This is a genomic window from Hyphomonas oceanitis (genome assembly GCF_036964545.1).
Classification (GTDB): domain Bacteria; phylum Pseudomonadota; class Alphaproteobacteria; order Caulobacterales; family Hyphomonadaceae; genus Hyphomonas; species Hyphomonas oceanitis.
This window is the reverse complement of sequence record NZ_JBALTL010000001.1, coordinates 784,348-840,444: the sequence shown is the minus strand read 5'-3', so window position 1 is coordinate 840,444 and position 56,097 is coordinate 784,348. Positions and strand designations below refer to the sequence as shown.

General features: G+C 62.4%; 53 protein-coding genes and 1 pseudogene (2 of these 54 cut by a window edge). 28 read left to right on the top strand and 26 right to left on the bottom strand.

Going from position 1 to position 56,097, the window contains the following annotated elements; all coding sequences use genetic code 11:
- The 3 genes from V7651_RS04180 to msrA all read left to right on the top strand — a co-directional run.
- Positions 1–818, top strand: partial view of an alpha-2-macroglobulin family protein gene (locus tag V7651_RS04180; RefSeq protein WP_335612311.1) — the 3' portion only. The gene continues 4,156 nt to the left of window position 1, outside the view; only the last 818 of its 4,974 coding nucleotides appear in the window; its start codon lies off the left edge, out of view; it ends in the stop codon at positions 816–818.
- Positions 819–822: 4 nt separating this feature from the next.
- Positions 823–2,880: a penicillin-binding protein 1C gene (pbpC, locus tag V7651_RS04175; protein WP_335612310.1), complete on the top strand. Its 2,058-nt coding sequence runs from the start codon at positions 823–825 to the stop codon at positions 2,878–2,880.
- A gap of 158 nt (positions 2,881–3,038) precedes the next feature.
- A complete protein-coding gene (gene msrA, locus V7651_RS04170; protein WP_335612309.1) occupies positions 3,039–3,683 on the top strand; it encodes a peptide-methionine (S)-S-oxide reductase MsrA in 645 nt (214 codons plus the stop codon).
- Here the strand turns inward: msrA and V7651_RS04165 are convergent.
- Positions 3,677–5,257 (bottom strand): ArnT family glycosyltransferase, encoded by a 1,581-nt coding sequence (locus V7651_RS04165; protein WP_335612308.1) that lies wholly within the window; start codon positions 5,255–5,257, stop codon positions 3,677–3,679. The two genes, msrA and V7651_RS04165, sit on opposite strands and share 7 nt — an antisense overlap.
- 265 nt (positions 5,258–5,522) lie before the next feature.
- On the opposite strand from V7651_RS04165, the gene V7651_RS04160 reads away from it, so the two are divergent.
- The 3 genes from V7651_RS04160 (at position 5,523) to aguB (ending at position 10,772) form a co-directional block, all read left to right on the top strand.
- Positions 5,523–8,744: a TonB-dependent receptor gene (locus V7651_RS04160; protein WP_335612307.1), complete on the top strand. Its 3,222-nt coding sequence runs from the start codon at positions 5,523–5,525 to the stop codon at positions 8,742–8,744.
- 82 nt (positions 8,745–8,826) lie between these two features.
- Complete coding sequence (locus V7651_RS04155; RefSeq protein ID WP_335612306.1) at positions 8,827–9,825, top strand: agmatine deiminase family protein; 999 nt, start codon at positions 8,827–8,829, stop codon at positions 9,823–9,825.
- Between the two features lie 104 nt (positions 9,826–9,929).
- Positions 9,930–10,772 carry an N-carbamoylputrescine amidase gene (aguB, locus tag V7651_RS04150; protein ID WP_335612305.1) on the top strand — a complete coding sequence of 281 codons (843 nt, stop codon included), beginning with the start codon at positions 9,930–9,932 and terminating at the stop codon, positions 10,770–10,772.
- Here the strand turns inward: aguB and V7651_RS04145 are convergent.
- Positions 10,769–11,071, bottom strand: a complete 303-nt coding sequence (locus tag V7651_RS04145) for a hypothetical protein (protein WP_035534808.1) — start codon at positions 11,069–11,071, stop codon at positions 10,769–10,771. The two genes, aguB and V7651_RS04145, sit on opposite strands and share 4 nt — an antisense overlap.
- A gap of 125 nt (positions 11,072–11,196) precedes the next feature.
- On the opposite strand from V7651_RS04145, the gene murI reads away from it, so the two are divergent.
- Positions 11,197–12,066: a glutamate racemase gene (murI, locus tag V7651_RS04140; RefSeq protein ID WP_335612304.1), complete on the top strand. Its 870-nt coding sequence runs from the start codon at positions 11,197–11,199 to the stop codon at positions 12,064–12,066.
- Here the strand turns inward: murI and V7651_RS04135 are convergent.
- Entirely contained in the window at positions 12,012–13,205 is a 1,194-nt protein-coding gene (locus tag V7651_RS04135) for a type III PLP-dependent enzyme (RefSeq protein WP_335612303.1), read from the bottom strand. The two genes, murI and V7651_RS04135, sit on opposite strands and share 55 nt — an antisense overlap.
- A gap of 262 nt (positions 13,206–13,467) precedes the next feature.
- Here V7651_RS04135 and V7651_RS04130 point away from each other — a divergent pair, with 262 nt between their 5' ends.
- On the top strand, positions 13,468–14,562 hold the full coding sequence (locus tag V7651_RS04130; RefSeq protein WP_335612302.1) for a substrate-binding domain-containing protein: 1,095 nt from the start codon (positions 13,468–13,470) through the stop codon (positions 14,560–14,562).
- On the opposite strand, the gene V7651_RS04125 is transcribed toward V7651_RS04130, so the two are convergent.
- Entirely contained in the window at positions 14,559–14,747 is a 189-nt protein-coding gene (locus V7651_RS04125) for a DUF3008 family protein (RefSeq protein ID WP_335612301.1), read from the bottom strand. The two genes, V7651_RS04130 and V7651_RS04125, sit on opposite strands and share 4 nt — an antisense overlap.
- A 65-nt stretch (positions 14,748–14,812) precedes the next feature.
- Positions 14,813–15,919, bottom strand: coding sequence for a glycosyltransferase family 4 protein (locus V7651_RS04120; protein WP_335612300.1), 1,107 nt, complete (start codon positions 15,917–15,919; stop codon positions 14,813–14,815).
- A gap of 199 nt (positions 15,920–16,118) precedes the next feature.
- Here V7651_RS04120 and putA point away from each other — a divergent pair, with 199 nt between their 5' ends.
- Both putA and V7651_RS04110 read left to right on the top strand, forming a co-directional pair.
- On the top strand, positions 16,119–19,253 hold the full coding sequence (gene putA, locus V7651_RS04115) for a bifunctional proline dehydrogenase/L-glutamate gamma-semialdehyde dehydrogenase PutA (protein ID WP_335612299.1): 3,135 nt from the start codon (positions 16,119–16,121) through the stop codon (positions 19,251–19,253).
- A gap of 15 nt (positions 19,254–19,268) precedes the next feature.
- Entirely contained in the window at positions 19,269–20,120 is an 852-nt protein-coding gene (locus V7651_RS04110) for a DUF3298 and DUF4163 domain-containing protein (protein ID WP_335612298.1), read from the top strand.
- Here the strand turns inward: V7651_RS04110 and V7651_RS04105 are convergent.
- From V7651_RS04105 to V7651_RS04095, 3 genes are read right to left on the bottom strand one after another with little or no spacing between them, the layout of a single operon-like run.
- Positions 20,107–20,550 carry a DUF6265 family protein gene (locus V7651_RS04105; RefSeq protein WP_335612297.1) on the bottom strand — a complete coding sequence of 148 codons (444 nt, stop codon included), beginning with the start codon at positions 20,548–20,550 and terminating at the stop codon, positions 20,107–20,109. The genes V7651_RS04110 and V7651_RS04105 overlap by 14 nt on opposite strands.
- Complete coding sequence (locus tag V7651_RS04100; RefSeq protein WP_335612296.1) at positions 20,547–20,861, bottom strand: hypothetical protein; 315 nt, start codon at positions 20,859–20,861, stop codon at positions 20,547–20,549. Before V7651_RS04100 ends, V7651_RS04105 begins: the two co-directional genes overlap by 4 nt.
- 60 nt (positions 20,862–20,921) lie before the next feature.
- On the bottom strand, positions 20,922–22,694 hold the full coding sequence (locus V7651_RS04095) for a hypothetical protein (protein WP_335612295.1): 1,773 nt from the start codon (positions 22,692–22,694) through the stop codon (positions 20,922–20,924).
- 144 nt (positions 22,695–22,838) lie between these two features.
- Here V7651_RS04095 and V7651_RS04090 point away from each other — a divergent pair, with 144 nt between their 5' ends.
- Complete coding sequence (locus V7651_RS04090) at positions 22,839–24,023, top strand: serine hydrolase domain-containing protein (RefSeq protein ID WP_335612294.1); 1,185 nt, start codon at positions 22,839–22,841, stop codon at positions 24,021–24,023.
- Between the two features lie 66 nt (positions 24,024–24,089).
- Here the strand turns inward: V7651_RS04090 and V7651_RS04085 are convergent, their stop codons facing one another.
- Positions 24,090–24,467 carry a hypothetical protein gene (locus V7651_RS04085; protein ID WP_335612293.1) on the bottom strand — a complete coding sequence of 126 codons (378 nt, stop codon included), beginning with the start codon at positions 24,465–24,467 and terminating at the stop codon, positions 24,090–24,092.
- Between the two features lie 194 nt (positions 24,468–24,661).
- Here V7651_RS04085 and V7651_RS04080 point away from each other — a divergent pair, with 194 nt between their 5' ends.
- On the top strand, positions 24,662–25,024 hold the full coding sequence (locus V7651_RS04080) for a hypothetical protein (protein WP_335612292.1): 363 nt from the start codon (positions 24,662–24,664) through the stop codon (positions 25,022–25,024).
- 2 nt (positions 25,025–25,026) lie between these two features.
- Positions 25,027–25,857 carry a hypothetical protein gene (locus V7651_RS04075; RefSeq protein ID WP_335612291.1) on the top strand — a complete coding sequence of 277 codons (831 nt, stop codon included), beginning with the start codon at positions 25,027–25,029 and terminating at the stop codon, positions 25,855–25,857.
- A 36-nt stretch (positions 25,858–25,893) separates the two neighbouring features.
- On the opposite strand, the gene V7651_RS04070 is transcribed toward V7651_RS04075, so the two are convergent.
- Together V7651_RS04070 and V7651_RS04065 are read right to left on the bottom strand one after the other, a co-directional pair.
- On the bottom strand, positions 25,894–26,322 hold the full coding sequence (locus V7651_RS04070; protein ID WP_035534785.1) for a PaaI family thioesterase: 429 nt from the start codon (positions 26,320–26,322) through the stop codon (positions 25,894–25,896).
- The gene (locus V7651_RS04065) at positions 26,319–26,801 is read right to left on the bottom strand and encodes a PaaI family thioesterase (RefSeq protein WP_335612290.1); all 483 of its coding nucleotides are present in this window, start codon (positions 26,799–26,801) and stop codon (positions 26,319–26,321) included. The genes V7651_RS04070 and V7651_RS04065 overlap by 4 nt, the downstream gene beginning before the upstream one ends.
- A 177-nt stretch (positions 26,802–26,978) precedes the next feature.
- Here V7651_RS04065 and V7651_RS04060 point away from each other — a divergent pair, with 177 nt between their 5' ends.
- From V7651_RS04060 to V7651_RS04035, 6 genes are all read left to right on the top strand, one after another.
- The gene (locus V7651_RS04060; protein WP_335612289.1) at positions 26,979–28,310 is read left to right on the top strand and encodes a flavin-containing monooxygenase; all 1,332 of its coding nucleotides are present in this window, start codon (positions 26,979–26,981) and stop codon (positions 28,308–28,310) included.
- A gap of 31 nt (positions 28,311–28,341) precedes the next feature.
- Positions 28,342–29,028 (top strand): M23 family metallopeptidase, encoded by a 687-nt coding sequence (locus tag V7651_RS04055; RefSeq protein ID WP_335612288.1) that lies wholly within the window; start codon positions 28,342–28,344, stop codon positions 29,026–29,028.
- 19 nt (positions 29,029–29,047) lie between these two features.
- Complete coding sequence (locus V7651_RS04050; protein WP_335612287.1) at positions 29,048–29,764, top strand: DUF6498-containing protein; 717 nt, start codon at positions 29,048–29,050, stop codon at positions 29,762–29,764.
- Between the two features lie 75 nt (positions 29,765–29,839).
- On the top strand, positions 29,840–30,469 hold the full coding sequence (locus V7651_RS04045) for a TetR/AcrR family transcriptional regulator (protein ID WP_335612286.1): 630 nt from the start codon (positions 29,840–29,842) through the stop codon (positions 30,467–30,469).
- Between the two features lie 69 nt (positions 30,470–30,538).
- The gene (locus tag V7651_RS04040) at positions 30,539–31,573 is read left to right on the top strand and encodes an alpha/beta hydrolase (RefSeq protein ID WP_335612285.1); all 1,035 of its coding nucleotides are present in this window, start codon (positions 30,539–30,541) and stop codon (positions 31,571–31,573) included.
- The gene (locus tag V7651_RS04035) at positions 31,570–32,547 is read left to right on the top strand and encodes an NADPH:quinone oxidoreductase family protein (RefSeq protein WP_418887209.1); all 978 of its coding nucleotides are present in this window, start codon (positions 31,570–31,572) and stop codon (positions 32,545–32,547) included. Before V7651_RS04040 ends, V7651_RS04035 begins: the two co-directional genes overlap by 4 nt.
- Here V7651_RS04035 and V7651_RS04030 read toward each other — a convergent pair.
- From V7651_RS04030 to V7651_RS04015, 4 genes are all read right to left on the bottom strand, one after another.
- Positions 32,544–33,440, bottom strand: a complete 897-nt coding sequence (locus V7651_RS04030; RefSeq protein ID WP_335612283.1) for a DMT family transporter — start codon at positions 33,438–33,440, stop codon at positions 32,544–32,546. The genes V7651_RS04035 and V7651_RS04030 overlap by 4 nt on opposite strands.
- A 52-nt stretch (positions 33,441–33,492) precedes the next feature.
- The gene (locus tag V7651_RS04025) at positions 33,493–33,870 is read right to left on the bottom strand and encodes an MliC family protein (RefSeq protein ID WP_335612282.1); all 378 of its coding nucleotides are present in this window, start codon (positions 33,868–33,870) and stop codon (positions 33,493–33,495) included.
- Between the two features lie 79 nt (positions 33,871–33,949).
- Positions 33,950–34,777 carry a YbaY family lipoprotein gene (locus V7651_RS04020; protein ID WP_335612281.1) on the bottom strand — a complete coding sequence of 276 codons (828 nt, stop codon included), beginning with the start codon at positions 34,775–34,777 and terminating at the stop codon, positions 33,950–33,952.
- A gap of 109 nt (positions 34,778–34,886) precedes the next feature.
- Positions 34,887–35,789, bottom strand: coding sequence for an SDR family oxidoreductase (locus V7651_RS04015; RefSeq protein ID WP_335612280.1), 903 nt, complete (start codon positions 35,787–35,789; stop codon positions 34,887–34,889).
- Between the two features lie 63 nt (positions 35,790–35,852).
- On the opposite strand from V7651_RS04015, the gene V7651_RS04010 reads away from it, so the two are divergent.
- Positions 35,853–36,269: a DUF2147 domain-containing protein gene (locus tag V7651_RS04010; protein ID WP_335612279.1), complete on the top strand. Its 417-nt coding sequence runs from the start codon at positions 35,853–35,855 to the stop codon at positions 36,267–36,269.
- Positions 36,270–36,275: 6 nt separating this feature from the next.
- Here the strand turns inward: V7651_RS04010 and V7651_RS04005 are convergent, their stop codons facing one another.
- Positions 36,276–36,641: a hypothetical protein gene (locus V7651_RS04005; RefSeq protein ID WP_335612278.1), complete on the bottom strand. Its 366-nt coding sequence runs from the start codon at positions 36,639–36,641 to the stop codon at positions 36,276–36,278.
- Positions 36,634–37,743 carry a mechanosensitive ion channel family protein gene (locus V7651_RS04000; protein ID WP_335612277.1) on the bottom strand — a complete coding sequence of 370 codons (1,110 nt, stop codon included), beginning with the start codon at positions 37,741–37,743 and terminating at the stop codon, positions 36,634–36,636. Before V7651_RS04000 ends, V7651_RS04005 begins: the two co-directional genes overlap by 8 nt.
- Positions 37,744–37,847: 104 nt before the next feature.
- Between V7651_RS04000 and V7651_RS03995 the strand changes: the two genes are divergently transcribed.
- Positions 37,848–38,903, top strand: coding sequence for a methyltransferase domain-containing protein (locus V7651_RS03995; RefSeq protein ID WP_335612276.1), 1,056 nt, complete (start codon positions 37,848–37,850; stop codon positions 38,901–38,903).
- Between the two features lie 3 nt (positions 38,904–38,906).
- Here the strand turns inward: V7651_RS03995 and V7651_RS03990 are convergent, their stop codons facing one another.
- The gene (locus tag V7651_RS03990) at positions 38,907–39,737 is read right to left on the bottom strand and encodes a mechanosensitive ion channel family protein (RefSeq protein ID WP_335612275.1); all 831 of its coding nucleotides are present in this window, start codon (positions 39,735–39,737) and stop codon (positions 38,907–38,909) included.
- Between the two features lie 14 nt (positions 39,738–39,751).
- Positions 39,752–40,510 (bottom strand): hypothetical protein, encoded by a 759-nt coding sequence (locus V7651_RS03985; protein ID WP_335612274.1) that lies wholly within the window; start codon positions 40,508–40,510, stop codon positions 39,752–39,754.
- Positions 40,511–40,824: 314 nt separating this feature from the next.
- Between V7651_RS03985 and V7651_RS18670 the strand changes: the two are divergent.
- Positions 40,825–41,133, top strand: a pseudogene (locus V7651_RS18670) (HU family DNA-binding protein); the annotation flags it as partial.
- Between the two features lie 134 nt (positions 41,134–41,267).
- Here the strand turns inward: V7651_RS18670 and V7651_RS03975 are convergent.
- A complete protein-coding gene (locus tag V7651_RS03975; RefSeq protein ID WP_335612272.1) occupies positions 41,268–42,899 on the bottom strand; it encodes a cisplatin damage response ATP-dependent DNA ligase in 1,632 nt (543 codons plus the stop codon).
- Positions 42,900–42,993: 94 nt separating this feature from the next.
- Between V7651_RS03975 and V7651_RS03970 the strand changes: the two genes are divergently transcribed.
- Positions 42,994–43,608 carry a glutathione S-transferase family protein gene (locus V7651_RS03970; RefSeq protein ID WP_335612271.1) on the top strand — a complete coding sequence of 205 codons (615 nt, stop codon included), beginning with the start codon at positions 42,994–42,996 and terminating at the stop codon, positions 43,606–43,608.
- A 129-nt stretch (positions 43,609–43,737) separates the two neighbouring features.
- Here V7651_RS03970 and V7651_RS03965 read toward each other — a convergent pair whose 3' ends face one another.
- Both V7651_RS03965 and V7651_RS03960 read right to left on the bottom strand, forming a co-directional pair.
- On the bottom strand, positions 43,738–44,946 hold the full coding sequence (locus V7651_RS03965) for a S1 family peptidase (protein WP_335612270.1): 1,209 nt from the start codon (positions 44,944–44,946) through the stop codon (positions 43,738–43,740).
- A 57-nt stretch (positions 44,947–45,003) separates the two neighbouring features.
- Positions 45,004–46,032 carry a ligase-associated DNA damage response exonuclease gene (locus V7651_RS03960; protein WP_335612269.1) on the bottom strand — a complete coding sequence of 343 codons (1,029 nt, stop codon included), beginning with the start codon at positions 46,030–46,032 and terminating at the stop codon, positions 45,004–45,006.
- Positions 46,033–46,148: 116 nt separating this feature from the next.
- Between V7651_RS03960 and V7651_RS03955 the strand changes: the two genes are divergently transcribed.
- A complete protein-coding gene (locus V7651_RS03955) occupies positions 46,149–47,384 on the top strand; it encodes an Hsp70 family protein (protein ID WP_335612268.1) in 1,236 nt (411 codons plus the stop codon).
- 401 nt (positions 47,385–47,785) lie between these two features.
- Positions 47,786–48,175 carry a hypothetical protein gene (locus V7651_RS03950; protein ID WP_335612267.1) on the top strand — a complete coding sequence of 130 codons (390 nt, stop codon included), beginning with the start codon at positions 47,786–47,788 and terminating at the stop codon, positions 48,173–48,175.
- Between the two features lie 59 nt (positions 48,176–48,234).
- Here the strand turns inward: V7651_RS03950 and V7651_RS03945 are convergent, their stop codons facing one another.
- Together V7651_RS03945 and V7651_RS03940 are read right to left on the bottom strand one after the other, a co-directional pair.
- Positions 48,235–48,633, bottom strand: coding sequence for a hypothetical protein (locus V7651_RS03945; protein WP_335612266.1), 399 nt, complete (start codon positions 48,631–48,633; stop codon positions 48,235–48,237).
- Positions 48,634–48,724: 91 nt separating this feature from the next.
- Positions 48,725–49,522 (bottom strand): hypothetical protein, encoded by a 798-nt coding sequence (locus V7651_RS03940; RefSeq protein WP_335612265.1) that lies wholly within the window; start codon positions 49,520–49,522, stop codon positions 48,725–48,727.
- A 163-nt stretch (positions 49,523–49,685) separates the two neighbouring features.
- Between V7651_RS03940 and V7651_RS03935 the strand changes: the two genes are divergently transcribed.
- Positions 49,686–51,224 (top strand): serine hydrolase domain-containing protein, encoded by a 1,539-nt coding sequence (locus V7651_RS03935; protein WP_335612264.1) that lies wholly within the window; start codon positions 49,686–49,688, stop codon positions 51,222–51,224.
- Between the two features lie 12 nt (positions 51,225–51,236).
- Here the strand turns inward: V7651_RS03935 and V7651_RS03930 are convergent, their stop codons facing one another.
- Positions 51,237–51,920, bottom strand: coding sequence for a hypothetical protein (locus V7651_RS03930; RefSeq protein ID WP_335612263.1), 684 nt, complete (start codon positions 51,918–51,920; stop codon positions 51,237–51,239).
- A gap of 107 nt (positions 51,921–52,027) precedes the next feature.
- Between V7651_RS03930 and V7651_RS03925 the strand changes: the two genes are divergently transcribed.
- Both V7651_RS03925 and pdeM read left to right on the top strand, forming a co-directional pair.
- A complete protein-coding gene (locus tag V7651_RS03925) occupies positions 52,028–54,673 on the top strand; it encodes a ligase-associated DNA damage response DEXH box helicase (protein ID WP_335612262.1) in 2,646 nt (881 codons plus the stop codon).
- A gap of 210 nt (positions 54,674–54,883) precedes the next feature.
- The gene (gene pdeM / locus V7651_RS03920) at positions 54,884–55,603 is read left to right on the top strand and encodes a ligase-associated DNA damage response endonuclease PdeM (protein ID WP_418887216.1); all 720 of its coding nucleotides are present in this window, start codon (positions 54,884–54,886) and stop codon (positions 55,601–55,603) included.
- Between the two features lies 1 nt (position 55,604).
- On the opposite strand, the gene V7651_RS03915 is transcribed toward pdeM, so the two are convergent.
- Positions 55,605–56,097, bottom strand: partial view of an AsmA family protein gene (locus tag V7651_RS03915; RefSeq protein WP_335612260.1) — the final stretch only. It continues 1,307 nt past the right edge of the window; only the last 493 of its 1,800 coding nucleotides appear in the window; its start codon lies off the right edge, out of view; the stop codon is at positions 55,605–55,607.

Here is a 56,097-nt window from a genome sequence, read left to right as displayed (position 1 = left end):
CGCTGCGCGATCTTGCCGGTGTCATGGCTCTCGCCAGCGAAGCCGACATGACAGAGCTTGTGGCCCGTCTCGCCGAACGTCTCGGCAAGGATGTGCCGGAAGCCGATGCCATGACCACGCAGGAAAAGGCGTTCACGCTGCTGGCCGTCAACGACTTCAACAAGGGCGAGAACGCGTTCCGCCTGATGGTCGAAGGTCTCGGCCGCGGCAAGGATGACGGACGTCAGTATCTTGTCTCGGAAGCCCAGGTCGCCTCCGGCGTGAAGTTCAAGCTGGAAGGCAAGGCACCCATGTTCCGTACCGTGCTGGTCACCGGCGCCCCTGAAAAGGCCCCGCCAGCAGCTTCCTCGAAACTGAAGACGGACAAGACCTTCTACACGATGACGGGGGGCAAGGTTGATCTTTCAAGCGTCAAGCAGGGCGACCAGCTGGTCGTGCGCGTCTCGGTCACGCCGCAGGAAAACCGGCTCAACCCGGTGATCGTGGCGGACTTGCTGCCAGCCGGCTTCGAGATCGAAACGGTCCTGCGTCCGGCTGATGGCCGCCGTGAGGGCGAGACGTCCGGTGCGTTCGCCTTCCTCGGCGATCTTGCCTATGCCCAGACGCAACAGGCGCAGGATGACCGTTATGTTGCGGCGCTCGATGTCTATGGCGAGCCTCTGACGGTGGCTTATGTCGTGCGGGCGGTGACGCCGGGCGACTTTGCGATGCCGGGCGTTGTGGTCGAAGACATGTACCGCCCCACGGTCTATGCACGCTCGGCCCCTGGCCGTGTGACCATCACGGGTGGCACGGGAACGACGGCAGGAGGCAAGTAGGCTCATGGGGCCAGGCAGGCGCCTTCTTGCCGGTTTTGCCCTGCTCGTCGGCGCGGCTTTCGCGCTCGATGCCCTGCTGCCGCCACCCCTGGAGCGGGCAGGGGAGATCTCGGCTCTGGTCACTGACCGGGCCGGGAAACCCCTGCGCGCCTTCCCGACCAATGACGGTCGCTGGCGTTTCCATGGCGATCTCGACAAGATCGACCCGGAATTCATCGAGGCGCTGATCCGCGTCGAAGACAAGCGCTTCCGCCAGCACCATGGAACGGACTGGACAGGCATGGTCCGGGCGGCGGTCGATTCGGCGCTTTCGGGCCGGGTTGTGTCCGGTGGTTCGACCATAACCATGCAGACCGCGCGGATGCTTGAGCCGCGCAAACGCAATATCGGCTCCAAGCTGATCGAGATTGTCCGCGCACACCAGATCGAGCGGCGCTTGTCCAAAGACGAAATCCTGGCGCTCTACCTGACGCTGACACCCTATGGCGGCAATCTTGAAGGCGTGCGGGCAGCGAGTTGGAGTTATTTCGGCCACGAGGCCGACCGGCTGACCGATGACGAGATTGCCTTGCTTATCGCGCTGCCGCAGTCGCCCGAGGCACGCCGGCCGGATCGCCGGCCCGAGCAAGCCGCCAAGGCGCGCAACTGGGTGGCGAAGAAGCTCGGCATGTATGGCGTTTTCTCGGCTGATGATGTGGCGGATGTTGCCGCATCCGGCGTGCCGGGCCGTCGGCGTGATTTCCCGGACCGCGCCTGGCATGGCACTGCCAAGGCGCTCGCCAGCGGTCCGCGCGGCGATGTGCGCTCAACGCTCGACGCCAGCTTGCAGGCGGAAGTCGAGCGGATTGCGCTGACACAGGCCGAGGCTGCTGGCGCCGATGTTCAGGTCGCGGCGCTGGTCGTGCACATTCCCACGCGCGCCGTTCGGGCGATTGCGGGTTCTGCATCGCGGGAACGCCCGGGCGGCTGGCTCGATCTGACCGCGCAGGCGCGCTCGCCGGGCTCGACCCTGAAGCCCTTTATATATGCGATGGCCTTTGATGATGGCTCCGCCGCGCCCGATACGCTGATCTCGGACCTGCCGCGCCGCTTTGCGGCCTATCAGCCGGAAAACTTCGACCGCATGTTTCGCGGCGATGTGCGTGTGTCGGATGCCCTGCAGCACTCGCTGAACGTGCCCGCCGTCATGATGCTCGACAAGGTCGGGCCGGACCGCTTTGTCTCCCAGCTGAGTTTGGCGGGCGCGAGCCCGCGCATTGCGGGATCTGCCAGCCATCAGGCGGGTCTCGCGATTGCCCTTGGCGGGGCAGGCCTGACAGCGCGCGAACTGGCCGTTCTCTATTCTGCGCTCGGCGACAAGGGCATTGCCAAGCCGCTGGTCTGGCGGGCCGATGAGGAAGCCGCCGTTCACGACCAGCCGGGCCAGCGCCTGATCGGCGAGGCGAGCGCGGACGAGATCATCCGCATCCTGCAAAACGGGCCGACACCGGCGGGCCGGGTGCCGGGCCGCCTCACAGAGAATGCGCCGCAGATCGCGTTCAAGACGGGTACATCCTACGGCTACCGCGATGCCTGGGCGGCTGGTGTGGCAGGTGACCTGGCCATCATTGTCTGGATGGGCCGGGCCGATGGTGCCCCCCGGCCGGGCGTGACAGGCGGGGATGCGGCGCTGCCAATTCTTTTCGAAATTGCCGACCGCGCCGCGCATCATTTGCGCGATACGGGCGAGGCACGCGGGCGCCTGACCAGCGAAAAACGCCTCAAATCCAAGGGCGCCATCCGCGATTTTGCCGCCGCAGCGCCACCGCAGATCCTGTTCCCGCCGAGCGAAGCCGAGCTGTGGGCCGGAACCGTCGATGGTAAGCAGGCCCGCGGTTTTGTGCTGGCCGGCCGGGGCGAAGGGCAGCTCTCCTGGTACGTTGATGGTGCTCCCTGCGACATTGACGACGCGGGTGCCCCGGTATGGTCACCGACTCGCGAGGGCTTTTATACGGTTACTGCAGTGGATGCTGCGGGTCGCGCCAGCCGCGTGCGGGTCAGGGTGCTGACGGGGCCTGCCTAAAAACACGGCATTGCCCCATTTTTGACACCCCGCGACAACACGGCGGCAACACAAATATGTTAGGTCTGCGATTACTGTCTTTCCGACAGCGGCGCGCATCCCATATGTCGCTTCAGACGGAGCATTTGTCCGCCGTCCGTAGAATTTAAGAGTTTGCCATGCGTATCCGTTCAGCCCTCTTCATTGCCATCGTCGCCGGTATTGCCGCGACAAGCCTTGCGTTCATTTCGAGCGCAGGCGCGGAAGACAAGCCCGCCAGTGAAGCCCCCAAGCATATGTCCTCGGCCGTTTTTGCCGGCGGCTGTTTCTGGTGTGTCGAATCCGATTTCGACAAGGTGGATGGCGTCATCGAAACGGTTTCGGGCTATACGGGTGGGCATGTTGCGAACCCGACCTATAAGCAGGTCAGCCACGAAGACACGGGCCACTATGAATCGGTGAAGGTCACCTATGACCCGGACGTGGTGAGCTATAACCAGCTCGTGACCTATTTCCTGCACCATATCGATCCGACGGATGCGAGTGGCCAGTTCTGCGACAAGGGCGAGAGCTATCGCAGCGCCATTTTCGTCTCGACGCCAGACGAGCGCGCAACCGCTGAAGCCGATATTGCGGATGTCTCAGCCACCCTGCCGTCCCCGGTCGTGACGCAAGTCATCAATGCCGACACGTTCTGGCCAGCCGAAGACTATCATCAGGATTACTACCACAAGAACCCGCTGAAGTACCGCTACTACCGCGCCGCCTGTGGCCGTGATGCGCGGGTGAAGGAACTCTGGGGCGAAGAAGCCACCGGTCACTGATCCTTTGGCGCGGGGCAGGGCGGGGTCTTGAACTCCGTCAGCCCGTCATGCCGCGCTTCCCATGCATCGTCATGGCGCTCCGGCGCAAAGCCTGATGCAATATATAGATGAAACCGACGCTCCAGCGTGCATCCATTCCGGCGCTTGCCGAGTGGGATAATGATGTTTCCGGCATTCTCGAACGTCCTGAAGTCACTACGCATCATGGGCCGCATGTCGGCATGCAGTGAAACAACCAGCACTTTCTCATCCAGCGGTGGCGCCATGGCCACCGTCTCGGAAAAGCTTTTCGGCACGCCGTAGCGGCGCCACGAGATCAGCGGCGGCGTGCGGTCCCGGGCATAATAGTCGAGCCCATGCCAGACCTCGCGCTCGTCGACCAGAACGGATGTCGCGCCAATCTCGGCCGCCTTCTGAAACACGGCGCGCGCCGCTGTGTCCCATCCCCGCGTGCGCTTCAGCTCATTGTCGAAACCGGCCTGTGACGCTGCCGAGGCAGGCAGCAGGGGCACTGTCACGAACGTCACGCCGATGGCTGCATGCAGCGCAAGGCTCGCCCACAGCCACCGCACGCCCGTCGGCGCCATCCGGAGCAGCCAGGCCGCCACCAGCACGCTCGCTGCCGGCCAGGCCGTCGCCGCCCAATTGGCGTTCGCCCGCGACAGCACGGCCTGCACGAGAATGATGACCAGCACGGGAAGAACAAAGCAGAGCAGCCAGCGGTCGCGCTGCTTCACGCCGTCGCCCGCCTTGCGCATGGCCCACAGGCCAATGGCAAAGGCGATCAGGCTGATCGGGCCAAACACACCCATCTGGTCGGCCAGAAAGGTCAGCGCGTGGTCGGGGTGGAACAGCTCGCCACCGAGATTCGCATTGTCGACGGTGTGGCTGACCGTCTTGAAGTCATTCGCGGCATTCCATGCGATATGCGGTGCGAAGATCGCGCAGGCGACCAGCAGCGCAACGAGGCCTCGCCATGACAGCAGCGCCCGGCGCGTCTCCCGGTCCAGCACCAGCGTCAGCGCTATCCCTATAATGAAGTAGAGCATCGCGTATTTTGACAGGAAGCCCGCGCCTACGGCCAAGCCGAGGCCCACGGCGCTGGCCCATCGGCCTTCGCCGCTGCGCAGTCGCCACAGAGCATAAAGCGCAGCGCACCAGAACGGCATCAGCACGCCGTCGGTCGAGATAACGGCCGATGAGAGGATCACCGCCGGCATCAGCGCATAGAGGAAGGCCGCATACATGCCTGTGCGGGCATCATAAACCGCGCGGCCCAGCAGGAAGAGGAATGCGGCCCCTGCCGTATGCAGGAAGGGCGCCGCCAGCCGCACGGCCCATTCAGAATTGCCCATCAGCGCCGTCACGCCATGGATGACCCAGGCAATCATTGGCGGCTTGGAATAATAGCCCCAGTCCAGCGTTTCGCCCCAGCGCCAATACTGTGCTTCATCGGCGTAAAGGTTCAGCGGCGAGACGAGCAGGAAGCCGACACGCAGCACAAGGAGCAATCCGAGTCCAAGGGCCACAGCGCGCCGGTAAGTGGAATCCGATTCGCGACTCAGCCCTGCCATGTGGTCTCACCTTGATACATTCTCTGCTTATGCAGTGCGTGGCCCGTCTAATACAGCCCCAAAATCAGGCAAGCCATGCCCTGCGCGAGCCCAAAGCGTGGCTTTTTTGCATCGCACAAAAACCAATGGCCGGATTCACTGCACACTACGTTGAACCTTCAAAAACTTGTCACTAATCCGTCATGCAGGGAGCGTAAGCGACCGCCAACCGACCTGATTGTGAGAGAGCAGGCCGGACCATCATACGGATCAGGGGAAAATGATCATGAATTGGAACACATTCGGTCGCGGCATGGCGGTATCCGCTATTGCGCTCAGCGTCGCAGGCATCGCCTCGGCGCAGGTTACAACCTCCAGCATGCGCGGTCAGGTGACCAATGCGGAAGGTTCTGCGGTGCCAAACGCCACCGTCGTCATCACGCACACACCTTCGGGCACGATGACCGCCGCTGTTACCAGCGCGAATGGTGATTTCTCGGCTCGTGGCCTTCGCGTCGGCGGCCCTTACACAGTCGAAGTCACGGGCGGCGATTTCACGCCGGTCACCGTCACCGACATCTATATCGATCTCGACCAGACATACCCGCTGAACCTCACGGTTTCCGGCGAGCGCAAGCTTGAGACCGTCGTCGTTACGGCGAACCAGCTGCAGACCGGTTTCTCCAGCGAAGGCCTGACCACTTCCCTTGGTCTCGCTGCCCTCAACGAAGTCGTTTCGATCGACCGCGACATCACGGATGCTGCTGAGCTTGATCCGTTCGCCAGCGTGAACGTCCAGACAGGCGGCGCAAAAGAACTTACGATTGCCGGCGCCAACAACCGCTTCAACACGCTGACGATTGACGGTGTGGCCCTGAACGACCGCTTCGGTCTGAACGCCAACGGCTACCCGACCCAGCGCTCGCCAATCTCGTTCGATGCGATCCAGTCGCTGTCGGTTGAATCGGCGCCTTTCGACACGGAATATAACGGCTTCACGGGCGGCACGATCAACGCTGTCACCAAGTCCGGTACGAACGAATTCCACGGTTCGGCTTTCTACTTCAAGACTGACGACTCGATGGCCGGCAGCAAGAGCGGCGACCTGAAGGTCGACCGTAATTTCGAAGAGAAAACCTATGGCGGCACGCTTGGCGGCCCCATCATCAAGGACAAGCTGTTCTTCTTCCTCTCGTACGACAAGTATGAAGAAGCGGCTGCCCTTCAGCGGGGCCCAACCGGTTCCGGCGCCGTCAACATCGAAGACGTGACGCCAGGCGACATCTCCGAAATCCAGGACATCATGCAGACTGTCTACGGCTTTGACGTGGGCGACTTCGGAGCAGGCGTGCCGCCGGTCGAAGACGAGAAAATCCTCGGCAGCATCGACTGGAACATCTCCAACAATCACCGCGCCAAGTTCACCTATATCAAGACCGAAGGTGCGAGCATCACCGAGCAGAACGGCAACAACTTCCTTCAAGGTGCCGACCTCGCTTTCCCGTCGTCCTGGTACAACAACTCGGAGAGCGTCGAATCCTTCATCGGCCACCTTTATTCCGACTGGACGCCGAATTTCTCGACTGAGGTCAAGATCGCCAAGACGACCCAGGCTACGGGCGCAGACAGCCTGAACGGCGCTGAATTCTTCCTCGGTTCTGTCGAGACCTCCACAGGCACCGTCATTGCCTTCGGTCCTGACCGCTTCCGTCACGGCAACGAACTCGACCAGGAATTCCTGCAGTACAAAGTGAAGGCTGAATACCTGCTTGGCGATCACACGCTGAAAGCCGGTTTCGAGCGTGAGGAAGTCGATGTCGACAACCTCTTCGCCCAGAACTCGGAAGGCACATATGCCTTCGCGTCCATCGACGACCTGCGCAACCAGATTGCGACGGATGTTTCCTACGCAAACGCCATCACGAATGATGAGAACGACCTGCGCGCGATCTGGGGTTACAATTACAACTCCATCTACCTGCAGGACAGCTGGGATATTCGTAACGACCTGAACCTGATGTTCGGCATTCGTTACGACTATTACCAGTCAGAAGGCAAAATCCGTCCGAACCAGAACTTCCAGGATCGTTACGGCTTCTCGAACACGAATGACATTGATGGGCTGGACGTGATCCTGCCGCGCTTCGCCTTCAAGTGGGACGCAAGCGATGACATCACGGTCCGTGGTGGCCTCGGCAAATTCTCCGGTGGCTCACCGGGCGTCTGGGTCTCGAACAGCTACTCGAACGACGGCGTCATCAACGGCGAAGTCTTCGACTCCGGCACGATCAATGTTCCGAACACACCAGAGGCAACGTCGGGCAACTACATCCCGCAGAACCTTCTGGACCAACTGGCAAACACATCTCCGGATGGTGCGGTCAATGCGCTCGACAATTCTTTCGAGATCCCATCGACCTGGAAAGCCAATCTCGGCGTGGCTGTGAACGTTCCAGGCAACTGGCTGGTCACTGCGGACGTGCTCTACAACAAGCTCGAGAATGCACCTTACTGGTATGATGCGACCTGTACGGCTGTGTCTGCTTCGCCTGATGATCGTCCAGTGTACTCGTGCGGTCAGGGCACCATCAACGGTGTCACATCCAGCGCGCCGCAAGCCATCCTCGTCGGCAGCGTCGACAAGGGCAACTCGCTGCTCTGGGCCCTTTCGGCCAGCAATGACTGGGAAACACCATTTGGCGACTTTGATGTGTTCGGCAGCTATACGCACGCTGACGTCAACGACATCGGCATGGGCACCTCGTCGACTGCAACGTCTAACTATTCGGACACGGCACGCTGGAGCTACCAGAACCCGCGCACCGGTACGTCGAACTTCGAAGTCGAGCACCAGTTCAAACTGCGCCTGAACTGGGAGAAGGAATTCTTCCGCGGCTACGCCACGCAGGCTTCGCTGTTTGCAACCCGTCGTTCGGGCCAGCCTTACACCTACACGTTCAACACGAACGGTCGTAGCGATGTGTTCGGCATCAACGAAAGCAGCGCGGATGATGCGGGTGCGACACTCTACGTGCCGACCGGCTTCGACGATCCGCTCTTCTCGCCTGACTCGTTCGGTGGTGACGTAGGCCTCCAGCAGGACTTCTTCACCTATATCGCAACGTCCGAACTCAATGACTACAAAGGCAAGATTGCACCACGCAACGGCGACAATTCCCGCTGGTCGACGCTGGTTGATCTTCGTCTCCAGCAGGAACTGCCAGGCGCGATGAAAAATCACCGCACCAAACTGTTCCTCGACATCGAGAACCTCGGCAACCTGATCGACAGCAATGCCGGTCGCGTCGAGCGCACCCGTTACGAATACAAGCGCCAGGTTGCTGCCGCTTCGATCGTCAACGGCCAGTATGTCTACGGTGATCCAGGTCGCGATGGCGTCTGGGGCACAGGCGACCGCGACGAGTCGACCTTCAGCACTTCGACCAATTCCGAGGTCCTGAACCAGTCGTTCTGGCAGATCCAGATCGGTGTGAAATACGAGTTCTAGGTCGCTTCGCGATCCGGAATGCAGATTTGGGAGGGCGGCCTGCTATGCGGGCCGCCCTTTTCCTTGTTTCAAAGGTGTGGCAATGCCAGCGACCATGACCGAAGCAGCTTTCTCCCTCCCGCCCGAATGGGCTCCGCAGGCCGCCCTCTGGTGCGGCTGGCCCCGCCTTGCTGAAGAATGGGGCGGCAATTATGACGGCGCACGCGCTGAAATTGCGGCACTGATCCGTGCCGCCGCCGCTTTCGTTCCAGTCAAAGTTGCGGCTGGCTCCGAAGAAGCTGCCCGCTCCGCACAGGCGGCTGTGGGGGACGTGGCGCAAATCGTCGAAGTGCCGACGGGTGACGTCTGGCTGCGCGATACCGGGCCGATCATTACGCGTGGCGCTGGCGGCTTTCAGGCTGAAACCTTCCGCTTCAACGGCTGGGGCGGCAAATATCTCATGCCGGGCGACACTGAGACGGCTGCCGCCATTGCCGGTGTCGAAGGCGTTTCTGTGCGCGCGCATGATACCGTGCTTGAGGGCGGCGCCATTGATGTCGACGGGGAAGGGCGTTTGCTGACCACCCGTCAGTGCCTGCTCAATCCCAACCGCAACGGCGCCTGGACCGAGGCCGATGCCGAAGCTGCGCTGGTCGAAGCCTTTGGCGTGAATGAAGTCATCTGGCTTGGCGATGGCCTGCTCAACGACCATACCGATGGCCATGTCGACAATATTGCCCGCTTCATCGCACCAGGGCATGTCCTCTGCCAGCACCCGACCGGCGAGCAGGATCCCAATGCGGACGTGCTGCTCGCCATTGAGGACAAGCTGCGCACAGCGGGTCTGATGGTCTCGACCATATCGTCACCGGGCCCGGTCGATTTTGGCGACGGCGAGCCGGTGCCAGCCAGCCACATGAATTTCACGATCACAAATGGCGCCGTTTTCGTGCCGACCTATGATGAGCGCTTCAGTCTGGTCGCGCTTGCCGAACTGCGCCCGCTCTTCCCGGGTCGCAAGGTGATCGGGCTTCCGGCATTGAACATTCTGCGCGGCGGCGGCAGTTTCCACTGCATGACCCGCGAAATTCCCGCCCAATAGACACGCAACACCCCGGGAACGGACTCTGAATAACCCGGGAATGGACTCTGAATACCCAGGCAAGATCCTGTCATTACCCTGCTGCGCCCCAACGGATACCGCCCATGACCCGCTCCATCACGCTCGCTGCCATCCAGTTCTCCCCGTCTGACGACGTTCAGGACAATATCGACCGCGTCGCCGGCTTCATTGAAGAGGCTGCCGGGCGCGGCGCTGATGTTGTTCTGCCGCCCGAACTTTTCTGCGGGTCTTATTTCTGCAAGACGCAGGAAGAGGAGCATTTCGCCCGGGCCCTGCCATGGGAAACGCATCCCGCCGTTGTTCAACTTGCTGAAATTGCACGGAAATTCGGCGTCGTCATTCCCGTCTCGATCTATGAGAAGGACGGTCCGGCCTATTACAATTCGCTCGTCATGCTCGATGCAGACGGCAGCGCCATGGGCGTCTACCGCAAGAGCCACATTCCCGATGGCCCCGGCTATCAGGAGAAATTCTACTTCCGTCCCGGCGATACGGGCTTTCGTGTCTGGGATACCAAGAAAGGCCGTATCGGCGTCGGTATCTGCTGGGACCAGTGGTTCCCGGAGGTCGCGCGCGCCATGACGATGATGGGAGCAGACGTGCTGCTCTACCCAACGGCGATTGGCGCAGAGCCGCAGGATTCAACGCTCGACACGGCCGGGCGCTGGCGGCGGGCGATGCTCGGTCATGCTGTGTCGAATGTCATCCCTGTCTGCGCGGCCAATCGCATGGGCGATGAGGGCGGGCAGGTCTTTTACGGCACAAGTTTCATCGCGGACCAGACCGGCGAAGTCGTCACTGACTTCGGCCGGACCGAGGAGGGCGTGATCCTCGCAACATTCGACCTTGATGAGGTCGACCGCGAGCGCGCTGCATGGGGCTTTTTCCGCGACCGGCGGCCGGACCTTTACGGCAAGCTGGTCTAGGCCTGCGTCACGCGGCGGGCTTTATCAAACCAGTCGGTCATCACGCCGCCCGGCACGCGGGAGAGATCCCTGTACCATTCCGGCAGATTGTTGATTGCATCAGCCGTATCACCCCAGCGGCGCAGGTTTGCGTCCGCTGCCGTGTGAAAGGCTTCGCGCATCTTGATCTCGTCCATAGGCTGGAAATCGGGCACGGCCTGAGCACTTGCGAAGCTCTTTTGCGCCGTCAGCATCATCTCGAGGGTCGAGGCTGTAAGGGAAAGAGAAGCGCGCCACGGCGCGAGCCAAAGGTCCATCATCGGGAATTTCCTTGTTTCCAAACAGGATAGTAGACACGTTATGGTGCAGTGCACAACAAATCTCGTGCCAAAACTCCTTTCGCTGCCCCGTTTTCGCCGTGAGCGAATGCACATAATGTCGAATCATGCCGGATTTTCTGTCCAACCATTTCACGCCTTCGCCCGCTCGCGGGCGGGTCCTCGTGTTCGATTCGGGGGTAGGGGGGCTGACCGTCGCGGAGGAGATAAGGGCGCTGGCGCCTGCGCTGGGCGTTCACTATGCGGCCGATAGCGGCTTCTTCCCCTATGGTGACAAGAGTGATGAGGAGCTGATCGAGCGCATCCCGCGCGTCGCGAGGATGCTGTGCGATCATGTGAGGCCTGATGTGTTTGTCATCGCCTGCAATACGGCGAGCACGCTGGCGCTGCAGGAAGTGCGCGCCGTACTGGATATTCCCGTTGTCGGCACCGTGCCGGCCATCAAGCCGGCTGCGGCGTTCAGCCAGACGGGCACGATTGGCCTGCTCGCCACGCCGGGCACGATCAGGCGGGCCTATACGGCGCGGCTGATAAACCAGTTCGCGGGCGGCCACAAAGTCATCATGCATGGCAGTATCGAGCTGGTTCGGCTGGCCGAGGCCCATGCAAGAGGGGATGACGTTCCGATTGAGGCCATCGCCGCGGCCCAGGCGCCGCTCTTCGATGCACCCGGCGGGGACCAGATCGACACGATCGTGCTGGCCTGCACCCATTTCCCGCTTGTGCGCGGGCAACTCATTGCCAGCGCGCCGCGCGGCGTGAGCTATGTGGATTCGGGCGCCGCGATTGCCCGCCAGACCATCCGCGTGCTCCCGCATGAAACGGAAGCACGCGGCATTGGCGGTTCAGCTTACCTGACAAGCCCCCCGGAAGAATCACCGGACCTGGCGCTCGTGCTACGGCGTTACGGTTTCCCGGACGCTCACTTCGTGGCTTTGGACCCGATCGCGATGACTTCCGCGCCGACCGCATTGTAGAGGCTCGGCCAAGGGGCATCGTGCACGATGGCCACGTCGGTTTCACCGAAACCATTGAAGCGGCTCGCCATGGCACGGCCATAGGCACCGATATTCCCGAACTCGAGATAGTCGCCCTCTGTCAGGCCGGCTGGCAGCCAGACTTTTTCAGGAAACTTGTCGGTCGAATCGCAGGTCGGCCCATAGATCGTGTACTCGGCCATGCCGCGCAGTTTGCGACCATTGCCCGTGATCGCGCGGACAGGGAACTGCCAGCGTTCGTGCACAGCGTCATAGAGCGAGCCATAGGAGCCGTCATTGATGTAGAGCGAGCCGGGCTTGGCCAGTTCAACACGCACGAGCAGGCTTTCGGCCTCGGCGACGAGGGCGCGGCCGGGTTCGCACCACAGTTCGGCGTTTTCCAGAACGAACATGTTCTCGAACGAGGATTCCACCATCGAGGCGTAGGCTTCGAGCGAAGGCGGCGGTGTGTCGGCATAGATCGACGGGAAGCCGCCGCCGACATCAACGATGTCCACGGTAACGCCAGCCGAGATGATGATGCGCGAAACGTCTGCCATGGCTGTCGCCCAGGCGGTGGGTTTCATTGCCTGGCTACCGACATGGAAGGACACGCCCAGCTCGTCCGCATAGCGGCGGGCTTCGCGCAGGATCGCGGCGGCGTCTTCTTCAGTCGCGCCGAATTTGCCGGTCAGTGGCAGCGTTGCGCCGTCATTCGACACACCGATGCGCACGATGATCGTAAGATCCTTCGCATAGTTCGTTTCTTCGAGAATCTTCTGCAGTTCTGCCTGCGTGTCGGTCACGAAGATGCGAACGCCATACTGGTGGTAGGCACGGGAAACAGCGCGGCGGTTCTTCACCGGGTGAAGGAAGGCCATGCGGGCGCCCGGGAAGCGGTTGTAGATCAGTTCGATCTCGTTTTCCGAGGCCACATCAAAGCTGTTGATGCCGGCGGCCCAAAGGGCGTCGAGCACGTGAACGCCAGGGTTGGCCTTCACAGCGTAGAATGGCTGGGCCGGGAAGCTTTCCCGGAACCATTTCGCAGCCGCTGTCACCCGCTCAGGGCGAAAGCAGTAAACAGGAACATCGGGCTCTTGCGAGCGCACAATATTATAGGGGGTAGCATAGGAGTGCATGACACCTAACCTCCAAAGGGCTTTTAACCAGCTTCGGGCGTTAGTGCAGGGGGCCCCCAGTTTAAGGGTTGGCCCAGATGTCCGCCACATCCGTATTCGGGCTGTGAGATATGCGATGATGACTTGGGGTGCAAGTAAAAATTTCGAAAGTTTGCAGCGATGTCGCAAAAACGTCACGAAACTTCGACGTGATTGTCATGTCTGCGGCGTATTCCGGCGACCGAAAGCCCGATCCGGGATACGATTCTTCAGGAGACCTGCAATGAAATCTGGCATGACTTTTGGCGCCATCAGCCTCATGGCCCTGGCGCTTGTCGCCTGTGGCAAGACCGACCTCTCTACGCTTGATGCGTCCGAAGCGGCGCCGGATCGTCCGGAACTGTCGGGCTCGAGCGAGAAAATCAAGGTTGTGGGCTCGTCCACGGTCTCGCCTTTCGCCACAACTGTCGCTGAGCGTTTCGGCGCAACGTCGGGCTTCCCGACCCCGATTGTCGAGACAACAGGCACGGGCGGCGGCTTCAAGGCCTTCTGTCAGGGCGTTGGCCCCGACCAGCCCTCGATCTCGGATGCCTCACGCCCCATCAAGGACAGCGAAGCCGAACTCTGCGCCAGCAATGGCGTCACCGAGATCACGCCCGTCGAGATCGGCTATGACGGCATTGTCATCGCCAATTCCAAGGAAGGTCCGGATTTCGACGTCACCAAGACGCAGCTCTATCTTGCCCTCGCTCAGGACGTGCCAAACGAGGCAGGGGAGTTCGAGCCGAACCCTTATAAATCGTGGCATGATGTCGACGCCAATCTGCCGGACGAGCCAATCATGGTGTTCGGTCCACCGCCAACATCCGGCACACGCGATGCATTTGTCGAGCTGGGCATGGAGCATGGCGCCGAAACAATTCCAGCCATGGCTGCGCTGAAAACCAGCGACCCGAAAGCCTTCGCTGACCGCGCACACACGATCCGCACCGATGGCGCGTGGATCGATTTCGGCGAGAATGACACGGCGATCATCCAGTCGCTAGTCAAGACGCCGACGGCGATGGGCGTGCTTGGCTTCTCCTATCTCGAACAGAACGCTGACCGGGTGAAGGGCGCACACCTTTCCGGCGTGCCGGCCACATTCGAGATGATCAATTCAGGTCAATATGGGCTGTCACGCGTGATGCTCTTCTATGTGAAGGACCAGAATCTGACGTTGGTGCCCGGTCTGATCGATTACGTGGAAGCCTTCACATCTGAAAACGCGTTCGGTCCTGACGGCTATCTCGTCGAGAAAGGCCTCATTCCGCTCAGCGACGAAGATCGCTCTGCCCAGCGTGTGATCGTTGAAGGCTTGAAAGCGAAACTGAACTAGGACTTACTGGCTTTTTCCGGGAGGGATTTGCGTTTCGTGGACGCAAGTTCCTCCAATTCGTCTTCCGTCATGGACTCGTACATGTCCTTTGACGCGCCAACGAGATCGGACTTTTTCTGCTCACCGCGCTTGGCGGCGAGCGCCGCGCCTGCGGCTTTCTGCTGGGCTTTTGACTTGGCATGCATTGCTGGGGCCTCCTGCTTATGTCTGGAACAAAAGCAACGCCACGGGAGGCGGAAGGTTTCCTGTCCTACAGGCCTTCGATGGGCGGTTTCTTGCGCCGCCGCAGACGGATCTTCTGCCAGAAGCGACGTCTTGCCGGAGCAGGGAGGGGTTGAAGGTTTTCAATAAAGGCTTCCGCGCAGGCCTTCCAGCTATAGGTCTCGGCAAAGCTGCGGCAGGTCTTGCGGTCCAGCTCCAGACATTCGAGCACGCCCTGACGCAAGTCGCCGCCTACCGGTGTGATCGTGCCCGCGCCAGAACCCGGGATCACGTCGCGCGGGCCCGTCGCATCGAAGGCCGCGACCGGAATGCCCGACGCCATGGCTTCCAGAACGACCAGGCCGAACGTGTCGGTCAGGCTCGGGAAAACAAACACGTCGGCGCTGGCATAGACAGCTGCGAGGTCCTCGCCGAACCGTCCGCCGAGGAAGGTGACATTCGGATAATTACGTTTCAGTTCCTCCAGCTGCGGGCCGGCGCCGACGATCACTTTTGAGCCGGGAAGATCAAGCTCGGCAAAGGATTCAATGTTCTTTTCGACGGCGACCCGTCCGACATTGAGGAAGATCGGGCGCGGCAGTCCCTTAAACGGGTCATTGTCGGCGCCTTCCGGGATGCGGCGGGCTGGATTGAACAATTCCGTGTCGACGCCGCGCGTCCAGGCAACCAGATTGATGAACTTGCGGGCCTTGAGTTCCTCGACCATTGAGGGCGTTGGCACCATCACCTTGCCGGAATACTTGTGGAACCAATGTACGAAGGAATAGCCCCAAGAGACCGGAACAGGCAGGCGGGCGGCCACATATTCCGGGAACCGTGTATGATAGGCGGTCGAGAAGGGGTGTTTCACCCTCAGGCACATGGTGCGTCCAGCCATGCCAAGCGTCCCTTCGGTGGCGATATGGATCGCGTCAGGCTCGAACTCGTGAAAGCGCTCTTCAATCTTGCGGCGCGCAAACAGCGCCAGCTTGATCTCCGGATAAGTCGGCAGCGGGACTGTGTGGAACCCGTCTCCGGGATGCACAATCTCCCAGATATGTCCCATGGCCTCGGATTCAGCGATGACGCGCTTCATCGTGCGTACGACGCCATTGACCTGGGGGTCCCAGGCGTCGGTGATCAACATGATGCGCATCGGGTCTCCTCGAGGCCGTTTGACGGTCGGCGGCAATGTGGCGGGGTTGGTTTCATACGTAAAGAGGTGGAACAACAGCCCTAAGGCTCGCGTTGGCTTCTATGTGACGATATAGCTGTGCCCGTAAACCCGAATTTTGCGCAGGCTTTTACCGCGCCGTACAGCGCTCTCTTGAACCCCCTGATATATGGAAACCTATATGCCTGATTCTCTGACCCTCGCCTCCCTCGATTGGGATGTCCTCGATGAACACAAGTTCGACGATGAGGAGGGGCTTCTTGAGGGACTGGTGAAACCGGCGCCACTGGACGATGGCGCGCGCCTTGCGGCAGTGCGCCGTGGCCGGGAACTGGTCGAGATTGCCCGCAGCCGAGGCCGCAAGAAAGGCATGATGGAAAGCTTCCTCGAGGAGTTTGGCCTGTCGAACTCTGAAGGCCTCGCCCTCATGTGCCTCGCGGAAGCCCTGCTGCGTGTTCCGGACGCTGAAACGCGTGATGACCTGATCGCCGAGAAAATCCGCTCTGGCGATTGGGCCTCTCACTTGGGTCAGTCGGAAAGCTGGCTGGTTAATGCCTCGACATGGGGTCTGATGCTCACCGGCTCTGTTATCGGTGTTCCCAAGGCCCTGCAGAAAGGCCCGGGCGCTTTCGTTCAGGGCCTGATCCGTGAAAGTGGCGAGCCCGTCATCCGCGCGGCCATGATGCAGGCCATGCGGATCATGGGCGAGCAATTTGTCCTTGGCCGGAACGTCAAGGAAGCCCTCAAGCGCGGCAAGCGCATGGTGAAGGCCAATGAGGCCGCTCATTTCAGCTTCGACATGTTGGGGGAGGGTGCCCGCACCTCTGAAGATGCCACGCGCTATCTGAAGGCTTATGAGTCCGCGGTCGATGCTGTCGCTGCCGAAAAGGACAAGTCCGTCCTGCCAGAAAAGGCCAGCGGCGTCTCCGTCAAGCTGTCCGCCCTGCACCCACGCTTCGAGGCCGTGAACGAAGCGCGCGTGATGGAAGAGATGTATCCCTCCCTGCTGGCGCTTTGCGAAAAGGCGGCCGTTGCCAATATACACCTTTGTCTTGATGCTGAGGAAGCAGACCGTCTGGTGCTCAGCCTGAAACTGTTCGAGCGGCTAGCCCGTGAGCCGTCCCTGAAGGACTGGACCGGCCTCGGCCTTGCCGTACAGGCTTACCAGAAGCGCGCGCTTCTGGTCATCGACAAGTTGTCGCGACTTGCTGAAGAGACCGGCCAGCGCTTTATGGTGCGCCTTGTTAAGGGTGCGTACTGGGATAGTGAGATCAAGCATTCCCAGATTGAGGGCTACCCGAACTTCCCGGTCTTCACGACGAAGCCGGGTACGGATGTGCATTACCTCGCCTGCGCCAAGGCCATGCTTGAGGCGGCGCCCAGTATCTATCCGCAATTTGCAACGCATAACGCCCACTCGCTCGCTGCGATCGACCTGCTCGCTGAAGCGGCTGGCGTGACGCACTATGAGTTCCAGCGCCTGCATGGCATGGGCGAGGCCCTTTATGACGCCGCCGATGCCGGCAAGCGCGTGCGCGTCTATGCACCCGTCGGGGCGCACAAGGACCTTCTGCCCTATCTCGTTCGCCGCCTGCTCGAGAACGGCGCGAATGCAAGCTTCGTTCACTCCTTCCTCGATCCGGATGTGCCGGTCGAAGATGTGGTCGATGATCCGATCACGCGTATCGAGATTGGCCCGCGGCGGCACCCCGGCATCCCGACGCCGCCACGCCTTTACGGGCCGGAGCGTCGCAATTCGACCGGCCTTGACCTCAGCCAGAAGGCTGTGCGCGACTCCATGGACAGCGCGCTCAAATCCTTCCGCGACAGCCCGGCCATTTCGGCAGGCGCCATTGTCTCCGGTAAGGCCGATACAGGCGGCGGCGACATGGTCCGCGTGCCGTTCGATACCGAACATGTGCTCGGCGCGTGCAAGGAAGCGAGCCCGCAAGCCATCGACAAGGCCCTGAAGGCGGCCGTGAAGTTCCAGCCTTCATGGGATGCGCTCGGCGGCGCGAAGCGTGCTGAACATCTACGCGCCATGGCCGATATTCTGGAAGAGAATGCCTCGCGTCTGATCGCGCTGATGTCGCGCGAAGGCGGCAAGACGCTCGCCGATGGTGTGGCTGAAGTGCGTGAGGCGGTGGACTTCTGCCGCTATTATGCCGCGCAGGCCGAGCATGAGTTCGAAGGTGCTGTGCGTCTGCCGGGACCAACGGGGGAGACCAATCATATCAGCCTGCATGGACGCGGCGTATTCTGCTGCATCAGCCCGTGGAACTTCCCGCTGGCCATCTTTACGGGCCAGATCGTCGCCGCGCTGGCGGCAGGCAACACGGTCGTTGCCAAGCCGGCCGAGCAAACGCCGCTGGTCGCGTTCGAAACGGTCCGTCTGTTCCAGAAGGCGGGCCTGCCGGTCGATGCGCTTCACCTCCTGCCCGGCAAGGGCGAGAGCGTCGGTGCGGCCCTGACGAGCGACCTGCGCGTGTCGGGTGTCTGTTTCACCGGCGGCACGTCGACCGCCCGCATGATTAACCGCGCGATTGCTGATCGCGATGGCCCCATCATTCCGCTGATCGCCGAAACGGGCGGCCTGAACGGCCTGTTCGTGGATACGACAGCCCTGCGTGAACAGGTGATCGACGATATTATCGTTTCCGCCTTCGGGTCTGCCGGCCAGCGCTGTTCGGCGCTGCGGGTTGCTTTCCTGCCGAAGTCGACTGCCAAGAGCCTGATCGAGGGCATTATCGGCGCCATGAACGAATTGAAGCTCGGCGACCCTGCTGAAGCCGATACGGATGTCGGCCCGGTGATCGACGCGGAATCGCGTGAGGTGCTCGAAAAGCATCTTGAAGCCATGGGCAAGGAGGCGAAAGTCCTCCACCAGGTGGATGCCGGCAAGATAGGTGAGCGCGGCTTTGGCTTCGGGCCAGCCTTGGTCGAACTGAAGTCGCTTGACCAGATTACGGAAGAGAAGTTCGGCCCCATCCTGCATGTCATCCGCTATGATCCGGACGATATCGACGAGGTCGGTGCGAAGCTGAAAGCGAAAGGCTATGGCCTGACACTTGGCATCCATTCGCGGCTTGAAAGCTTCCATAATGAAGTGAAGGCAGCCTGTCCGGTGGGGAATACCTATGTGAACCGCTCGATGACCGGTGCAGTGGTTGGCGTGCAGCCCTTTGGTGGCGAAGGCCTTTCCGGCACGGGCCCCAAGGCAGGCGGGCCACATTATCTCCATCGTTTCGCCAATGAACGCGTGGTAACAGTGAATATCACGGCGCAGGGCGGCGATGCGGAGCTGCTGAGCCTTTAAGAGGATACCGGACCGATGCTGAAACTTGCTGTCTCTGCCGCGATGGGCGTGCTGATCCTGACTGGCTGCAGCAAAAAGGCAGAAACACCGGATGTTGACCCAACGCCGGCGACAGGCATTTCGGGAGAGGCACAGCCCGCCAGTGAACCTGAGGCGGAGCCGGGCTCTCTGGCGGAAGTGGCGCACAAAGCCGAAGTCTCGAATGAGGCTTTTGTCGGCTCGGTTACTGTGGACGACGACCTCTTCGCGGTGGCGCCTGCACTGGCAGCTGAGCTGATGAAGGATGGCAAGGGCCGGATGGAGGCTATGCAGTCCGATGCCGAGACCTACAAGGAAGCTGACCCGGAGTATTTCAATGCCTACAGCCTGTCGATCGAATGGACGTTGGCGGCCAAAGCGGGCGATCTGATCAGCATCGAGGGCTTTACCTCGGCCTATACGGGCGGCGCGCATGGCAATTACGGCACTGACGCGCGCATCTATGACCTGACGAGCGGGAAGGAAGTCTTCCTGCAAGGCATGCTCTCAGACCCCGAAGCAGCGATGCAGGATGCGCTTCCGGTCGTTCTGAGCGAGATCGCTCGCCTGCGGTCTGAAAAGTCCGGCGGCAGCGGTTCAGAAGCGACATTTCGGGGGGAGGCAGCGGATGCCGTTTCCGTTGACAGCCTGAGGGAGGGCGAGATCGGGCTCGTGGCTTCGACAGAGCCGAACGCGATTGGCGGCTTTGTCGTGCATTTCGCCCCCTATGAAATCGCCTCTTATGCAGAAGGTGCCTACAAGGTCGTCGTGCCGCAAGCCGTGTTCCGTCAATTCCTGAAGCCGCAATATGAGGGCGTCTTTGCGGGTGAGCCGGTTACCGAGGAATAGGGCAGGGCCCGAAATCGAAATCCTGGGTATTTGATCCATCCTCCAACGATATGCGGGCGGATAGTCCGGTCTCTGTCTTCCGGTAGACAATCAGCTGCGGATAGTCGTGCCTAGGCTCGGCGAAGCTGATTGATGTGTCCGTTCTGCTAAGCTCGGGGAAGGGCGACGGACCCTTTCCGGCCGGATAGGCATTGAAAACGGCAGGCGGGCCGGGATCGATACGGGTCTGCTCGAAGAAGCTTACCGCGCCATCCTTTAGGCTGACCGCATATCCGAAATAATAGCCGTGCTCAGAGGGCGACCAGACTTCGCGATAGCTGCCATCTGCATTTTCCCAGCAGCCGGTGAGCCAGTCGAGCGATGCCTCGCGCGCGGATGACGGGGCCGACGCGCAACCGGCGATGAGGAGCAGGGAAGCAAGCCGCTTCATGGCTTCACCAGTGTACAGCCAAGACCCGGCGTGAAGCTCGCTTCCGACTTCACGAGGCCACCGAGAACGCTGGCTGTTGTGACCGACCCGTCATCGGTGACGGTTACGGCGCTGATATCGACGGTGAAATCATCCATGCAGCTTTCCAAAGGGCGCTCGCCGACATGCAGGCAGGAGCAGACCTGCTTGGCGCCATAGGCGGTAGCCACTTTTGCAAAGGCCACCTGATCCTTCAGCCAGAACTGCCAGCCGAGGCCAGCAATGACAAGCAGCACGACGAATACGATCAAAAGGACTTTGACGATTTTCATGGAGTGCCCCCGCGCGGTGCGGGAAGATAAGCGCGAAACCCCGTCAGGGGCAACAAGGCGCTATTGCAGGGCGTCATGGTCGATACGCATCAGGCGGAAGCGTGACCCGGAGTCAGGGAGAACATCGATCAGCCCCGGCCAATTCTCACCCGCTGCGAGGGCGCCGAACAGAGGCGCGGGCGCGCGGTCGAGCTGCAGATCCATGCGGCAGACCGCGACATAGTCGAAGGGGGCGAGTGCCTCGCGGCGTCCGTCGGCGTCGTCGCGTGTAAACGTTTGGGCGACCCTGCTGATGCTGGGCGCTGCGCGGTGGAAGGGCAGGGAGGCAACCGGATGGTGCCCGCCAGATGTCTGATTGTATTCGGCCAGCGTGAAGGACATGCGCGGCGGTGCCATGATTATGCCGGGCGGCGCCGTGTCCAGTACGGAAAGGTCCTGGTTCAGGCAGGCATCGCCCTTCATCACCATGATGAGATCGATTGCTGGATCGGTCCGCCTGACCGCGATGATGATGACGGTTATTGCGAGCAGGGGAAGGACAAGAGGAACAAGCCGCGTGCGCAGCGATGAAGCTCGCCCATAGGCCTGCACCAGCCCGGGGACGAAAAGGGCCGCGAAGGACGCTGCAAAGGGGAAATTCCGGTTCTGCAGGAGGGCCAGTGCAACGGCCGCGACAGCGATAGCGTACAGAAAGCCTGCGCCAGCCGTCCGGGGGCGTGTCCATGTCCAGATAGCGATGAGAACGCCTGTGAGTGCGACCGGACCAAAAACAAGAACCCTCGGGCCGCCTTCTGCATATAGGCTGATGAAATCATGTTCCTGCAGGACCCGCGATAACCAGAATTCCTTCGCGATCGGGTCGACCATGTATAGCGGGCCATGATGACATTGCGGGAAGGCGATCCAGAGGCCTGCAAGCAAAAACACGCCCGGAATGACCAAGCTGGCAAAGCGCGCGGCGCGGTTGGAGAAAGCGGGCATGCCCCAGAGCCGGGGCGCGAGGGCAATGATACCCCCGCCTACTGACAGGGCGAGGATCCATGGGGCTGATATGGCATCGCAATAAACCTGTCCCAACCCGGAAGGCCCGATCAGCACAAGGCTGCCGGGCAGGGTCAACAGGCCGAGGGAGAGCCCCGCCTGACCGAACCGGCGTATATGGCCTGCCTCGCCAGTCCAGACGGCGACAAGGCCGAGACCGACAAGGGCGACCGCAATGAAAGGGGTGCATTCAAGACCGACGGCAATCGACAGGAAGCTGGCAAGCCCGACCAATAGCCCCGCATGCCGGTTCGGCGAGACGAGACCCAGGCTGAGGGCCATCATCAGGACAAGCTGGACATTGTGATGGTCGATCCGGGCGGGATAGAATTCCGGCATGACGAGGAAGGATGCCAGCGCAGCCATACCGACGGCTATTGACCCTGGCCTGCGACCAGTCAGGTGCTGCATGACCCTGACGGTGAGGGCCGCATAGACCACGAACCATAGCGGGGGCACCACGAGCCGCGCGATGCGAAAGCCGCCATCAGTGCCCATGAACGGGCTCAGCGCCCATGTGATAAAGACATAGGGCGCATCGACAAGCCGTGACCATGGCGACTGGTAGACATCCGGCGTCTGCAGGAATGGCCAGGACGCATCATGCCATTGGCCATCCGTCAGGAGGTCGGCGATCTGTAGCCGGCGGGCGATATCGTCGACATCCGAAAGATAACTGTTACCCGGCGGACCATCCATCAGGAGGAGCCCTGCGCCGACCAGCAGGAAGCAGCCGAACAGCAGCCAGTAGGGGTTATCGGGCCTGGAGCCGGAAGAAGACGATAAGGACATGAAGGGCCTTCAGGACACGAGGGCGCACCATCCGACAAACCCTTTAAGCAAGGCCTAAGTCCCGGACGAAGCCAGACAGGATCAGAAGGGCTTTGACGCGTTTCCGCAATTGCCCCTAAGCTTTCGGCAAAGAACAGGGGAGGAATGGCTGTGGGCCATCATGTCTTGAAACAGGCCGCGCTGAGGATCAGCCTTGTCGGGCTTGTGATGATCGGGAGCCTTTGCGCCTCCGCGCAGGAACTGGTCCCGCTGCCGTCGCAGCCGGAAGGGCTGGCCTGGCCGACGCAGGGCTGGGAGACAGGGGAGATGCCGCCGGACGTTGCCGCGATTGTCCAGCCGATGATCGACACGGCCATTGCCGGCGAGAAGGCTGGCCCGATGGGGGAGACGCGGGCGGTTGTCATCATCCATCACGGCATGCTGGTGGCCGAGGCCTATCGCGAGGGATTCGGGCCGGAGACGAAACAGGTTTCGTGGAGCATGGCGAAATCGGTGACCTCCGCGCTGGCCGGGCGGGCGGTGGAGCTTGGGCTGATTGACGATATCGATGCGCCGATGCCGACGCCGTTCGATGCGGGCGATAAGCGGGCGGAGATAACGTGGCGCCAGTGGCTGACCATGACGGACGGGCTCGACTATACCGAGATCGGCGCGACGGGGATGGCGGACAATGATGTCATCCAGATGATGTACGGGCGGGGACGGTTCGACGTGCTGGAATATATCAAGGATGAGCTGCCCGCTTTGCACGAACCGGGGACGGTCTGGAATTATTCGACGGCAGCGTTCCACCTGATTGGCCATGCGCTTCAGGGGCTGGTGACTGATGCGCCGTCGGCGGCGTCCTTCTCAAACTGGTTTAGCCGGGAGCTGAGTGACCCCATCGGCATGGATGCGCTGATCGAATTTGATGCTTCGGAAAATTATCTTGGGGGCTCTCTCGTCTGGGCGTCGGCGCGGGATTTTGCGAAATTTGGCTATCTCTATCTGCGCGATGGCGTGTGGGACGGGCGGCGCCTTTTGCCGGAGGGCTGGGTGGATTTCTCACGGGCGCATCCGGAGGGGCCGAAGGAGAATGTCTATGGTGCAGGCTTCTGGCTGACGACGGGCGGCGCCGATCCAGTGCCGTCCTACCAGCGCCGCGATGCGCCGCCTTGGGACAGTTTTGCGGCAGAGGGCCATGAGGGGCAGACCATTTTTATTGTGCCGTCGCGCGATCTGGTGATCGTGCGTCTGGGCCTGATGGACAATGGGGGCGAGAACTGGCCGGACCTGTTCCGCTGGAATCAGACGATTGCGGGCGCCTTTCCGGAGGTTGGCACTGATTAGGCTGCACGTGCGGCGCCTGTTGGGGCGCTTGGGGGTATGTTTCTGTTTTCGGGGCCGGATTCGCGGTCAGGTATGCGGCAGTGGCAGCAAGTAAGCCCGTGTCCCCTGCGCAGGCAGGGGCGCGGGCGTGCGACGGGCCTTGATTCGCCGCCCCTGCCTGCGCAGGGGACACGGAGTGATTGTTTCGTCGGCCAGAGCAAGTGCAAGCCTCTCCGACACGGGTGCCCGAATAATGCCCGAACGATGCCCGGACAGGTCGTCTGATGCCCGAATGAGCACGGCGTGGCCGGTCTTGGTGAGGCCCCAGAACATTTGCGAGCCGGGCCCACCATTGACCTGGAACCAGTCCATCAGGCGCTGGATTCTGAAATAGATCACCGGCCAGATCAGGACGAGGTACCATGGCAGGCCCGGCATGGGGCGGAAGAGGCTGAAATCCGACATTGGGCGCATTATACGCCGGACTGGTTTGGGTGGGGAAAAGTTCGCTTGCCGCAAGCCTCGCCGCATGGGCGCTCGCTGAGTTGATTCTACGGATTTCCAAGCTAAGGTTGGCTGACAAGGCATTGGAAAATCGGTGGAATATTGAATCATGCGGACGACACATGAGCCATATCCGGAGGCATAGAGCCAGCGTAGTGATGATCGTGTCGGCGTTGCTGATATCAGGTGCCCAGGCTAGCGCGCAGGAGGCCGACACGGATTTTGCTGTCGGGCCTGAGAGCTGCGAAGGCATGTACAAGTCATGGCTGCTCAACCGTCTGATCGAGGAGACGTGCGATTATAGCGGTTTTGTAGCCGAGGATTTGGGCACCGCCGTGAAATCGGTGTGTGAGGCTTACCTGCCCGCGGAGGTCAGGGATCCTGCGACCGCCGAACTGCTCCAGACGTTCAAGGACGACTATGACCGGATGGGCAAGGATGCCCTGTGCGAAGATTTGCGCGAGGGGTATGAGATGGTGGTCGATGAGATGCGCACCGACCAGTTGGATGACTGGTAGTCATGCTCTTTATGAAACGGCTCATACGCGGCGGCTTCCAGTTTATAGAACTCTGGGCCCGGCACCCGGTGGCTAGCGGGCTTTGCGCATTGCTGGGTCTGTTTGGTCTGATCTTCGCCGTCTATTCCTACCAGAAAGACCGATCAGAGTCGCGTTCTTCAACCCTGCAGGTCAGTGAAGTCCAGCAACAGATTCAGGGCTTGAGGGAGGTTGTGGAGGCGCAGGGTCGGGACTGGCAGGTCATGGACGACGCATTCTACGGCATTCGCGTGGGCGGGCCGGTCGATGTGGCTTATGACGCGCCATTCGAACGCATTTCACGTCAGGCCGTTGGTTCGCGCAAGACGCTGAAATGGCTCACGCCCGAGGGTAATTACCTGACGACGACGTTCGATTCCCATGACAACCGGGTTCTGCAGATCGTGGTCGACTGGGGCGGCAGGGACGCCCAGCCGGAAACGGGTATTTCCGATTTTGCCTTTGGCCAAACGACCCTTCAGGACATCCGGGATCGCTTTGACAGTAATGGCTTCGCCTACGCGATGAAGATGATGCACAACACGGATGAGGGCATCGTTACCTACAATGCGTTCGAATTGAAGGAGACGCCGAGCATCATTGTGGTCTTCAAGACCCTGCTCGACGAGAATGATCGCGCGCACATTGAAACCCTGCCGCCTGAGCAGCAAGTGCTTGGTGAAATCGGCGCTTATTTCCGGCTGGTCGGCATTACTGTCGCGGATGAAGACTTCCTGGATTCCCTTTGGGGAAAGAACAAGATCTACGATGCCAAAAGCGCGCCAATCGCACTGATGAAGTCCGACGCCGAATAGGCATTGGGTAATACGGTGAGCGCCCAATGGGTTGGTTCAGTCCCCGCCCACCATGAAATGGGCCATGAGGGCCGTGACCGGCTTGGATTTTTCTTCCTGCCAGGCTTCGGCACGCACAGACGCCATACGGCGGCCCATCTTGGTGATATAGGCGCGGGCATAGAGATCCTTGGCGTGGCCCTGGCGCAGGTAGTCTATGGTCAGGTTGATCGGGCGCGGCGGACGGGCGAGGTCTGTCACGAGGAAGACCTGCGCCATGGCCGTCAGTTCAAGGAAAGACGAGATCGCGCCGCCATGCAGGGCCTTGATGGTGAAATTGCCGATCAGCTTCTTGGAGAAGGGGAGGACGGCCGTCATCTCGTCGCCGCGTATGTCGCAGCGCATGCCAAGTTTCTGGGCGAAAGGCGTGCGGGCAAGGAAAGCCTCGACCTCGGCGGCGCGGGGATTGGCTTCATAGGGGGTCATGCGAGCGACTCCAGCTTGTCTGCCGGGCGCGGCTGGTTGATGGCGAAGGCGCCGGCGGCGGTGGCAATCACCTTGTCGCGGGTCTCGTGATAGGCCCAGGCGCGCGTGAAGCAGACCGTGCGGGTGGTATGGTAGCATTCGGCCTCGCCGATAATGGCGCGGCCCTTGTCGGCCGGACGCATGTAATCGATGCGCAGGTCGAGCGTGGCGACGAAACGGAAATCCGGCAGGATGGCACTGCAGGACATGCCGCAAAGATTGTCGAGCAGGGTGGTGATGACCCCGCCATGGATGACGCCCGTGTCCGGGTCACCGACCAGCGATTCATTCCAGGGCTGGCTGCCCCAGACACGGCCTTTCTCGATACGTGTGACTTCGAAGCCGAGCTCGCGCGCCCAAGGCACAGCCTTGGTCATCATTTTCATGTTCTCACGCATGAGCGTCAGGCGCTGTTCGAGATCTGAGAGGTCGGCAGACATTAGTAAAAGATCCTGTCGCGGTTTTTCGGCATCCGACGGAGCGGCAATGGGCCCCTTTGCGGAACTGACGTCGCGTCATCGCTCATGTGCAGGCCTCTTCATTTGACGTTCCAGTCGCCCCGGATAACATTTGGGCCATGACGTGGAAACAGTTCACGCAGCGGGAGGAGACGGCCTATGGCATTTGATGGCAGCAGCAAACCGAAAACATGCATCATCGGCGCCGGGTGTTCAGGCTTCACGATGGCCAAGCGCCTGAAGGACAAGGGCCTGCCCTATGATTGTTTCGAGATGTCGGACAATATTGGCGGCAACTGGTATTACAAGAACCCGAACGGCACCTCGTCCTGTTACCAGAGCCTGCATATCGATACGTCCAAATGGCGCCTCGCCTTCGAAGACTATCCCGTGCCGGACGATTGGCCGGATTTTCCGCACCATGCCCAGCTGCTGCAATATTTCCACGATTACGTGGATCATTTCGGCCTGCGCGAGACGATCACGTTCAACACGGCGGTGACGAATGTGGAGACGCTGCCGGGCGGGCGCTGGAAAGTGACCCTGTCGACAGGCGAAGCGCGGGAATACGACGCCGTCGCCGTGGCCAATGGCCACCATTGGGATGCGCGGATGCCGACCTATCCCGGGCATTTCGAGGGTTACCAGGTCCACTCGCACCATTACCGTGAGCCGTTCGAGCCTTATGACTTCCGGGGCAAGAACGTGATGATTGTCGGCGCCGGAAATTCGGCGATGGATATTTCCTCGGAACTGTCCCAGCGGCCGATCGCGAAAAACCTGTTCATTTCCATGCGGCGCGGTGTCTGGGTGCTGCCGAAATACATGGATGGCTCGCCGGCCGACAAGGCGGCGTTGCCGCCATGGTTGCCCTCAAAGCTTGGCCGCAAGCTGGCGCGCGCGAAGATCAAGAAGACCATCGGCATGATGGAAGACTATGGCCTGCCGAAGCCCGATCATGAGCCGCTGGACGGGCACCCGTCCGTTTCCGGCGAGTTCCTGACGCGGGTTGGCTGCGGCGACATCAAGCCGAAGCCGGGCATCCAGAGCCTTGATGGCGACAGTGTCGTGTTCACCGATGGCACGCGCGAGCAGGTCGACGCGATTGTCTGGGCGACGGGTTACAACGTGACCTTCCCGTTCCTGAAGCAGAAAGAGCTGATGCCGCAGGAGAACACGTTCCCGCTGTACAAGCGCATGGTGAAGCCGGGCTTCGAGACCCTGTTCTTCCTCGGGCTGGCCCAGCCGCTGCCAACGCTGGTGAACTTTGCCGAGCAGCAGTCGAAACTGGTCGCTGCTGCGCTGACGGGGGAATACGCCTTCCCGGATGCTGCCGAGATGGACCGGGTGACCGAGGCCGACGAGCAGCTGCACCTTGGACACTTCTATGACAGCCCGCGCCACCGGATGCAGGTTGATTTCGGCGTCTACGTCGCGGATTTGCTGAAGGAAATCAAACGCGGGGAGAAGCGCGCGCACGCGGTTGCCTGATATTAACCTGGCGGCAGGCATAGTCAGGCAGATGACGCGCCTGATCCCCGCCTTCCTTATGTTGTTCATGGCTGCCGCCTGTGCCTCGTCGCCGGCGCCGACACGGACGGGCGGCTACACTCCGCGCTTCGAGGAGCCGCCGCCATCGCCACCCATGCCTGTGCCGGGCACGCTGCAACCGAACGCCTATTTGCAGGTGTGCGGCGGCATGACGGTCAGCAATTCGCCCGTCGCCTATCCGGGCGGATGGGTGGAGGACTTCAAGCCCATCATTGTCGTCAACGGCGTCGTGTTGGTGACGGTGCCGACGAATGATGCCTGCCTGTCGTCAGGCTTTGGCATTCGCGGCGGCACGTTCCATGAGGGCATTGACCTGACGCACCGGCCGGCAGGGCCTGTCTATGCGGCGGCGCCCGGGCGGATCGTCGAGGCGCGCATGTCGAGCGGCTATGGGCTGCAGGTGCTGATCGACCATGGCAAGGGTGTTTACACGCGCTATGCGCACCTCGCTTATCTCGACCCCGGTGTCGCTGTCGGCCGGCAGATAAATTATGGCCGCCCGGTGGGCATGATGGGCCAGACGGGCAATGCGCAGGCAATCCACCTCCACTACGAAATCCTGACGGGCAATTATCACAACCCCAAGGGGTCAAAGGGCCTGCAAGTGCGTGACCCGTTCAGTTTTCCTGCCTATGACTATCTCTTCGCGGGGTCTTGAGGGGATATAGGGGGACAATATGAGCGAGACTGGCAGCGCCCGGTTTGCGGGGCGATTCCTCGATCCGTCCCTCATTGCGCGAACCTATCGCGATCCGCTGGCGTGGCTGAGCCTTGCGACGGACCTGGTGCCGATTGCAGCGATCCTCGTGTTCGGCTGGGGGGCGACGCCGCTGGTGGCGCTCTACTGGCTGGAGAACCTCATCATCGGGGCCTACACGGTCCTGCGGCTGGGCGGGGCGGCGGTGGTGAGCTTCATCAATCTGGCGACGGCGCTGTTCATGATCCCGTTTTTCACGTTCCACTATGGCATGTTCTGCTATGGCCATGGCCTGTTCATCCGCAGCTTTGCCGGCGGGGAGGGGAACGGCGGCGGCGCAGCCCCGATGGACCTCGTGGCCTGGGCGCTGGGCAGCGGCGAGGGCATGCTGTGGTTTGTCGGCCTGATCATTGTCACAAATGCCGTGTTCTTCCTTGTCGACTATATCGGCCGGGGCGAGTTCCGCCGCACCGATCCACCGGCTGAGATGTTTGCGCCCTATGGCCGGATCGTGACGCTGCATGTGGCGATCATTCTGGGCGCCTTTATCGCGATCGCCACAGACCAGCGGCTGCTGGGTGTCCTGATCCTGATCGCAATCCGCGTCATTTTCGGAATCGTGCTGTCGCTGCTCAGGCGTATGAAGCTGGATGGCGGACTGGGTAAACTGGCTGGAAAATTCGCGCAGCCCGTGTAGAAAGTTGACGCATGGTGACGGATGGGCGCATGATCGCCCGGTTCAGCCGTCTCCATGGCGGCAAAAGGGAAGTGCATGTCCAATACAGCTGATTCACTCTCCGCATCCGGCAAGCGGGCCCGCTCCAAGGCTGCCAATCGCCGCGCCATCCTGAGCGCGGGGCGCCGGGTGTTTGCGCGCATTGGATTCGATGCGACCACGGTGCGCGACATTATCCGCGAGACGGACCTCGCCGCCGGGACATTCTACAATTATTTCAAGTCGAAAGAGGAAGTGTTCGAGGCGATCGCCGAAGATTCCACCTATCGCTTCCGCACGCGCCTCAGCGATGTTCGGGCGCGGGCGACCACATTCGAAGACTATATCCAGCAAGCCTATCACGCCTATTTCAGCTTCGTGGCCGCCGAGAATGAAGAGGCGATCCGTATGGGCGCGCCGCACATTGCGCTGATCGGCGTGCGCGTCGATACGCCGGAAATGCTGGCGATTGCCGACGAGATCCGTTCCGACCTCGACCATGTCCTCTCGGCGGCGGGAGCGCCGGTGACGGATATCGACTTTCTGACGGCCGCCGCCATCGGCATTGCGCGGGAAATGGGCGATCACATGTTGCAGCGCCGCCCGGTGGACGCCGTGGCGGCAACGAAGTTCGCCACGGCCCTGCTGCTCGGCGGCGTACGAGAGGTCTCCGGCAAGCCGCTTTGAGGAACCGCTTGGCGGACCTTGGGTAAGGGCGGTAAGCTGGTGTGAAAACAGCAGGTGGGAGCCCGGCCAATGAGCCTTCAGCAGACAATTGCGAAACTGATCTTCAAACTGCCAAATGGCATGCTGGTGCGCATGGCCGGCGGCAAGCCCGTCGTGATCAATGGCCGTACGCTTGAGCCGCAGCTGCAAATGGTGGCCTGGAACGGGCGCAATGCGCCGCCGCTTTCCTCGCTGCCAGCTGAAGTCGTGCAGGCCGCAACGCGCGAGCAGCTGAACATGCTGGCCGCCAAACCCGAGCCCGGCGTCGGCATCGAGGACTTCACCATTCCGGGGCCTGACAAGAACCTGATCCCGGTGCGGCTCTACCGCCCGGACGATCAGGAACCGGCGCATCCGCTGATGGTCTATTACCATATGGGCGGCGGCGTGATCGGCGATCTCGACACCTGCAATGCCTTCTGCTCGATCATTGCCTCGGTGGCGAAATGCCCGGTCCTGTCGGTCGACTATCGCCTTGCCCCGCCGCACAAGTTCCCGGCAGGCATTGATGATGCGCTGGAAGCCTATGAATGGGCGCTGCGCAATGCCGGCAAGTATGGCGCGCCGGAAGGCGTGGCAGCTGTCGGAGGCGACAGTATGGGCGGCAATTTCTCCGCCATCGTCGCGCAGGAAATGAAGCGGCAGGACAAGCCGATCCCGGCCGTTCAGCTCTTGATCTATCCGGCTGTGGACCTCGTCGAGGAATTCCCGTCGCGCAAGGATTTCGCGGGCACGTTCTCACTGTCCACCGACACGATGAACTGGTTCATGGAGCAATACCTGCCGGAAGGCTTTGACATGAGCGACCGGCTTCTCTCGCCCGGCCAGACCGGTGACCTGAGCGACCTGCCGCCCGCCATTGTCATTACCGCCGGGCACGACCCGCTGGTGGATGAGGGCGACGATTATGCCCTGCGCCTTGGCCGGGCAGGCGTTTACGTCAAGCACAAGCGCTATGACACGCTCGCCCATGCCTTTACCGCCTTCACGGATTTCTCGCCGGGGTCGCGCAAGGCCTGCGTGGAAATCGCCGAGATGGTCCGCGACATGTATGGCCGCCTGTGAGAGCGCTTGTCTGTCACAAGATCACGGATGATTTTTCCGGGACTGAGGTGCGCGATCTGCCGATGCCTGAACCGGGACCCGGCGAAGTGCGCGTGCGGGTCAAGGCGGCCAGCGTCAATTTCCCGGACCTGTTGCTGACGCAGGGCAAGTACCAGCTGAAACTGGAACCGCCCTTCACGCCCGGCATGGATTTCTCCGGTATTATCGACAAGCTCGGCCCCGGCGTGACCGGCCCCCTGCGCGAAGGCACCGATGTGGCTGGCGGCGTGCGGGCAGGGGCCTTTGCGGAATTCATCTGCGTGCCCGTTGCCGGCTTGCAGAAGAAGCCGCCCGCGATGAGCTTTGCCTCGGCTGCGTCCTACTCGGCGGCGTACCTCACGGCCTATGTGGCGCTCGTGCGCCGGGCCAACCTGCAGCCCGGGGAGACGCTGCTGGTGCATGGCGCGAGCGGCGGCGTTGGCCTTGCGGCAGTGGATGTCGGCAAGCTGCTGGGCGCAACCGTGATTGCGACGGGCGGCTCGGACGAGAAGTTGGACATGGTGGTCGCGCATGGCGCGGACTATGCGATCAATGTGAACCAGGGCTTCCGCGACAAGGTGAAGACGCTGACCAAGGGTCGCGGCGCGGACGTCATTTTTGATCCCGTCGGCGGGGATGTGTTCGACGAGAGCGTGCGCTGCATCGCCTTTGACGGTCGCCTCCTGGTGATCGGCTTCACGTCAGGCCGCATCGCGACGGTCTCGACCAATATGCCGCTCATCAAGGGCTTCTCCGTGGTCGGCGTGCGGGCCGGGGAATATGGACGCCAGTTCCCCGAAAAGGGCCGCGAGAATGTCGACACGATCTGGCAATGGGCCCGTGATGGCAAGGTGAACCCGCGCGTGCATGCCGAAGTACCGCTGGAAGCGGCCATGGATGCCTTCGCCATGCTGTGGAACCGCAAGGTCGTCGGCAAGGTCGTGGTGACGCCCTAGGCGGACCAGAGTACGAGGCCGACAATGCCGGCGGCGACAAGCAGCACGCCGAATATCTCGCGGGTGGTGACGCGTTCCCTGAACACGAAGATCGACGCGCCGATCATGAAGAAGACTTCGACCTGGCCAAGCGCCCGCACGAGCGCGGCGTTCTGCAGCGTGAAGGCCGTGAACCAGGCAAGCGAGCCCAGCATGCCGACAAGGCCGACCCAGGCCGCGCTGCGCCAGCTGGCGAGCAGGCGAAGGGTCTCGCCCGGTTCGCGCAGGCGCAGGAAGGCGAGAATGGCAACGGCCTGGAAACTGGTCACGAAGGCGAGCGTCATTGTGGCGCGCAGGAAGACGCTGCCATCCGCCAGCGACAGCGAGGCGCCGCGATAGGCCACCGCCGAGAGGCCGAACAGGCCGCCAGCCGCAATGCCGATCAGCGCCTTGCGATCAAGGAAACTGCGCCGGCCTTCTGCATCCGCCGGGATCGATATCAGGATCACGCCGACAAGGCTGATGAGGATGGCAAGGGCGACAGCCAGCGAGACATGATCACCCAGAAGCACAATGCCGAACAGGGCCGTCTGGATCGGCTCGGTCTTGGTGAAGGCCGTCGCGACGGTGAAGTTCTTGTGCGAGAAGAGATGGATCAGCATGCCCGTCGCAAGGATTTGCGCGAGGCCGCCGGCCATGCCGCTCAGGATGAAGGTGAGGTTCAGGGCAGGGGCCTTGGCACCGGTCGTCAGCAAGAGGCCGCCGAGCAGGGCCAGCGCCAGTGGCGCCGCATAGACAAAGCGCGCCGCCGTGGCGCCCCATGTCGAAAGCGTGGCGCGCAGCTTCTTCTGCAGCGCAGACCGCAGGTTCTGCAGAAACGCCGCCGCAATTGTTATGGGGATCCAGATTTCCATCCGGCGCTTGGACAGCAGCCGGATGGATTTGTCAAAGCTGGTTCAAGTCGAGCTATTGCACCCGCGTACATTGCGGGAAGGTTGTGGTGCCCTGTTGCAGCACGGCATAGCGGCCCTGGTCCCAGAAGACGACGCGCGAGGGGCCGATGCCCGACTGGTAACGCATGCCCTTGTCTGCTTCCACCTGTTGCAGCTGGTGCACTTCGCCGTTGAACATGACGGTGGCGGTCGTGCCGGTGACGCTCGCTTCAAGCTGGAGCGCACCGCACTCATAATAGGGCGAGATCACGTTAGAACTATATGGCGCTGCATAGGCAGGGTCGTTGGCCATGCGCGTATCGCCTTGCTGTGATGCGGAAGGCGGCGTTACCGCGCAAGCGGCGGCAGTGGCGGCGAGCGCGAGGGCGGCGAATGTGCAGGCGCGTTTCATGACGTGTCTCCGGTTTCTATTGGTCCGGGGGAACAGCGGTCAGGCGGCAGAATGGTTCCGCCGCCTGCACAGCTTCGGCCTAGCGGCGGGCCGTGATCGTGTCGCCATTCGGGGCATAGATGACCAGCGCGCCGTCCTGCGTGATCGTATATTGGCGTGCGCTGCCGATGATATCGGTAAAGGCGCGTTCCTGGTTCATCAGGGCCGGTGGGCAGGCCTTGCGGGTCATCACCATCTCGGTGAAGCGCAGGTCCTGGCCGGTGGCGGCATAGCCTGCGCTGAACGTGTTGCAGCTGGCATTGCCGGTGACGCGGCCATTGCTGTCAAAGTTGATCGAGGCCCGCGAAAAGTCGATCACGCCGTGACGCGAGATGTCTTCCACGATCCATTCAGGTCCGCTCAGCATCGCGCCATAGCCCGGCGTTGAGGGGTAGGGGCTCTGATCGGGATAGGGCGCCGGGTAGGCATTGCCGGGCGTGCCGCTGACAAGGAAGAGCGTGCCCATGTCCGTGTAAGGGCCATAGAGATCGACCGGGTAGACCGTATCCGTCGTCCAGAACAGTTCGCCAGCGGGGCTGCGGATCGTGGCGCGCAGTGTGTAGATGCCGTTCGGATCGAGGTCGCGGTCATCAACCGTGATATTGAAGGGCACCGGCACTTGCGCCGTGCCGAGGTTCATCATCGCTTCCGCCACAATCGTGGCGGGGACATCCATGCGCGACGTGTCGCTGATCGTGACGGTCGCCGTACTGCCAGCAGGCAGGGCAATGCGCTCACGATAGGTCAGCTGGCCGGTGACGACGTGTTCTGTGATCTGGGCCTGTGCGGGGTATTGCGTCGGCGTTGCGGCGCAGGCGACGGCCATTGTGCCGAGCGCGACGGAGGCGAGGAGGGTGGTGAGTTTCATGGCGGCGTTTCCCTTTGATGGACTGTCGGGAGGCCGCGTTCTTGCTATGTCAGCGCGCGAGTCCCGTTCGCAGATGCCAACGGCCCTGCGAACGGAAGGTTCCGCGTGCCTACACCGTGCGCTTCGCCTTGTCGGCGTCATTGGTGGCGGTGATGGCATCCTTGGCGGCTTGCCATTCTGCGTCGCCCCAGGCGGTGAGCTGGGCGAAGTTGCCGCCGGACGCATTGTACATGGCGCCGTCAATGGCGATCGTCTGGCCATTGATGTATTCGGCGCCGGGGCCCATCAGCAGGACGGCGAGATTGACCAGTTCGTGCATCTCGCCAACGCGGCCCATCGGGTTGGCTGCGCCTGAATCCATGCGCTTGGCGCCCTCGGCATCTGGCGAGAGACGTTTCGACATGCCCTCGGTGGGGAAGGGGCCGGGCGCGATGGCATTGAAGCGCAGGCCATAGCGGCCCCACTCGACGGCGAGGCTTTGCGTCATCGTGTTGACGGCGGCCTTGGACATTGCGGAAGGGACAACGAACGGTCCGCCATTCCACACCCATGTCGTCAAGATGGAGATGACATTGCCCCGGTTGCCGCCCTTGATCCACCGCTTGCCGATATCCTGCGTCATGTAGAATGAGCCGCGGAAGACGATGTTGGAAATGGCATCAAAGCCGCGGATCGAGAGGTCCTCGGTGCGGCTGATGAAGTTGCCGGCCGCATTGTTGACGAGGCCGGTGAGCGGCCCGTGCTGTGACCAGATCGCATCGTTCATGTCGGTAATGGCTTCAGCGACGCGGATATCGCACGCATGCGGCACGACCTTGCCGCCATGCTTCTCCATCAGTTCCCTGGCCGTCTCTTCGCACACGCCGCCGCGCCGGCCGCAGATGTGGACCTCCGCGCCGAGCTTGAGAAAGCCTTCGGCCATCTCCTTGCCGAGGCCGGTGCCGCCGCCCGTGATGAGGATGCGTTCACCCTTCATCAGGCCATCGCGGAACATCAATTGTGACGTATCCATCAGTGTTCTCCCTGTTTGAATTCTGTTATGGACCATAGCTCGAATGGAGCCGGAGGAACCCCCATGAAACCTGTCCTTTTTGCATTTGTCTCCCTTGCCCTCGCGGCAGGATATGCGGGGGCCGACCCTCTCGATGTGGACGGCACCTATGCGACCGAGGAAGAGAACTCGCACATCCAGATTACCGACTGCGGTGACGGTACGCCTTGTGGCACGATCGTCTGGATCGATCCGGCCAGCGTCTCGGACGGCAAGACGCCTGAAACGGCCACAGATGCAGACGGCAAGAAAATCCTCGGCCTGACCATGCTGGAAGGCTTCAAGAAAACGGCAAAGGGCTGGACCGACGGGACGATCTACAACCCGAAAGAAGGCAAGACCTACAGCTCCAAGATGAAGCTGCTGGACGATGGCGTCCTTGAAGTGAAGGGGTGTGTCGGCTTCCTCTGCAAGACGCAGAACTGGAAGCCGGTGGGCTGAGGCGCGCTACTTCCGGAAGGGCAGGCTGACCAGCCGCCAGAGGATCCAGACAGGCAGCACGATGCCGGCGCCGGCCAGGGCGGGCTTCCAGAAATTCTGCAGGGCCCATCCTGCGGCAGCGAGCGTCTGGCGCACGATGGCGCCTATGGCGGCAGGAATGTCGACATCGGGCGAAGACGGGTCGAAATTCGAGGCGAGCACGACAAAGCCGACGAGGATGCAGAGCGCGACCAGCTTGATCCAGCCCCAGACGCCAATGCCGAACAGGCGCTTCAGGATGGGGTGCGGCGGCTCCTTGACGGGTTTCGGGGGCACCGGCGGGGCAGGAGGCGGCGGTAGCGGCTCTACGACAGGCGGTTCGCTCTCATTCATCTTCCGGCGAGTTTAGCACAGCATTGCCCTTGTAGGCGACATTGACCTGATGCGGATAGGGGATCGTGATGCCCTCGCGGTCGAAGGCTTCCTTGACGGCCTTGGTCAAGTCGGCGCGCACCTGAACGAATTCGGGAGTCGCCACCCAGGCGCGCAGGCGCAGCTTCACGCTCCAGTCAGCCAGCGCATGTACGCCCACCCACGTATCTGCCTTGGACAGGACGCGCGGATGATCATTGGCGAGGTCCAGCAGCACTTTCAGCGCGTGGTCCATGTTGTCGTCATAGGAGATGTCGAAATAGAGGTCGAAGCGGCGCCGCGTCTGGCGCGTGTGGTTCACCAGTGGATCTGCCCAGATCATGTTATTGGTGACGATGACGACCTTGTTGTCGACCTGTTTCAGCGACGTCGTGAAGGGCGAAATATCGGTCACTTCGCCTTCCAGATTGGCAAGGCTGACATAGTCGCCGATCCGAAAGGGGCGCAGTATGGCCAGCATGACCCCCGCCGCAACGGATTTCATCGTGTCCTGCAGGCCGAGGCCGATGGCGAGCCCCATGGCACCGAGCACGGCAGCGAGGGATGTGGTCGGGAAGCCGAGCTGCGTCAGCGCTGTGACGATCGCGATCGCGAAAATCAGGTATTTCACCATCGAGCCGGCAAAGGCGAAGAGGGTGTCGTCTGCGCCGGTGCGCCGATGGGCCTTGCCGCCGAAATTGCGCAGCGAACGTGCGATCCAGTTGGCAAAGAGGATGGCGACCACGAGGATGGCCACAGCTGCAATGGCACCGGCGCCACGATCCTCGATCATGCTGCGCCAGTCATAGCCCGCCAGGCCAAGCGGCAGCGGCGACATCAGGATGAGGGCGAACATGCGCGCAACGGAGGCGCCAAGGTCCCAACTGGATCCCTCGAAATCATGATCCTTCGGCGTCACGATCTTGCCGACCAGCACGACCAGCCACTTCACGCCAATCGCAACAATCCAGATGGCCACCACGGCGGCCAGCACAAGCGCCCATTTCAGGACCTGGGGTTCGGCGGCCTGCGCCCAGGCGGGCCAGCCAGTCATGTCGATCTCGGGCATCATGGTCGCACTCATGTCACGCGCCGGGGCGGTCTTCAACTGAACTTTCACGCATTGGTGACTGGTGAAACAGCCGCGCTTGCGGCAGGTGGGAGGCAACAGAGCGCAGGAGACATCGCATGAACAAACAGGTCGTCCAGGAATATTACGGAGACATCCTGCAATCCTCGTCGGACCTGCGCACCGATGCCTGTACGACCGATGCGGCGCCGCCCTTGCATGTGCGCATGGCGCTGGGCCGTGTACATGACGCGGTGTCTGCGCGCTATTATGGCTGCGGACTGGCCATTCCGGCGCAGCTGGAGGGCCTGCGCGTGCTGGACCTTGGCTGCGGGGCAGGGCGGGACGTCTATGCGCTGGCCAGCCTTGTCGGTCCGAAGGGCCATGTCACGGGTGTGGACATGACGCCCGAACAGCTGGCCGTCGCCCGTGAACACGAGGGCTGGCATGCCGAGGCGTTCGGCTATGACAGACCCAACACGACCTTCATCGAGGGTGAGCTTGAGAAGCTGGATGAGCTGGACCTCGAAGCCGGCAGCTTCGATCTCATCATCTCCAATTGCGTGATCAATCTCTGCTCTGACAAGCCGGCCGTGTTCCGCGCCGCGCACCGCCTGCTGAAGCCCGGCGGCGAGCTTTATTTCTCTGATGTCTATGCCGACCGGCGCATTCCGGCAGACCTTGTGAAGGACCCGGTGCTGTATGGCGAATGCCTGTCGGGCGCGCTTTACTGGGGCGACTATCAGGCCGTGGCCATGGCAGCCGGATTCGGCGACCCGCGCGTGGTTGACCATCGCCCGCTGGCAATCCTCGATCCGGAACTAAAGGGCAAGGTCGGGCAGATCCGCTTTGCCTCCGTCACCGCGCGCCTCTTCAAGCTGGATGGCCTTGAGCCTGCCTGTGAGGACTACGGACAGGCGGTGATCTATCGCGGCGGCGTGGAAGGCATGGAGGACGTTTTCATCCTCGACGCCGAACACGCCATCGAGCATGGCCGCGTCTTTCCGGTGTGCGGCAACACGCTGGCCATGCTGATGGAGACACGCTTCGCCACCCATTTCTACGTGGTGGGCGCGGGCGACAGGCATTTTGGCCTGTTGCCGGGCTGCGCCGCGCCGGATGTGTTCGCGGCGGGCGACATGCCGACAGCTGCACCCGTGGGCGGGTGCTGCTGAGCGCTATTCCTTGTTGACGTTGACCTGGTGCGGATACGGGATCGAGATGCCCGCCTCATCAAGGGCGTTCTTGACGTTCTGGATCAGCGACCAGCGCGTCTCCCAATAATCGGGTGTCCTGACCCATGGCCGGGCAATGATGTCGACCGAGCTTGAATTCAGCTCGCTGACACGCACGACCGGGGCAGGGTCTGCTAGCACACGGGTGTCGGCCTTGATGACGCTCTCGATCACGTTGATCGCATTCTCCATGCCGTCGCCATAGTCGATGCCGAATAGCAGATCGATGCGGCGCGTCGGATAGCCGGCATAGTTCTTGATGACGCCGTCTATGGCCTGACTGTTCGGGACGATGACCTGCACATTGTCGGGCGTTGCGAGGATGGTCTGGAACAGGTTGATCTCTTTCACTGTGCCGCCCACGCCAGCCACCTCGATATACTGGCCAACGCCGTAGGGCCGGAACAGCATGATCATGATGCCCGACGCGATATTGCCGAGGGCGCCCTGCAGGGAGAGGCCGATGGCCAGGGTCATGGCGCCAAGGATGGCAACGAAGCTGGTCGCCTGTACGCCGAAGAGCTGCAGCGCGGCGATCAGCGTCGCGGCCGTCATGAACCAGCGCACGAGCGAGGCAAAGAAGCTGCCAAGCGTCTCATCTATGTTCGGCCGCTTGATGGCCTGCTTGCGGACGAAGCTCGCCATGGCGCCGGAAATGCGCAGGCCGATGATCAGGACGAGGAAGGCGCCAAGCGCTTTCAGGCCATAGCCCGCGAGAGCCGGCCAATGTTCCTCGAACTGGGCTTGCCAGTCGATACTGTTCAGAAAGTCCATGAATTACTCCAGTGTCAGGCGGCCTGCACAGCGCCATGGGCACCGCGCTTAAGCCGCAGGGAAAGGACGATGACAGCGACCACGCCGGTGATGATGGCGAGCCAGTTCATGTCCGTGATCGTCCAGTTGTTGAGAAGAATGCCGAGCAGGCCCCAGCCAAGGGCAACGTAGAACCAGAGGCTGCGGCTGACGAAACGGGTAAAGGCCCACGCGGCCAGCATGGCTGGCACCAGCGTGGCCCAGAGCATCAGCCATGGCTGGTCCGTCGGGCCGAGGGTTGAGAAATGGCGAATGGTGAGGGGGATGGAAATGGCGGCGGCCACCGTTATCCAGCCGGAGAGGAGGCCGGTGGTCATGTCAGCCGTGAGCTTTGCGATGCTGCCGCCCATGCCGCGCATGCGGTCAAACTGCCAGGCGGAAAACCAGGCGGCGGCGCCAATCGGAAACAGCAGGGCAAAGTCCAGCGGCTGTGACACGATCAGTTGCGCGCTCAGCATCCAGACCACGTTCATCAGGCCGGCAATGGCGAGCGGCATGGCGATGCGCTCCATCCACGGCTCGCGGCGGAATGTGGCGAACAGGGCGAATGCCAAATAGGCCAGGAAAATAAGGCTCCAGATCGAGAAGAAGACGGGCAGGGGCTGTTCCGGCGCACCAAGGTTACGCGTCGCATTTCCGATCGGCGTACCGATTCCCGCAAGCGGCGCGAGCGCGCCAGAAAGCGGCTGCAGCAGCGCAAGGAGAATCAGGATGAAGGGCCGTTGTTTCTGCATAAGGGCTGATATGTACCTCAAAACGCGCCTGTCCACGTGGCCCAACTGAAAAAAGTTTGATGCAGCGATGCGAATTGGCGTTATACGCCGACGCCTCTGCGGAGATTCAACAAAGGAATTTGCTCATGGCAATCAAACCTGCGGCCAAGAAGGCCGCTGCGAAACCTGCAGCCACCAAGGCGGCTGTCGCGAAAAAACCTGCGGCCACCAAGGCGGCTGCAAAGCCTGCCGCGAAAGCCAAGCCTGCTGCAAAAGCAAAACCGGCTGCAAAGCCAGCTGCGAAACCGGCCGCAAAAGCTGCCGCTAAACCAGCTGCTGCACCGGCCAAGGCTGCAACGAAAACGGCACCGACCGTCACACTGCGTCAGATGTCTGTCGACATGGCCGAGACCCACGGTCTCACCAAGAAACAGTCGCAGGAAATCTTCGACGACATGGCGACACAGATCACGAAACGCCTGAAAAAAGGCGAGCGGATCCGTATCAACGGTCTTGGCACGCTGGAAGTGCGCAAACGTCCGGCACGCATGGGCCGCAACCCGGCAACGGGCGAAGCCATCAAGATCAAGGCTTCGAAAAAGGTCGCCTTCCGCGTTGCGAAGGAACTGAAAGAGACCGTCTGATAACGGATTTCTTTTTGAACTGAATTTGAAAGGGCCGGCCTTTAAGGGGCTGGCCCTTTTTTTATTTGCTCGAGGCTGTTCGCCGCTTTCGCGGCGGCCTCTGCTCCTGCGCCTTGCTTGTGTTGGCCCTTTTTTTATTGGCCCTGCTCAGCCAGCAGCGCTTCAAGCGTTTCGATCCGGTCGGCCTCCGCTGTCGGCTTGTCCCACCGGATGCGGTTGATGCGCGGGAAGCGCATGGCGAGGCCGGACTTGTGGCGCGGCGAGCGCTGCAGGCCTTCAAAGGCCACTTCCAGCACGATACCCGTCTCCTTGTTCGCGGTCACCGAGCGTACCGGCCCGAACCGGTCAATCGTATTGGCGCGCACGAAGGCATCGAGCTGTTTCAGTTCTTCGTCGGTAAAACCGAAATAGGCCTTGCCCACCGGGGTCAATTCGTCTTTGCCCTCGTTTTCCCGCCAGACGCCGAACGTGAAGTCGGAATAGAAGCTGGAGCGTTTGCCATGCCCGCGCTGGGCATACATCATCACCGCATCGACGAGGTAGGGATCGCGCTTCCACTTGTACCACAGGCCCTTCGGCCGCCCGGCGAGATAGGCGCTGTCCCAGCGTTTCAGCATCACGCCTTCGATTTCCGGGGCAGGGGGATCAAGCCGCGCATCATCCAGCTTTGCCAGCGTGGTGATCGGCACAAGCGGCGACAGGTCAAACCGGTCGCTCTCGATCGTCAGGATGAAATCCTCCAGCCGTTCCCGGCGCTCACGGAAGGTCAGGCCGCGTACGTCGCGCTTACCATCCACCAGAAGGTCATAGGCGCGGATGAAGGCGGGATGCGTCTCCATCTGTTTCTTCGAAACGGTCTTGCGGTTGAGGCGCTGCTGCAGCGCGTTGAAGGGCGCGACCGTTCCGTCAGGATTACGCACCAGCAGTTCGCCATCGAGCGTGCCTTCGAAATCCATCGCGGCCACCACATCCGGGAAGGCGTGGGAGATGTCGTCGCCGGTGCGCGTATAGATGCGCCGTGTGCCGCGCTCGGCGGAGGCCTGCACGCGGATACCGTCATATTTCCATTCGGCGGCGAAGGCCTCGGCGGTGATGTGCGCGGGATCGACGGCATCCGGATTGTCGCGGTCCGCCTTGGGCACCAGCGGGTGGGCGAGCATGACCGGCCGGAAGGGCGCGGCGATATCAGGGCTCGGCCTCTCGGCGCGGTCTTCGAGCCAGGCGAACAGCGACTCGTAGGGCGGTGCGAGGCCGTGCCAGATCTCCTCGATATCGGTCACGTCCTTGTTGCCGAATTCCGCGAGCGCCAGCTTGGCGAGCCGCGCGGAGACGCCGATTCGCAATCCGCCTGTCAGCAGTTTCAGGAAGGCCCAGCGGCCCGTCGCGTCGAGGCCGTCGAGCCAGCCGGCAACCAGGCGCGGTGTCTCGGCGCGTGTTGCCTCGTTCAGCGTTTCGACAATATCCGACAGTGGCGGCGTGCGGTTGGCCCCGCGCGATTCCGGCCAGACGAGGCTGACGGTTTCGGCGAGGTCGCCGACATAGTCATAGGAGAGCGCGAAAAGTTCGGCGTCCATCCGCCCGTCCATGAGTGAGCGGATCATGGCGGGCTTGGCGTTCGGAATGTCGAGATCGCCCGTGATCGCCCCGAGGGCATAGCCGCGGTCCGGGTCTGGCGCGGTGGCAAAATAGGCCGCCATCAGGCGCAGCTTGCCGTTGCGGGAAGGCGTCAGGACCAGTCGGTCGAGCAGATCGGCAAAGGCTTGCATGCAGTCCTACATAGGGCCAAACAGGGTTCATGACAGCGTCGGAAACAGGCGCGCAGCCGATAATGGCCCATACGTCTCAAAGGGAAATTCGTTCATGACGCTCAAGCTTCACCATCTCAACGCCTCGCGTTCGCAGCGCATTGTCTGGCTGCTGGCCGAACTTGGTGTACCGCACGAGATTGTCCACTACACCCGCAACAAGGTGACGAACCTGGCGCCGCCGGAGCTGCTGAAGATCCACCCGATGGGCAAGTCGCCGCTGCTGGAAGACGGGGATGTCGTGATCGCCGAGACGGGCGCCATCGCGGAATACCTGATGGGCAGGTATGACACCGACTATCATCTGCACCCGCGCCCCAGTTCGCCGGAATTCCCGCGCTATCTGGAATGGCTGCACGCGGCCGAGGGGGCGATCTTCCTGCCGGGCCTGCTGCAGGTCTATTTTGCCCGCGTCGACATGACGGGCAATCCGGCGAAGGAGATGATGGCGGCAGAGCGCGAGAAGGCGGCCAGCACGATCGAGGCGCACCTTGCGAAGTATCCCTACTTTGCCGGTGAGCGCTTCACGGCGGCTGACTGCCTGATGGGCTTCCAGATCCTGATGTCAGATGCGCAGGGCGGCCTCGAAAACCGGCCCGCGACGAAGGCCTGGTTCGAGAAGATGAAGGCCCGCCCTGCCTATCAGAAGATGCTGGAAGTGGGCATCTAGGCCGAGGCCGGGATTCGCCGCCCCTGCCTGCGCAGGGGACACGGAAGCCATGTTACGGACCTGAATTTCGAAACAACATGCCTCCTGAGGCCGTGTCCGCTGCGGAGGCAGGGGCGCGGCGGGGCGGCACTATTTGCACACGTCCGGACTGGCATCGCAGAGGGCCATGACCGAGCTGATCCAGCTGGAATAGCCCTGCAGGTTTGTGTAGCGACCATTATAGTCGCCGGCGCAGAATTCGCCCGTGGCGCGGTTCTGCTCGACGACGGATAGCACGCCGACAACGGTCTTTGAGCTATCTGCCTCTGCGACGTAGAGCGGGCCGCCGCTGTCGCCGATGCAGGGGCCTGCGCCGCCTGCACTGGCGACATTGATCAGCGACGGGCCGTCAGCGGTGATCTTCAGCTGCGTCGACATCAAATTGTTCGACAGGCTGCCGCCATAATGCGTCAGGCCCCAGCCGGCCATGTCGGCCATGGGATAATTGGCGGGCGCGAGCGGCTTGAGCGTGGCGCCGTAGCGGGCGACGGGCACATCGGCGATGGGCGCGATCTGGGCATCGTCGAGGCGGATCAGGGCGAGGTCATTGGCGTAGCCATTGGCCGTTCCGAGATAGCCGGCATGGCAAACGGCGACTGTGGCGCTGGTGACTTTGGCCAGCGGGCTGCGGATGTTGGCGGCGTCGCCGATGAGGCGGAGTTCCTGGTAATCATCGTCAACGCAGTGGGCGGCGGTGACGAACCAGTTGGGGGCGATGCGCGTGGCGCTGCAGTGGCCACTGGTGATTGTGCCGTCGGGCTGGGGCGCGCGGGGCTCGAGCTTCACGATGCCGGGAAAGCTGGCGAGGCTGGCGGCGAGGCCGTTGACGGCTTCGGGTGCGGCGAGGCCTTCTTCCTGTTCGGTCGCGCCGGAAACTGCAGCAATCGTTGGGGTTGGCGGGCTGCCGACAGGGCGGCCACAGCTGGCGGCATTGAGCGAGGCGAGCGTGATTTCGGGCACTTGCACGGCAAGGGCCATGCCGCCCACGGACTCGGGCTGAAGGGCGGTTTCATCGGTCGTTTCGGGGGTACTCGCGGGGACTTCCGTGTCCGTTCCCGGCCCGTTCGGCGTGACTTCGGAGTCCGTTGTCGTGGTACTCGCAGGTGTTTCGGGCACCACTTCGACCGAACTCGTGACCGTGTCGTCGAAAAGGTCATCCGGCAGCTGGCCCAGTGTGCCGGACGTGTCGTCAGGTTTCTCTGCAGCCGTCTCCGGCGGGTCTCCGGGCAAGCGGATGGCGTCGCAGGCTGTGAGCGCGAACAGGGCGGCAGTGGCCGCGAGGAGGGCTGGGTGTTTCATGTCGTCCCCTTTGAAAGCACCGATAGGCCTTACTAAAGGGGCCAAGGCGCGGTGGGGTCAACCTGCCTCGTCGTCATAGGCGACCATGCGCAGGGGCCGGGCGCGGCGGCCTTCCAGCTCTGCCCAGCGGACAAGGGCGTCTTCGCGGCCATAGGTGACCCATAATTCTTCGGGGTTCACTTCGCGCACGGTGTCGGTCAGCTCGTCCCAGTCGGCATGGTCGGAGATGACGAGGGGCAGCTCGACGCCGCGCTGCTTGGCCCGCTGTTTGATGCTCATCCAGCCGGAGGCAAAGCCGAGGATCGGGTCGGGGAAGCGCTGGGCCCATTTGCCTTCAAAGGCGCCGGGCGGGGCAATGATGATCTTGCCGCGAAAGGCCTCGCGGGCGGCCTTGGATGTGTCGTCGCTGGTGGCGAGAATGAGCGTGCCAAGGTCGATGCCGACGGACTGGTAATGCGCGCAGAGCTTTTCGAGGCTGCCATGGATGAAGATCGGTTCGTCATAGCCGGCGAGGCGCAGGTGGCGGATGACGCGCTGGGCCTTGCCGAGCGAATAGGCGCCGATGCAATGGGCGCGTTCGGGAAAGTCCTCCACGCTTTGCAGGAGGCGGTTGATCTCGTGGCCGGTGTCCGGGTGGCGGAAGACGGGCAGGGCGAAGGTCGCCTCGGAAATGAAGACATGCGTGTTCTCGACCGGCTCGAACGTCGCGCAGGTCGGGTCGAAGCGGCGCTTGTAGTCGCCGGTAAAGGTCATGCGCAAGCCCTTGTGCTCAACCACGACCTGGGCCGAGCCGAGGATATGGCCGGCGGGCGCGAGCCAGACTGTGACGCCATTGATCTCGACGGTTTCGCCATATTCGAGCGCCTGCGTGGACTTGGCGAAATTGGCGCCATAGCGGCAGGCCATGATGGCGAGCGTGTCCGGATGGGCGAGCACTTTGCCATGTCCGCCGCGCGCATGGTCTGAATGGCCATGGCTGATGACGGCCCGCTCGACCGCGCCGCGCACCGGATCAAGGTAGAAATCGCCCGGCGGGCAATAGAGGCCCTTCGGCGTGGGCTGCAGCAGGAGATCGGGGCGAAGCATGTTCAGAATGTAGGCGATTGCGCAAAGCGGGGAAGGGGCTGGCTGCCGTGCCTTTCGCTTTGGGCCCAAGTGAGGTAGGCGGTTCAGCCGCATTCCCCGCACCGAGGGCACCTCCCATGCAAGTCGGCATCGATTTCGGCACGTCGAATACATCCATCGCGTTTCGCAGCGCGAAGGGCACGCAGCTGATCGCGCTGGAGCCGGATGCGACGTCGATCCCGACGGCGGTATTCTATGGCTCGAATTCGGGCGAATATGCCATCGGCGCGGAGGCGGTGAGTGCCTACGAGTCCGGCGAGGAAGGCCGGTTGATGCGGTCGATCAAGTCTGTGCTCGGCTCGTCGCTGATTGACGAGACGACGGAAGTGGGCCGGCGCCGCCTGCCGTTTCGCGATGTGATCGCGCATTTCCTGACGCGCGTGATTGCCCGCGCCGAGGCGGAGACGGGCGAGCGCGTCGACTCGGTGATCCAGGGGCGGCCGGTCTCGTTCAATGACCGCCACCCGGAACTCGACGCGCGGGCGCAGACCATCCTTGAGGCCTGCCTCAATGTGGCGGGTGTTGATCAGGTGGAGTTCCTTGACGAGCCGGTGGCGGCGGCGCGCTCGGTCAGCTTTGCGGCGGGCCGGGAGAAGCTGGTCTTCGTGGTCGATATCGGGGGCGGTACATCCGACTTTTCGGTTGTGCGCATTTCATCTGACAATGCGGGCTTTGATGTGCTGGGCAGCGCCGGGCTTTACGTGGGCGGCAACGACTTTGACCACATGCTGAGCTTCTTCGAGCTGTCGAAACTGTTCGGGCATATGGAGACGCTGGCGCTGAACGGGCTGCCGGTGCCGTCGGCGCCCTATTCGATCCTGTCGGACTGGAAGAGCCTCAACAAGCTCTACACGCGCGATGTTCAGAAGCAGATCACCTGGATGAAGATGAACAGCCCGCAGAGCGAAGGCATTCTCGCCTTCGACTATCTGGTGCGCCACCATGAGGCCCATGCCTATGCCAAGCGCACCGAGCAGATCAAGATTGGCCTCAGCGGAGCCGACGAGCAGGTCTTCGCCTATGACACGCCGGACGCGCACCTTGAAAAGATTGTGACGCGCGCGGCCTTCGAAAGCCTGATCGACGAGGCGATTTCCAAGATGGACGCTGTGGCGGTCGAATGCCTCGCGCGGGCCGGGGCGCGGCAGGAACAGATCACCGATATTGTCATGGTCGGCGGCTCGACCTTCATTCCGCTGGTGCAGGATCGGCTGGCAGCGCGGTTCGGCAATGCGACCCTGTCAGCGAACGATCGCTTCGGCGCGGTGGCCAAGGGCCTCGCCGTGCACGGGGCGGCGATGGCGAAGGCCTAAGGCGGCGCGATTGCTCGCCGTCAAACTCTGGACTCGGCGCGGCCCTCAACTTGTGGCAGAAATGCTGAATGTGGGGACGGGTTTTGCAGCTAATTCTCTATGGCGTTGTTTGTGCGACAATCCCTGTTGCGCTGCATATTCCAAAACTATTGGGAGACGAAAGCCTTGCGAAATATGTTGCCAAATATCGGTGTGATCTCGCGACGGCTATAATTCATGGCACGCCGCCTCACCGGCCTCGGGACAAGTTTGGGCCACGTGTACAAAGGGATCCGGAAGCTTGGCGAACCGATACATTCATCGTGCCCCCCACTTTCGCTCGGATCAGGCGCCCGCAGCCATATGGCTGGGATGTGATAATCAGGCTGCACAAACGTGATGCTTCCGGCGTCTCCAGGGACTTGGTCAGTGTTGAAGATCAGATACCTTTTGATCCCCAGAACTGTGGCATGCCGTTTAACCGGACGCTCAAAGTCGGAATGACGGGCTCGATTTTCGCTGAAGCCTCATCCTCACATGAAGTCGACGAGTATGTATTCCACGATTTTGCCGTTGAGCCATTCGCGGGCTCCATACTTGTGAAGTTCGATTATTTTCCTGCGCATTCGCGGTTCAATGAAGGCAGCATGCCGGATCAAACACTTGTCGTTCGTGCCTCGCCCGGCAAAGGGGGCTGGGCTTTTGAAGAAGTGGAGCGGACCCCCATATTATTTGGTCGCTCCCGTATTTGGGAGGCGGACGAACCAGGCGTCGAGACCAAGCTTCGGCAGGCCGCTTCTCAAAATCGCTAGCCCTTGGCGCGGTGGCCAAGGGCCTTGCGGTGCATGGCGCGGCGATGGCGAAGTCCTAGTCAGGCCTTCGTGCGGAAGAGGGATTCGGCTGCGCTGCGAAAGGCCTCGGCGTCTTCGGCGCTGTAGAAGGGGCGGGAGGCGAATGTCCTGCCGCCCGGCGCGGTGAGCATGACTTTCCACATGTCCTGCGTTTCCACCCAGTCGAGCTGTTTCAGCGCGAACCGCACCTGATCGCGCGGCGTGAAGGCCTGCGTCTCGGCCGGGCGGAACGGGCGGTGGACCGCGATGCTGAGATGGCCGGGCGAGATGATCCACCGGGATGAGGCGACGATCATGGCCGCGCCGAGAAAGAATATGCCGATGAGCCCCGTGGCGAGCACGATGAGGGCCACAAGCGGCGAGACGGAACCGGGCGGCCACAGGCCGTGCCGCAGGAGCCAGGCCGGGATCAGCAGCATGGCCAGACCTGCCAGCGCCAGCGCGAGGCGGACAACGGGCGTGACAGGAACGTCATGGTCAATTCGGGTGGGGCGCGGCGTGGCCAGCGCTTCAGCCTGCCGACATGCCGCGCATATAGGCGGCGCGGCGGGCCAGCGGCAGTTTGCCCAGCTCCTCGTAGATTGTGATCATTGTGTTGCAGACCGCCATGGCCTGTTCATCGGTGGGCTCGGGCGCGCCGATATAGGTGGCGCCGGTGCCTGCGGCCGGCTTGTCGCTGAAGACGCCGCCCATCCATGTCTGCACATCACGCATCGGCGAGACCTCGAAGCCGCCCTGATCGGGCGCATTCAGGATAGCGAGCGTGATGGCGCTTTCGGCATTGCGCAGTTCGGCCATCCGGTCGGAGGCGATGCGGGGCGCGAGGCCCATCGCAGCGCGGGCGCAATCCTGCGCGTCGGTCGTCTCGAATTCGCGGAACTCCTTGAGCGTCACGTCGGCAAAATCCGAGGCTTGCTGGTCGGTGGCGCGCAGCATGGCCTTGTTGGATTCCTCGATCAGGGCAGGCCTTATGGCGTCGCCGCCCGCGCGCCCGGCCTCTTCATAGGTGGCGCCATTGCTGCGGGCCGTGGCGGCGGTCTCGAGGAAGAGGGTTTCCGTTTCCGGACGCAGCCGGAAGAGGGCGAGGAACAGCGCGGCGTCCATCTGGCCATTGGCGGCAGCGGCCTCGAATTCGGGGATGATGATGGCCTGCAGTTCGGCCTCGTCAGCGCCGAGTGTGCCGGTGTCGGCCCGATCCATCTGTGCTTCGCCGTCCGGCGCGGGTGACGGCTCCTGCCTGCCGCAGGCGACCAGCAGCAGGCCTGCACTGAGCAGGACGATATGCATGAAATTCCGAGTATGCGTCATTGGCGATAAGCCTCCCCATTTCTGTCTTCAGGATTAAAGGCGTCGTAAGGGGGGCAAACGGGTCAGGGCGCTCGTGGGGTTGCGGAATTCTTAACTGCCCCGCCATACTTGCGACATGAAAGGATGTGCATAGAGTTGCGCATTCAACAGGAGAGATTTGCCCATGCGTCCCGCCAGAGCCGTGATCGTGTCCCTTGCTGCGCTTGCAGTGTCTGCCATGCCTGCCTTGGCGCAGGAGGGCGGCAATACAGACGAGATGGACGCCGCGCTGGCCGCCGGCTGGAAAGCGAGCTTCACCTGCTCTGACCTGTTCAATGCCGGTCAGTCCATGGCGGAAATCGAGCAGAACGATCTCTCCGGCATCTATCCCGATTACCAGCGTGCCTATGACAAGCTGCCCGGCGCGCAGGTGAACACGATGCAGAAGACCGTGTCGGTGACCTATTCGGCAACGATGCCGCTGCGCATTGCGGCCTGGCGCCCGGGCTTTGGCTGTACGCAGCTGCCAATCGGCGCGGATTCGAGCCAGATTGCCTTCCTGCCGCATTTCGCCAGCTGGCCGGCTGCGCCTGCCGCTGACCGGGGCAGCGCCATCGGCTCGAACGTGAAGATCCAGCTGCGCACCGAAGAGGCCGAACGTCTGGAACTGCCGGTCTCGTCGGCCTTTGACGAGCGCACTTATGGCAATGGCACGCGCACGAGCGCCGTGCTGGTCGTGCGCGACGGACAGGTCGTGGCCGAGCGTTACGCGCTGGGTGTGGACCATGAGACGCCGCAGAGGACATGGTCTGTCGGCAAGTCCATCGCGGCGACCGTGCTGGGCGCAGCGCGGCGCAACGGCATCATCGATATCGATTATCCGGCCGTGATTGACGCCTGGAACAATGGCGCCGACCCGCGCCGCAACATCACGATCCGCAACCTGATGAACATGGGCAGCGGTCTCGACAGCGGTGAGCGCGGCTCGCGCACCGACCGGATCTATTTCGGGGGCGGGCGCGTGGTTGACCAGGCCGCGACCAAGGTGCTGGAAGCAGCGCCGGGCACGCGGTTCAAATATGCCAATGACGACACGCTGATCGCGATGCGGGCCCTGCGCGAGGCGATGAAGGATGACGATGCCTTCCACCGCTTCCCGTATGAGAAAGTGCTGAACAAGATCGGCGCGGCGCATACGACGATGGAGATTGACTGGAACGGCGATTTCATCGCGTCGAGCCAGGTCTGGTCAACGGCGCGTGACCTTGCGCGTGTGGGCCAGCTCTACTTGCAGGACGGCATGTGGGGCAATGAGCGCCTGCTGCCGGAAGGCTGGGCGAAATTCGTGCGCACGCCGGCGCCTGCGCAGCCTGCGACGGGCCCGGGCTATGGCGCGCAATTCTGGCTGATGACCGATGCGCCGGGCGTGCCGTCTGACGTGTATTACATGGCGGGCAACCGGGGGCAGTATGTCGTTATTGCACCGAGCATGAATGCCGTGATCGTGCGGCGCGGCTATGACGCCAATGGCGGGGCAGGCTTCGAGATCAATGACTTTACGCGCGACGTGTTGCTGGCGCTGCAGGCGGCCGATGATGAGCGGGCATGGCAGCGCTCGCAGGCCGAGCTGGAGACGCAGATGGAAAACATGACGCCGAAGGAACGCGCGAAATTCCTCGCCGACCAGCAGGCCGCGCAGGCGATGCAGGCCCAGCCGAACTAGGCCTGAAAGGGCCTATTTCGTGCCCATGCCGGATTCGGGCAGGGGCTTGAGGTTCGAGATCGTCTGGTGTTCGGCTTCGCTGAAGTCCTTCATCATGGCCGAGCCGTTGATCGCGACATCGACGCGGGAGATGTGCGTGCGCCCGTCTGGCGCGCGGGCGCAGTCGAAATTCAGCTTGAACGACTTGATCCTGGCGATCGGCAGGGGGCGGAACGGCTTGTCGGCCACCATCTCGACCGAGAGGATGGCGGGCTTGTCCTTGGCGACGACGACCGTGCCGGTGAGGTATTTGTAGACGTCGTCGAGATCGTCGGGCTTGGCGCCTTTGTGGGGCTTGAACGTATAGGTCGCGGTGGTCGGGGATTCGGCGACGAGGGCCGCGTCGGCGGGGATGTTCTCGCCGAAGTTCTGGCACCAGATGTCGCCATCCGTGTCGGCGTCCATCTTTTTCACCAGTTTGCGGAAATCGTCGGTCCAGTCTTTCTCGGGCGGCGTGATGACATTCAGGCGCTCACCTTCCGGCTGGGACGGGTCGACGCGGATCATGGCTTCGGTATCGCTGTTCTGGACCGTGACATCGAACATGTAGAGCGGGCCGTCTGCCGGGGCAGCGAGGGCGTCCTCCAGCGGTGTGCCTGCATGGGCCGAGAGGGGCAGCAGCGCCGCGAGGGCGAGCGGGAGGTAAGCGTGGCGCATGATCGGTCCTTCGATTGGGCAGCAGGGTTGTGTGAGAACAGGGTTCACCTGAACCGGGCCTGAAAATAAAGAGGCAACGGACCCGTCTTGCGTTAGTTTAATACGACATGCCCGATAGCGCCGCCCTGACATATCGCTTGCCGGAGCCCTTTGCGGGCTGGTTCGCGGCGCGTGGCTGGCAGGCGCGGGCCCACCAGCTGGCGCTGACGGAAGCGGCCCTCGGGGGGGAAAGCGCGCTGCTGATTGCGCCGACGGGCGGGGGCAAGACGCTGGCGGGCTTCCTCGCGAGCCTGATCGAGCTGTCTGACAAGGGGCGCCGGTCGAACACCGGCATACCGGCCCTCCATACGCTTTACATCTCGCCGCTGAAGGCGCTGGCGGTGGACGTGCAGCGGAACCTGATGGCGCCGGTGGGCGACATGGGGCTGAACATCAGAATTGAGACACGCACGGGCGATACGCCGGCCCATGTGCGCCAGCGGCAGCGGCGCAACCCGCCGGATGTGCTGCTGACGACACCGGAACAGCTGGCGCTGTTCATTGCGTCGGACCATGCGAAGGACTTCTTCGCCGACCTCAAATGCGTGATTATTGACGAGGTGCACGCGATGGCCGCGTCGAAGCGGGGGGACCTGCTGTCGCTTGGCCTCGCGACCTTGGCGGAGTGGGCGCCAGCCTGCCGGTTCATTGGCCTCTCGGCGACGGTGAAGGAGCCGGAGGAACTGGCGCGGTGGCTGGATGTGCGGGCAGGTGCGGAATGTTCTCCCCCCTGCAAGGGGGGAGTTAGAGGGGGGTCTGTTCCCTCAGCTGAAAATGACGTGCTGGCTGACCGATCGGGAGCGGACCCCCACCCAGCCTCCCCCTTTCAGGGGGAGGAGCCGACGGCACATGTGGCAGGCGGTACACGCATCATCCGCGCGGAGGGGGGCGTGTCGGCGGAGGTCGATATCCTTGTCTCGCGCGAGCGGATTCCGTGGTCGGGGCATTCGGGGCGGTTTGCCGTGCCCGAAGTGTATGAGGCCATCAAGAAGGCGAAGATGGCGCTGGTGTTCGTGAATACGCGGTCGCAGGCCGAGTTCATGTTCCAGGAATTGTGGCGGGCCAATGAGGACGGGCTGCCGATTGCGCTGCACCATGGCTCGCTCGCCAAGGAGCAGCGCGTGCGGGTCGAGGCGGCGATGGCGGCGGGGCAATTGAAGGCGGTGGTGTGTACCTCGACGCTCGATCTCGGCATCGACTGGGGCGAGGTGGACCTCGTGATCCAGATGGGCGCGCCGAAGGGAGCCGCGCGCTTGATCCAGCGGATCGGCCGGGCAAACCACAGGATGGACGAGGCGAGCCGGGCCGTGCTGGTGCCGACGAACCGCTTCGAGGTGCTCGAATGCCGCGCGGCGGAGGCAGCGGTCGAGGCGGGCGAGATTGATGGCGAGGGTCTCCGGCAGGGATCGCTCGACGTACTGGCGCAGCATGTGATGGGGCGGGCCTGTGGCGACGGGTTTGAACTCGCGCCGCTGTACGATGAGATCATCCGCGCGGCGCCCTATGCCTGGCTCGACTGGGAGACGTTCGAGCGGATTGTCGATTTCGTGGCGAGTGGCGGCTATGCGCTGAAAACCTATGACCGGTTCCACCGGATCGTGCGGCGGCCCGACGGGCGCTGGGTGGCGCGCACGCGGCAGGACGCGCAGCAGCACCGGATGAATGTCGGCGCGATTGTCGAGGCGGTGCAATTGTCCGTGCGGCTTGCGACCTATGTGGGGAAGGGGCAGGCGGGCGATTCCAAGCGGACGATGCGGGCAGGCCACAAGCTGGGCGAGGTGGAGGAATATTTCATCTCCACGCTGGTGCCGGGCGACACGTTCCTGTTCGGCGGGGAAGTGCTGCGCCTGATCGGCGTTGAAGGCCTCGACGCGCTGGTGGTTCGGGCGGTGGGCGAGAAGCCGGCCATACCGAGTTATAATGGCGGGAAATTTCCGCTGACGACCTTTCTGGCGGAGCGCGTGCGCCAGATGATCCACGATCCGGCGCAATGGGACGCCCTGCCCGGGCCAGTGCGGGAATGGTTCGAGGTTCAGGTGCGCCGGTCCAGCATTCCGCCGCCGGACCATTTGCTGGTGGAGACCTTCCCGCGCGGCGAGCGGCATTACATGGTGTGCTATCCGTTCGAGGGACGACTCGCGCACCAGACGCTCGGCATGCTGCTGACACGGCGGCTGGAGCGGATGGGGGCAAAGCCTCTGGGCTTCGTGGCGAGCGAATATGCCATGTCGGTCTGGGCGATGGAGGATATGTCCGGGCTCGACATGGGCGACCTGTTCCATCCGGACATGATGGGCGATGATCTGGAAGAGTGGCTGGACGAGAGCGCGCTGATGAAGCGGACCTTTGCGCATTGCGCGCAGATATCCGGCCTGATCGCGCGCAACCTTCCGGGCAAGGAGAAGAACTCGCGGCAGGTGAGCTTTTCCTCCGACCTGATCTATGACGTGCTGCGCAGCCACGAGCCGGACCACATTCTGTTGCAGGCGGCCCGGCAGGACGCGGCGACGGGCCTGCTGGACGTGCGGCGCCTGTCGGACATGCTGGTGCGGATACGCGGCAAGATCGATCATAATGTGCTCGACCATATCAGCCCGTTCGCCGTGCCGGTGATGCTGGAGATCGGGCGGGAGCCGGTGTTCGGCGCCTCGGTGCAGGATGCGGTGCTGGGGGAGGCGGAGGCCGACCTGGTGCGCGATGCGATGCGGGATTAGGGGGCAAGGACGTAAAGGCCCTCACCTCCCACGCCCTTTGGGCGCGGGTCCCTCCTCTCCCGCAAGCGGGAGAGGGGTTTTATCGCTCTACGCCACTTAACCCCTCTCCCTTAGGGAGAGGAGGGACCCGCTGCCGGAGGCAGTGGGAGGTGAGGGCTCTTGTGGAACAAGCGTTTGACCCGCCCGGCGATGCGGGCCATTTTTGGCATCATGACGGCTCTCGCTGCGCGCCCCTCGGATACGATGCTGCATCTTGCCGGCGAGCTGCTGTTACCGCTGCCGGAAGGCGCGCTGTGGTGGGCGGCGGAGCGCGTGCTGGTCGTGTCGGACCTGCACCTTGAAAAGGGCAGTGCCTATGCGGCGCGGGGGCAGATGCTGCCGCCTTATGATACCGGCGCGACGCTTGCCCTCGTGGAGCGCCTCTGTGCGGTTTTAAGGCCGCGGACGGTGATTTCGCTGGGCGACAGTTTCCATGACCGGGCGGCCGAGCTGCGCCTGCCGGCGCCTTACGCGGCGCGGATACAGGCGCTGACCGGGGCGCATGATTGGGTGTGGGTGGAGGGCAACCACGACCCCGACCCGCCGGCGCACCTTGGCGGGCGCGCGGCGAAAGTGTTGCGGATCGGCGGCCTGGTGTTCCGGCATGAACCGACGGGCGAGGCGGGCGAGATTGCCGGGCACCTGCATCCGGCGGCGAAAGTGAAAGGGCGGGGGCGCATGGTGCGGCGGCGCTGTTTTGCCAGCGACGGGGCGCGGCTGGTGATGCCGGCCATGGGCACGTTCACCGGCGGGCTGAATGTTCTCGACGCGGCCTTCGCGCCACTCTTCCCGGAAGGCCTGATGGCCTTTGCGCTTGGCGGCGAGCGCGTGTTTGCGGTGTCAGCCAAGAGCCTCGTGCCGGACGTGGCCGCAGCGCGGTGGCGGCTTTAGCCTAGCCCTGCGCATTCTTGGCGCGGGAGAGGAGGGCGCCGCAGGGGGCGTCCTGGCCGCTGCCGGTTTCGATGAAGGGGAGGGCGGCGAGGGGGCCGGCGACCTGGGCGAGGACGACGGCGAGGCCGACCTGCAGCACCGACTTGCCGTTCAGTGGATTGACGCTCGGCTGGCGCAGCGTGCCGCCGAGCGAGACATTGCCGACCAGCGTGCCCCATGAGGCGTCCTTGGCGTCAGAGCGGATCTTGATGTCGAGTGCTTCGGTTTCGAAATCGACATTGCCCTTCATCAGGATGAGGCTGTCTTCCGTATCGAGCACGGCGGGGTTCAGCGTGCCGATGCCCTTGTCGATGTCCATGACAACGGCGAGGCAGCGGGCGGGCGTGAAGACCGGGTCGGCCCTGTCTTCGGAGGCGAGGAGGACGAGTGCCTCGCCAATGTCGAGCCCCAGCGCCTCGCTGCCAAGGGCGAGGACCTGCGTATCCTTCGACCAG

Excerpts from the sequence above, each read along its gene's own strand:
- pbpC (WP_335612310.1), top strand. The coding sequence starts at position 823 with ATGGGGCCAGGCAGGCGCCTTCTTGCCGGTTTTGCCCTGCTCGTCGGC.
- msrA (WP_335612309.1), top strand. The coding sequence starts at position 3,039 with ATGCGTATCCGTTCAGCCCTCTTCATTGCCATCGTCGCCGGTATTGCC.
- V7651_RS04165 (WP_335612308.1), bottom strand. The coding sequence starts at position 5,257 with ATGGCAGGGCTGAGTCGCGAATCGGATTCCACTTACCGGCGCGCTGTG.
- V7651_RS04160 (WP_335612307.1), top strand. The coding sequence starts at position 5,523 with ATGAATTGGAACACATTCGGTCGCGGCATGGCGGTATCCGCTATTGCG.
- V7651_RS04155 (WP_335612306.1), top strand. The coding sequence starts at position 8,827 with ATGCCAGCGACCATGACCGAAGCAGCTTTCTCCCTCCCGCCCGAATGG.
- aguB (WP_335612305.1), top strand. The coding sequence starts at position 9,930 with ATGACCCGCTCCATCACGCTCGCTGCCATCCAGTTCTCCCCGTCTGAC.
- V7651_RS04145 (WP_035534808.1), bottom strand. The coding sequence starts at position 11,071 with ATGATGGACCTTTGGCTCGCGCCGTGGCGCGCTTCTCTTTCCCTTACA.
- murI (WP_335612304.1), top strand. The coding sequence starts at position 11,197 with ATGCCGGATTTTCTGTCCAACCATTTCACGCCTTCGCCCGCTCGCGGG.
- V7651_RS04135 (WP_335612303.1), bottom strand. The coding sequence starts at position 13,205 with ATGCACTCCTATGCTACCCCCTATAATATTGTGCGCTCGCAAGAGCCC.
- V7651_RS04130 (WP_335612302.1), top strand. The coding sequence starts at position 13,468 with ATGAAATCTGGCATGACTTTTGGCGCCATCAGCCTCATGGCCCTGGCG.
- V7651_RS04125 (WP_335612301.1), bottom strand. The coding sequence starts at position 14,747 with ATGCATGCCAAGTCAAAAGCCCAGCAGAAAGCCGCAGGCGCGGCGCTC.
- V7651_RS04120 (WP_335612300.1), bottom strand. The coding sequence starts at position 15,919 with ATGCGCATCATGTTGATCACCGACGCCTGGGACCCCCAGGTCAATGGC.
- putA (WP_335612299.1), top strand. The coding sequence starts at position 16,119 with ATGCCTGATTCTCTGACCCTCGCCTCCCTCGATTGGGATGTCCTCGAT.
- V7651_RS04110 (WP_335612298.1), top strand. The coding sequence starts at position 19,269 with ATGCTGAAACTTGCTGTCTCTGCCGCGATGGGCGTGCTGATCCTGACT.
- V7651_RS04105 (WP_335612297.1), bottom strand. The coding sequence starts at position 20,550 with ATGAAGCGGCTTGCTTCCCTGCTCCTCATCGCCGGTTGCGCGTCGGCC.
- V7651_RS04100 (WP_335612296.1), bottom strand. The coding sequence starts at position 20,861 with ATGAAAATCGTCAAAGTCCTTTTGATCGTATTCGTCGTGCTGCTTGTC.
- V7651_RS04095 (WP_335612295.1), bottom strand. The coding sequence starts at position 22,694 with ATGTCCTTATCGTCTTCTTCCGGCTCCAGGCCCGATAACCCCTACTGG.
- V7651_RS04090 (WP_335612294.1), top strand. The coding sequence starts at position 22,839 with ATGGCTGTGGGCCATCATGTCTTGAAACAGGCCGCGCTGAGGATCAGC.
- V7651_RS04085 (WP_335612293.1), bottom strand. The coding sequence starts at position 24,467 with ATGTCGGATTTCAGCCTCTTCCGCCCCATGCCGGGCCTGCCATGGTAC.
- V7651_RS04075 (WP_335612291.1), top strand. The coding sequence starts at position 25,027 with ATGCTCTTTATGAAACGGCTCATACGCGGCGGCTTCCAGTTTATAGAA.
- V7651_RS04070 (WP_035534785.1), bottom strand. The coding sequence starts at position 26,322 with ATGACCCCCTATGAAGCCAATCCCCGCGCCGCCGAGGTCGAGGCTTTC.
- V7651_RS04065 (WP_335612290.1), bottom strand. The coding sequence starts at position 26,801 with ATGTCTGCCGACCTCTCAGATCTCGAACAGCGCCTGACGCTCATGCGT.
- V7651_RS04060 (WP_335612289.1), top strand. The coding sequence starts at position 26,979 with ATGGCATTTGATGGCAGCAGCAAACCGAAAACATGCATCATCGGCGCC.
- V7651_RS04055 (WP_335612288.1), top strand. The coding sequence starts at position 28,342 with ATGACGCGCCTGATCCCCGCCTTCCTTATGTTGTTCATGGCTGCCGCC.
- V7651_RS04050 (WP_335612287.1), top strand. The coding sequence starts at position 29,048 with ATGAGCGAGACTGGCAGCGCCCGGTTTGCGGGGCGATTCCTCGATCCG.
- V7651_RS04045 (WP_335612286.1), top strand. The coding sequence starts at position 29,840 with ATGTCCAATACAGCTGATTCACTCTCCGCATCCGGCAAGCGGGCCCGC.
- V7651_RS04040 (WP_335612285.1), top strand. The coding sequence starts at position 30,539 with ATGAGCCTTCAGCAGACAATTGCGAAACTGATCTTCAAACTGCCAAAT.
- V7651_RS04030 (WP_335612283.1), bottom strand. The coding sequence starts at position 33,440 with ATGGAAATCTGGATCCCCATAACAATTGCGGCGGCGTTTCTGCAGAAC.
- V7651_RS04025 (WP_335612282.1), bottom strand. The coding sequence starts at position 33,870 with ATGAAACGCGCCTGCACATTCGCCGCCCTCGCGCTCGCCGCCACTGCC.
- V7651_RS04020 (WP_335612281.1), bottom strand. The coding sequence starts at position 34,777 with ATGAAACTCACCACCCTCCTCGCCTCCGTCGCGCTCGGCACAATGGCC.
- V7651_RS04015 (WP_335612280.1), bottom strand. The coding sequence starts at position 35,789 with ATGGATACGTCACAATTGATGTTCCGCGATGGCCTGATGAAGGGTGAA.
- V7651_RS04010 (WP_335612279.1), top strand. The coding sequence starts at position 35,853 with ATGAAACCTGTCCTTTTTGCATTTGTCTCCCTTGCCCTCGCGGCAGGA.
- V7651_RS04005 (WP_335612278.1), bottom strand. The coding sequence starts at position 36,641 with ATGAATGAGAGCGAACCGCCTGTCGTAGAGCCGCTACCGCCGCCTCCT.
- V7651_RS04000 (WP_335612277.1), bottom strand. The coding sequence starts at position 37,743 with ATGAGTGCGACCATGATGCCCGAGATCGACATGACTGGCTGGCCCGCC.
- V7651_RS03995 (WP_335612276.1), top strand. The coding sequence starts at position 37,848 with ATGAACAAACAGGTCGTCCAGGAATATTACGGAGACATCCTGCAATCC.
- V7651_RS03990 (WP_335612275.1), bottom strand. The coding sequence starts at position 39,737 with ATGGACTTTCTGAACAGTATCGACTGGCAAGCCCAGTTCGAGGAACAT.
- V7651_RS03985 (WP_335612274.1), bottom strand. The coding sequence starts at position 40,510 with ATGCAGAAACAACGGCCCTTCATCCTGATTCTCCTTGCGCTGCTGCAG.
- V7651_RS03975 (WP_335612272.1), bottom strand. The coding sequence starts at position 42,899 with ATGCAAGCCTTTGCCGATCTGCTCGACCGACTGGTCCTGACGCCTTCC.
- V7651_RS03970 (WP_335612271.1), top strand. The coding sequence starts at position 42,994 with ATGACGCTCAAGCTTCACCATCTCAACGCCTCGCGTTCGCAGCGCATT.
- V7651_RS03965 (WP_335612270.1), bottom strand. The coding sequence starts at position 44,946 with ATGAAACACCCAGCCCTCCTCGCGGCCACTGCCGCCCTGTTCGCGCTC.
- V7651_RS03960 (WP_335612269.1), bottom strand. The coding sequence starts at position 46,032 with ATGCTTCGCCCCGATCTCCTGCTGCAGCCCACGCCGAAGGGCCTCTAT.
- V7651_RS03955 (WP_335612268.1), top strand. The coding sequence starts at position 46,149 with ATGCAAGTCGGCATCGATTTCGGCACGTCGAATACATCCATCGCGTTT.
- V7651_RS03945 (WP_335612266.1), bottom strand. The coding sequence starts at position 48,633 with ATGCTGCTGATCCCGGCCTGGCTCCTGCGGCACGGCCTGTGGCCGCCC.
- V7651_RS03940 (WP_335612265.1), bottom strand. The coding sequence starts at position 49,522 with ATGACGCATACTCGGAATTTCATGCATATCGTCCTGCTCAGTGCAGGC.
- V7651_RS03935 (WP_335612264.1), top strand. The coding sequence starts at position 49,686 with ATGCGTCCCGCCAGAGCCGTGATCGTGTCCCTTGCTGCGCTTGCAGTG.
- V7651_RS03930 (WP_335612263.1), bottom strand. The coding sequence starts at position 51,920 with ATGCGCCACGCTTACCTCCCGCTCGCCCTCGCGGCGCTGCTGCCCCTC.
- V7651_RS03925 (WP_335612262.1), top strand. The coding sequence starts at position 52,028 with ATGCCCGATAGCGCCGCCCTGACATATCGCTTGCCGGAGCCCTTTGCG.
- pdeM (WP_418887216.1), top strand. The coding sequence starts at position 54,884 with ATGACGGCTCTCGCTGCGCGCCCCTCGGATACGATGCTGCATCTTGCC.